At 66.0% G+C, this 47798-nt stretch carries 38 protein-coding genes and 1 tRNA gene; 15 read left to right on the top strand and 24 right to left on the bottom strand.

Going from position 1 to position 47798, the window contains the following annotated elements; genetic code table 11:
- Positions 1 to 160: 160 nt before the first annotated feature.
- The gene (locus V3B30_RS21955) at positions 161 to 1081 is read right to left on the bottom strand and encodes a LysR family transcriptional regulator (RefSeq protein WP_262083932.1); all 921 of its coding nucleotides are present in this window, start codon (positions 1079 to 1081) and stop codon (positions 161 to 163) included.
- A 140-nt stretch (positions 1082 to 1221) separates the two neighbouring features.
- Between V3B30_RS21955 and V3B30_RS21950 the strand changes: the two genes are divergently transcribed.
- The gene (locus V3B30_RS21950; protein ID WP_049461316.1) at positions 1222 to 1923 is read left to right on the top strand and encodes a pirin family protein; all 702 of its coding nucleotides are present in this window, start codon (positions 1222 to 1224) and stop codon (positions 1921 to 1923) included.
- 288 nt (positions 1924 to 2211) lie between these two features.
- Positions 2212 to 3351: an MFS transporter gene (locus V3B30_RS21945; RefSeq protein ID WP_100471941.1), complete on the top strand. Its 1140-nt coding sequence runs from the start codon at positions 2212 to 2214 to the stop codon at positions 3349 to 3351.
- 82 nt (positions 3352 to 3433) lie between these two features.
- Here the strand turns inward: V3B30_RS21945 and V3B30_RS21940 are convergent, their stop codons facing one another.
- Positions 3434 to 4552 carry an alpha/beta hydrolase gene (locus tag V3B30_RS21940; RefSeq protein ID WP_262083933.1) on the bottom strand — a complete coding sequence of 373 codons (1119 nt, stop codon included), beginning with the start codon at positions 4550 to 4552 and terminating at the stop codon, positions 3434 to 3436.
- Between the two features lie 185 nt (positions 4553 to 4737).
- Here V3B30_RS21940 and V3B30_RS21935 point away from each other — a divergent pair, with 185 nt between their 5' ends.
- The 4 genes from V3B30_RS21935 to V3B30_RS21920 all read left to right on the top strand — a co-directional run bounded on the left by V3B30_RS21935 (position 4738) and on the right by V3B30_RS21920 (position 11618).
- Positions 4738 to 6084: a cytochrome c gene (locus V3B30_RS21935; RefSeq protein ID WP_262083934.1), complete on the top strand. Its 1347-nt coding sequence runs from the start codon at positions 4738 to 4740 to the stop codon at positions 6082 to 6084.
- A complete protein-coding gene (locus tag V3B30_RS21930) occupies positions 6081 to 7007 on the top strand; it encodes a c-type cytochrome (protein WP_262083935.1) in 927 nt (308 codons plus the stop codon). Before V3B30_RS21935 ends, V3B30_RS21930 begins: the two co-directional genes overlap by 4 nt.
- A gap of 115 nt (positions 7008 to 7122) precedes the next feature.
- A complete protein-coding gene (locus tag V3B30_RS21925; protein WP_262083936.1) occupies positions 7123 to 9501 on the top strand; it encodes a TonB-dependent receptor in 2379 nt (792 codons plus the stop codon).
- 8 nt (positions 9502 to 9509) lie between these two features.
- A complete protein-coding gene (locus tag V3B30_RS21920; RefSeq protein WP_262083937.1) occupies positions 9510 to 11618 on the top strand; it encodes a phospholipase C, phosphocholine-specific in 2109 nt (702 codons plus the stop codon).
- Between the two features lie 53 nt (positions 11619 to 11671).
- Here V3B30_RS21920 and V3B30_RS21915 read toward each other — a convergent pair whose 3' ends face one another.
- The 4 genes from V3B30_RS21915 to V3B30_RS21900 all read right to left on the bottom strand — a co-directional run bounded on the left by V3B30_RS21915 (position 11672) and on the right by V3B30_RS21900 (position 17887).
- Positions 11672 to 13267, bottom strand: coding sequence for an alkaline phosphatase D family protein (locus V3B30_RS21915; protein ID WP_100471935.1), 1596 nt, complete (start codon positions 13265 to 13267; stop codon positions 11672 to 11674).
- A gap of 10 nt (positions 13268 to 13277) precedes the next feature.
- Positions 13278 to 16211 carry a TonB-dependent receptor gene (locus V3B30_RS21910; protein ID WP_262083938.1) on the bottom strand — a complete coding sequence of 978 codons (2934 nt, stop codon included), beginning with the start codon at positions 16209 to 16211 and terminating at the stop codon, positions 13278 to 13280.
- Positions 16212 to 16352: 141 nt separating this feature from the next.
- Positions 16353 to 17375, bottom strand: a complete 1023-nt coding sequence (locus tag V3B30_RS21905; protein WP_262083939.1) for a FecR domain-containing protein — start codon at positions 17373 to 17375, stop codon at positions 16353 to 16355.
- On the bottom strand, positions 17372 to 17887 hold the full coding sequence (locus V3B30_RS21900; protein ID WP_262083940.1) for a sigma-70 family RNA polymerase sigma factor: 516 nt from the start codon (positions 17885 to 17887) through the stop codon (positions 17372 to 17374). Before V3B30_RS21900 ends, V3B30_RS21905 begins: the two co-directional genes overlap by 4 nt.
- Positions 17888 to 18025: 138 nt before the next feature.
- On the opposite strand from V3B30_RS21900, the gene V3B30_RS21895 reads away from it, so the two are divergent.
- Together V3B30_RS21895 and aceE are read left to right on the top strand one after the other, a co-directional pair.
- Positions 18026 to 18325 carry a hypothetical protein gene (locus tag V3B30_RS21895; protein WP_262083941.1) on the top strand — a complete coding sequence of 100 codons (300 nt, stop codon included), beginning with the start codon at positions 18026 to 18028 and terminating at the stop codon, positions 18323 to 18325.
- A 244-nt stretch (positions 18326 to 18569) separates the two neighbouring features.
- On the top strand, positions 18570 to 21242 hold the full coding sequence (aceE, locus tag V3B30_RS21890; protein ID WP_262083942.1) for a pyruvate dehydrogenase (acetyl-transferring), homodimeric type: 2673 nt from the start codon (positions 18570 to 18572) through the stop codon (positions 21240 to 21242).
- 51 nt (positions 21243 to 21293) lie between these two features.
- Here aceE and V3B30_RS21885 read toward each other — a convergent pair whose 3' ends face one another.
- Complete coding sequence (locus V3B30_RS21885) at positions 21294 to 21776, bottom strand: LuxR family transcriptional regulator (protein WP_262083943.1); 483 nt, start codon at positions 21774 to 21776, stop codon at positions 21294 to 21296.
- A gap of 61 nt (positions 21777 to 21837) precedes the next feature.
- On the opposite strand from V3B30_RS21885, the gene V3B30_RS21880 reads away from it, so the two are divergent.
- From V3B30_RS21880 to V3B30_RS21865, 4 genes are all read left to right on the top strand, one after another.
- On the top strand, positions 21838 to 23199 hold the full coding sequence (locus V3B30_RS21880; protein ID WP_262083944.1) for an MFS transporter: 1362 nt from the start codon (positions 21838 to 21840) through the stop codon (positions 23197 to 23199).
- Positions 23196 to 24353, top strand: a complete 1158-nt coding sequence (locus tag V3B30_RS21875) for an ROK family protein (RefSeq protein WP_262083945.1) — start codon at positions 23196 to 23198, stop codon at positions 24351 to 24353. Before V3B30_RS21880 ends, V3B30_RS21875 begins: the two co-directional genes overlap by 4 nt.
- 87 nt (positions 24354 to 24440) lie before the next feature.
- On the top strand, positions 24441 to 26936 hold the full coding sequence (locus tag V3B30_RS21870; RefSeq protein ID WP_262083946.1) for a TonB-dependent receptor: 2496 nt from the start codon (positions 24441 to 24443) through the stop codon (positions 26934 to 26936).
- Positions 26937 to 26947: 11 nt separating this feature from the next.
- Positions 26948 to 28042 carry a YdcF family protein gene (locus V3B30_RS21865; RefSeq protein WP_262083947.1) on the top strand — a complete coding sequence of 365 codons (1095 nt, stop codon included), beginning with the start codon at positions 26948 to 26950 and terminating at the stop codon, positions 28040 to 28042.
- Between the two features lie 16 nt (positions 28043 to 28058).
- On the opposite strand, the gene V3B30_RS21860 is transcribed toward V3B30_RS21865, so the two are convergent.
- Positions 28059 to 28448 carry a hypothetical protein gene (locus tag V3B30_RS21860; protein ID WP_262083954.1) on the bottom strand — a complete coding sequence of 130 codons (390 nt, stop codon included), beginning with the start codon at positions 28446 to 28448 and terminating at the stop codon, positions 28059 to 28061.
- Between V3B30_RS21860 and V3B30_RS21855 the strand changes: the two genes are divergently transcribed.
- Positions 28443 to 30773, top strand: coding sequence for a TonB-dependent receptor (locus V3B30_RS21855; protein WP_262083948.1), 2331 nt, complete (start codon positions 28443 to 28445; stop codon positions 30771 to 30773). The two genes, V3B30_RS21860 and V3B30_RS21855, sit on opposite strands and share 6 nt — an antisense overlap.
- A gap of 119 nt (positions 30774 to 30892) precedes the next feature.
- Here the strand turns inward: V3B30_RS21855 and V3B30_RS21850 are convergent.
- The 15 genes from V3B30_RS21850 to rlmE form a co-directional block, all read right to left on the bottom strand.
- A tRNA-Ser gene (locus tag V3B30_RS21850) sits at positions 30893 to 30985 on the bottom strand.
- Positions 30986 to 31063: 78 nt separating this feature from the next.
- Positions 31064 to 31267 carry a carbon storage regulator CsrA gene (gene csrA / locus V3B30_RS21845; protein ID WP_004152909.1) on the bottom strand — a complete coding sequence of 68 codons (204 nt, stop codon included), beginning with the start codon at positions 31265 to 31267 and terminating at the stop codon, positions 31064 to 31066.
- A 147-nt stretch (positions 31268 to 31414) separates the two neighbouring features.
- A complete protein-coding gene (gene alaS / locus V3B30_RS21840; protein WP_100471922.1) occupies positions 31415 to 34063 on the bottom strand; it encodes an alanine--tRNA ligase in 2649 nt (882 codons plus the stop codon).
- A gap of 112 nt (positions 34064 to 34175) precedes the next feature.
- Positions 34176 to 34667 carry a recombination regulator RecX gene (gene recX, locus V3B30_RS21835; RefSeq protein WP_100471921.1) on the bottom strand — a complete coding sequence of 164 codons (492 nt, stop codon included), beginning with the start codon at positions 34665 to 34667 and terminating at the stop codon, positions 34176 to 34178.
- Positions 34668 to 34777: 110 nt separating this feature from the next.
- Positions 34778 to 35815 carry a recombinase RecA gene (gene recA, locus V3B30_RS21830; RefSeq protein ID WP_100471920.1) on the bottom strand — a complete coding sequence of 346 codons (1038 nt, stop codon included), beginning with the start codon at positions 35813 to 35815 and terminating at the stop codon, positions 34778 to 34780.
- Between the two features lie 204 nt (positions 35816 to 36019).
- The gene (gene lexA / locus V3B30_RS21825) at positions 36020 to 36655 is read right to left on the bottom strand and encodes a transcriptional repressor LexA (protein ID WP_005412936.1); all 636 of its coding nucleotides are present in this window, start codon (positions 36653 to 36655) and stop codon (positions 36020 to 36022) included.
- Positions 36656 to 36866: 211 nt separating this feature from the next.
- Positions 36867 to 38549 carry a 2-polyprenylphenol 6-hydroxylase gene (gene ubiB / locus V3B30_RS21820; RefSeq protein ID WP_262083953.1) on the bottom strand — a complete coding sequence of 561 codons (1683 nt, stop codon included), beginning with the start codon at positions 38547 to 38549 and terminating at the stop codon, positions 36867 to 36869.
- 34 nt (positions 38550 to 38583) lie between these two features.
- Entirely contained in the window at positions 38584 to 39078 is a 495-nt protein-coding gene (locus V3B30_RS21815) for a nicotinamide-nucleotide amidohydrolase family protein (RefSeq protein ID WP_005409020.1), read from the bottom strand.
- 103 nt (positions 39079 to 39181) lie between these two features.
- A complete protein-coding gene (gene hflX, locus V3B30_RS21810) occupies positions 39182 to 40492 on the bottom strand; it encodes a ribosome rescue GTPase HflX (protein ID WP_100471919.1) in 1311 nt (436 codons plus the stop codon).
- Between the two features lie 14 nt (positions 40493 to 40506).
- A complete protein-coding gene (hfq, locus tag V3B30_RS21805; protein ID WP_004152891.1) occupies positions 40507 to 40782 on the bottom strand; it encodes an RNA chaperone Hfq in 276 nt (91 codons plus the stop codon).
- 96 nt (positions 40783 to 40878) lie between these two features.
- The gene (gene miaA, locus V3B30_RS21800) at positions 40879 to 41832 is read right to left on the bottom strand and encodes a tRNA (adenosine(37)-N6)-dimethylallyltransferase MiaA (protein WP_262083949.1); all 954 of its coding nucleotides are present in this window, start codon (positions 41830 to 41832) and stop codon (positions 40879 to 40881) included.
- Entirely contained in the window at positions 41832 to 42728 is an 897-nt protein-coding gene (gene folP / locus V3B30_RS21795) for a dihydropteroate synthase (protein WP_100471917.1), read from the bottom strand. The genes miaA and folP overlap by 1 nt, the downstream gene beginning before the upstream one ends.
- 596 nt (positions 42729 to 43324) lie before the next feature.
- The gene (locus V3B30_RS21790) at positions 43325 to 43510 is read right to left on the bottom strand and encodes a hypothetical protein (protein ID WP_100471916.1); all 186 of its coding nucleotides are present in this window, start codon (positions 43508 to 43510) and stop codon (positions 43325 to 43327) included.
- Between the two features lie 102 nt (positions 43511 to 43612).
- Complete coding sequence (gene ftsH, locus V3B30_RS21785; RefSeq protein ID WP_162292081.1) at positions 43613 to 45547, bottom strand: ATP-dependent zinc metalloprotease FtsH; 1935 nt, start codon at positions 45545 to 45547, stop codon at positions 43613 to 43615.
- Between the two features lie 69 nt (positions 45548 to 45616).
- Positions 45617 to 46249 carry a 23S rRNA (uridine(2552)-2'-O)-methyltransferase RlmE gene (gene rlmE / locus V3B30_RS21780; protein ID WP_005409014.1) on the bottom strand — a complete coding sequence of 211 codons (633 nt, stop codon included), beginning with the start codon at positions 46247 to 46249 and terminating at the stop codon, positions 45617 to 45619.
- Between the two features lie 65 nt (positions 46250 to 46314).
- Here rlmE and yhbY point away from each other — a divergent pair, with 65 nt between their 5' ends.
- Together yhbY and V3B30_RS21770 are read left to right on the top strand one after the other, a co-directional pair.
- Entirely contained in the window at positions 46315 to 46620 is a 306-nt protein-coding gene (gene yhbY, locus V3B30_RS21775) for a ribosome assembly RNA-binding protein YhbY (RefSeq protein WP_004152868.1), read from the top strand.
- Between the two features lie 13 nt (positions 46621 to 46633).
- On the top strand, positions 46634 to 47008 hold the full coding sequence (locus V3B30_RS21770) for an Mth938-like domain-containing protein (RefSeq protein WP_100471914.1): 375 nt from the start codon (positions 46634 to 46636) through the stop codon (positions 47006 to 47008).
- Between the two features lie 27 nt (positions 47009 to 47035).
- Here V3B30_RS21770 and V3B30_RS21765 read toward each other — a convergent pair whose 3' ends face one another.
- The gene (locus V3B30_RS21765; RefSeq protein WP_262083950.1) at positions 47036 to 47524 is read right to left on the bottom strand and encodes a hypothetical protein; all 489 of its coding nucleotides are present in this window, start codon (positions 47522 to 47524) and stop codon (positions 47036 to 47038) included.
- Positions 47525 to 47798 lie beyond the last annotated feature (274 nt).

Here is a 47798-nt window from a genome sequence, read left to right as displayed (position 1 = left end):
CGGGAGTGTCCGCGGCATGGATGCCGCGGCCAAGCCCCCACGGAAGGGTTTACGGCGTCTCCCGCAACCGGACCCACCCCGCCATCCCTCAGGAAACCAGCTTCTGCTGTTGCTGTTGCTCCAGCTCGTAGCGGGTGCAGGGCGCAGCCCTGCCGTACCCCTACCCCTTGGCCATTGCCTGCCACCACTGCGACAGCAGCCCCGGCCTGCGCAGGCGCTCGCGCCACCAGCGTAGTGCGGCGCCATCCTCACCGGTGCGCCAGGCCAGCCAGAAGGTTTCCTCCGGCTTGTGCTCCTCCACCTCGCGGATCACCAGTTGGCCCCGCGCCACCGCCGCGCGCGCGCACGGCTCGGGAAGGAAGCCGAAGCCCACGCCTTGGCATTGCAGCTTCAGCTTGCTGGCCATGTCCGGTACGGTCAGCATCTCCTGCCCCATCAACAGGCCCACCGTGCGCGGCAGCAGCCGCCGCGCCGAATCAGAAACGGCGATCGCGCAGTGCTCGACCAGCTGCTCGCGACCGAGCACGCCCGGCACGTTGGCCAACGGATGATCCGGCGCGACCGCGAACACGAACTCCACCGTGCCCAGCGGCTCGACCACATAGCCGCCGCCACTGGGTCCCTCGCCCGGTGCACCGACCAGCAGGTCGGCGCGGCGGTCCAGCAGGGCCTCCCAGGTGCCGGACAGGGCCTCGCCGATCAGCCGCAGCCGTGTCGGCGCCTCCGCCTCACGAAACGCCGCGATGTCCGGCCCCAGCAGCCAGGTCGGGAACACCGAGTCCACCGCCAGGGTCAGTTCGGTCTCCCAGCCCGACGCCACCCGACGCACCCGCAGCTCCAGCTCGCGGGCCGCGCGCAGCAGATGCCGCCCCTCGTCCAGCAGGGCGCGTCCGGCCTCGGTCGGTTCGGCACGCGGGCCGACGCGGTCGAACAACTGGACGCCGAGGTCTTCCTCCAGCTTGGCCACGGTGTAGGAGATGGTCGAAGGCACCTTGTGCAGGGCCTTGCCGGCGCCGGCGAACGAGCCGCGGCGGTCGATGGCGTCCAGGATCTGCAGGGCATCGAGGCTGAGCTTGAGCATTCGAATTTTTCGATGATGACTGTCAAAACTATCCGTTTTTCAAACCCCAGGCGCAAGCGGATACTTCTCTCCAACGGGGAAACACGGCGACTACCAGCCCACCCCGCCCCATCGAAAACATCGAACAAGGAGATTCCATCATGCTGCAGATCCGCAAGAGCGCTACCCGTGGCCTGGCCGAGCATGGCTGGCTGTCCTCGCGCCATACCTTCTCCTTCGCCAACTACTACGACCCCCGCTACGTCAGCTTCGGCCCGCTGCGGGTGATCAACGAAGACAAAGTGATTGGCGGCCAGGGCTTCGGCACCCACAGCCACAGCAACATGGAGATCGTTTCCTATGTGCTGGGCGGCGCGCTGGAGCACAAGGACTCGATGGGCACCGGCTCGGTGCTGCGCTACGGCGACGTGCAGCGCATGAGCGCCGGCAGCGGTGTCAGCCACAGTGAATTCAACCACTCGGCCGACGAGACCGTGCACTTCCTGCAGATCTGGATCTTCCCGGACACCGAGAACATCACGCCGTCCTACGAGGAGACTCACTTTGCGCCGGAGACCAAGCGCGGCCAGCTGCGCCTGATCGCCTCGCCAGACGGTGCCGATGGTTCGCTGCGCATCCACCAGGATGCCCGCATCTTCGCCACCATCCTCGATGGTGGCCAGAAGCTCCACCACGCGCTCGGCAACGGCCGTGGCGCCTATGTGCAGGTAGCCCGCGGCCAGCTGCAGGTCAATGGCATCACCCTGGAAGCCGGTGATGCGCTGCAGGTCAGCGACGAAGCGCAGCTGACCCTGGAAAACGGCAATGATGCCGAAGTGCTGGTGTTCGACCTGCCGCTGTAACCGTAGCGCCCGCGATGCTGCAGAACATCGCGGGCGCTTCTGTGCAGAACATCACCGGACGTACTGGCCAGCGGCGCCTTCCGGATCACCACCGTCGTGCTCATGTACAGGCCTCCGACAGCGGCCGGCGGAATGCCGACCGTGTCGCCACTGTCCGCACGGTGCGTCAATCCCGGGTCACGTGTTCAGGTCACTGCATTCGTATGCGTCACCCGATGTCACGTTTGGCACTTGCCGACACGACCTGAAAACGTTTTCATGGATGATCCTTGGAGCTTCGCATCGCGCATGACGCCTTCATCCCCACGTGCCCAGCAGCACGCCACCCGCGCCGCCTTCTTCATTCCCGGATTCGCCACGGCCGCATGGGCGCCGATGGTGCCCTTTGCCAAGGCCAAGGCCGGGCTGTCCGATGCCAGCCTCGGCGCGGTACTGCTGTGCCTCGGCCTGGGCTCGTTGCTGGCGATGCCGCTGGCAGGTGCGTTGACGGGGCGGCTGGGCTGCCGCCGGGTGATGGTGATCACCTGCGCGATGATGCTGTGTGCCCTGCCCTTGCTGGTGCTGGCGCCCTCGCCGGTGGCACTGGGTGCGGCCCTGTTCGTGTTCGGCGCCGGCGTCGGTGCGCTGGATTGTGCGATGAACATGCAGGCCGTAGCGGTCGAGCGCGACGCCGGGCGCGCGATGATGTCCGGCTTCCACGCCTTCTACAGCATCGGTGGCTTCGTCGGTGCCGGCTGCATGACCGGCCTGCTGATCCTGGGTACGCCGTTGTGGCTGGCCGCGCTGGTTTCGGTGGCGGCACTGCTGCTGGTCGCGGTGCTGTCGGCACCGCACTGGCGCCCGCAACGGATACTGCACGAAGGCCCACTGCTGGCGCTGCCGCACGGCGTGGTGCTGTTCATCGGCGTGCTGGCCTTCGTGGTGTTCCTCGCCGAGGGCTCGATGCTGGACTGGAGCGCGGTGTTCCTCACCGACGTGCGGCAGGTGCCGCGTGACCAGGCTGGTGCCGGCTTCGCGCTGTTCACCCTGGCGATGACCGCGATGCGCCTGCTCGGCGACGGCATCGTCGAGCGCCTCGGCCGGACCCGCACCCTGGTCATCGGTGGCATCACCGCTGCAGCCGGCTTCACCTTGGCCACGCTGGTACCGTCGTTCCCGGTGGCGCTGGCCGGCTACGTACTGGTCGGGCTGGGCTGCGCCAACATCGTGCCGGCGTTGTTCTCGATGGCGGGGCAACAGCGGGTGATGCCGGAGAGCATCGCCATCACCGCGGTGACCACGCTGGGTTACGCCGGCATCCTCGCCGGCCCGGCAGCGATCGGCGCACTGGCACACGCCACCAGCCTCGGCTTCGCCTTCCTGTGCGTGGCCGCGCTGCTGCTGGGCGTCGCGGCGTCTGCGCGCTCGCTGGCAAGACGGGTGGCCTGACAGAAAAAGGGGACGGAGGGGATTAAGTCGTTTCTAGCGCAAGTGTGCGGGAAACGACTTAATCCCCTCCGTCCCCTTTTTCTCAGCTGCGCGCCAGCCACTCGGCCTGGGCAGGCAGCTGTGGGGCCGGGCAGGCACTCTGCGGATGGTGCTCGTCGCGCGCCATCCAGTCATCGACCACCCCCGCCAGCAGGTCCAGCCGCAACGGCAGGGTGATGTGATCCTCGCCGCGCATTTCGATGTAGTGCGCGCGCGGGTTGGCCTGCGCAAGCTCGCGCCCCTGGCTGACCGGGATATGCTGATCGCCCTGCCCGTGCAGCAGCAGCACGCAGGCGTGGGTATCGGCCAGCGCACGCGCCACGTCCACGCGGTCCAGATCGACGTCGATGCGGCGGCTGGCGGCGGCGATCACCTGGTTGATGTCCTGGCCGCCATAGCGCCAGCGCGCGTACGAGGCCACCGCCTGCGCCTTCAGGCCCTCCGGCTGCAGCCCCATCAGGTGCGGGATCATGGTACGGATCGCCACGCCAGCGTTGGCGAACGATTCCATCGCCACCACGCCTTGCACCTGGTCGCCCAGCTTGTCGGCGGTGAAAACCGCCGTGGCCGCGCCGTAGGACACACCGAACAGGTACAGCGGCCCGGTCACTTCGCCGCGCGCGCGCAGCTCACCGATCACATCGACCACGTCATCGGATTCATAGGTGCCATAGCCGGAGGGGCCGGCACCGGACTGGCCATGGTTGCGCAGGTCGAGGGTGATCACGCGATAGCCGGATTCGGCCAGCTGCAGCGACCATGGCAGCATCGAATCACCGTTCATCATCCAGCCATGCAGCAGCACCACGGTGCCGCGCGGCGCCTGCGCTTGGAACGGCTGCGGCACGGCCACGCGCAGGCCGGTATCCAGCGGCAGGCCGTTCTCGTGGCGCTGCGGCAGGTAGTGGTAACGCGCGCCGTAATCGCCGGGATCGAACACACGCCAGAAGATCGGCACCCCATCGCGGCCCGGCGCGAAGCCATGGCGGTTCGGTAGTTCGGCAATGGCCGCGGCGATGCGCGGACGATCAAGCAGGGTCGACACACCACCTGGCGCAATCAGCCGATCGGCGAGCGAGGTGGATGCGGCATTCATCGAGGAGGAGCATGCAGCCAGCCACAGGCCGGCGCACGCCAGCAACAACAGCAGCAGGCGCTTCATATGACGTCATAGGGGTGAATCAGGCAGGCCGAGACGTTAACTCCCCGATAGGCCGGTCATCTATCGCGCACGGATGACGACTTGATGACAGCGCAGGAACGATTCAGCTTGGTGTACAAGCCGTATCCGTTCAGTCATTGATCCGGATCAATGAACACGCATGCGGGATTGCCCACAGTGCCGCCATGCGCACCTCGTTCAAGCTCGCCATTGCCCTGGCCGCCACGGTGGCCGCCGCCTACGGCATCGCCCGCAGCACGCCCTACTGGTTCGCACCGCGGCAGATGGCGCAGGTCGACATCCACGACCCGGCGCTAATCGCGCAGGGGCAGTACCTGTCGCGCGCCGCCGACTGCGCGGCGTGCCACACCGCGCCGGGCGGCAAGCCGTTCGCCGGTGGCCTGGGCATGCAGACACCGATGGGCACGATCTACTCGACCAACATCACGCCCGATGCGGACACCGGCATCGGTGCCTACGACTACGCCGACTTCGAACGCGCGGTGCGCCGTGGCATCCGCCATGATGGCCAGCCGCTGTATCCGGCGATGCCGTACGCCTCGTACGTGATCGCCAGCGATGCCGAGATCAAGGCGCTGTACGCCTATTTCATGGGTTCGGTGCAGCCGGTGAAACAGGACAACGCCGACAGCACCATTCCATGGCCGGCCAACATGCGCTGGCCACTGGCCTGGTGGCAAATGCTGTTTGCACGCCCGCGCAGCTTCCGCCCGGATCCAGCGCTGGATGCCGTCCAGCAGCGCGGCGCCGAACTGGTGGAAGGCCTGGCCCACTGCGGCGCCTGCCACACGCCACGCGGGCTGGCGTTCCAGGAAAAGGCGATGGCCGATGATGGCAGCCGCCAGTTCCTGTCCGGCTCGGTGCTGGAAGGCTGGTACGCGAAGAACCTGCGCAATGAATCGACCGGCCTGGCCAGCTGGAGCGAGGGTGAGATCGTCGACTTCCTTCGTACCGGACGCACCGATCGCTCGGCGGCCTTCGGTGGCATGGCCGACGTGGTCGAGCACAGCACGCAGTACCTGTCCGACGCTGACCTGCTGGCCATGGCGCGCTACCTGAAACAGCTGCCCGCGCGTGAGGGCCGCAGTGCCCAGTGGTCACCCGGTACCGACACCACCACGGCCGCACTGCGCAGCGGCGACTACCGTGTTGCCGGTTCGCTCGCCTATGCCGAGCACTGCCAGGCCTGCCACCGTGCCGACGGTCGTGGCATGCCCCGCGTCTATCCGGCCCTGGCCGGCAACTCGATCGTGTTCGCCGATGATCCCAGTTCACTGGTACAGGTGACCCTGATCGGCGGACGCACGCCGCATACCCCGCACGACCGCATGGCCTTCACCATGCCTGGCTTCGAGCAGCTGCCGAATGCACAACTGGCACAGATCCTGACCTTCATCCGCAGCAGCTGGGGCAACCAGGCCGGCGCGGTGAGCGAGGTCGATGTGGCGCGCATGCGCCGGGTGGTGCGCGACAAGCCGGTGCATTACGTTCCGCAGGAGACTGCACGATGAAGCGCTCGCGCAAACGTTCCCGCCGGCTGATCGGTAGTGCGATCACCGTGGTGCTGCTGGCCGGTGCCAGCGCCCTCGCCTACCGTCACCTGTACCCGGACCTGGATGCTGCCGTAGCCAGCACGATCGATATCCTCGATGCGCAGGGCAAGGTGGTCGGGCACTACCACGCACCCAGCGCCGAGGAGATCGCCGGGCTGGGCAATGCCGAATCGGTGATGCTCGGCCGCCGCATCCTCAACGAAACCGCGCGCCTGCTGCCGGACAACGTCGGCAACGATCTGAACTGCAACTCATGCCACCTGGCCGAGGGCAAGAGGCCCTTCGGCAACCACTACTTCAATACCGGTGGTGGTGCCTATCCGCGCTACATGCCGCGCCCCGGCAAGGTCATCGGGCTGACCGAGCGCATCAACGGTTGTCTGCAGCGTTCGATGAACGGCAAGCCGTTGCCGAAGGACTCGCCACAGATGCGCGCGATGCTCGATTACATGGCATGGCTGAGCAGCCCGGTGCCGGACGGCGCGCGCGTGGCTGCTCCCAGCGAAGGGCCGATCAACAACACGCTGACGCCGGACCCGATCCGTGGCCAGGCACTGTACGCCGCGCAGTGTGCTGCCTGCCACGGCGACAACGGCGAAGGCCGGCGCGACGCCAGCGGAGACATCGCTTTCCCGCCGCTGTGGGGCGACCACAGCTTCAACATTGGCGCCGGCATGGCGCGCCTGTACAAAGCGGCCGGTTTCGTCAAGCACAACATGCCGCCGGCGGTGACCCGCGAGCCGCCACTGGGGCAGCAGGTGATGCCCGACCAGGATGCGGTGGACATCGCCAGCTACTTCATCAACCAGCCGCGGCCGGACTTCGCCAACAAGGCCAAGGACTGGCCGCGCGACCCGAAACCCAAGGACGCGCGCTACTGAAGCAAGTGGCGGGTGCGGGCCGTCCCACAACACGGTTCCTGCATATTCACGTCATGCCGATGTCATTGGCATTGCTGACACTCCGGGGCTTCCCACCCCTGAAGGTCCGGTCTCGATGCGAACGTTCGCGCGCTTTCCCCGTGTCTCCCTGCTTGCCCTGCTGATCGCCCCCGCACTGGACGCCCTGGCCGAAGCACCGCAGGGCGCGGCGGCCGAGGCGCGCAGCAGCGAGGCGCGTACCCTCGACCAGGTGCAGGTCATCGGCCAGGCCACCAGCTACGCCAAGACCTCGGTGCGTGCGGAAACGCTGAACCGGCAGACGGTGATGAGCAGCGTCAACGACGCGCTCAACGAAGTGCCCGGCGTGGTGGTCAGCGAAGCCGACTCCACCGGTTCGTCGGTGTGGGGCACGCAGATCAGCATGCGCGGCTTCGTCACCAACCGCGATACCCAGCAGATCGGCACCACCATCGACGGCCTGCCCAATGGAGGCTCGGGCTACGGCGGCGGTTCGCTGGCCAACCGCTACATCGACACCCTCGATCTGGAAACGGTGGAGGTCAGCCAGGGCACCGCCGACATTTCCTCGCGCTCGAACGAAGCGCTGGGCGGCACCCTCAACTTCCTCACCAGCGATCCGCTGCAGGACAGCCGCCTGCGCTTCGTGGTCGGTGCCGGTGACAACGAAGCACGCAAGTACTACGTGCGCTACGACACCGGCCTGCTGGGCGGCCATACGCGCGCCTGGGTCAGTGCCTCTTCGGCCCGCGTGCATGACTGGATCGACGGCAGCGGCAAGACCAGCAACGACCACATCGCCGGCAAGTTCATCACCGAGTTGGATCGCTGGACGCTGACCGGCTACCTGTCCTACAACGATGCCGACGAGCCGGAGTACACCAGCGTCTCGCCGAAGGGCTTCGCCACCAATCCGGACCGCGACAACCTGGTCGGCACCCTCACCGGCATTCCCTACCTGGACCAGAACTACCGTTCCGGCTCGCGTGCGCTGCGCGAGAACACCTTCGGCTACCTGCGCGCGGCCTTCGACGGCGGCAACGGATTCAAGGCCTCGATGGCCGCCTACGGGCACCGCATGCAAGGCCGTGGCGACTGGCTGCCACCCTACCTGGCGCAGGTCAGCGATGATGGCGCGGGCCGCCCAGAATCGGAATACCTCGGTGGCAAGACCGTGTACGGTGGCAGCAACCGTGGCCAGATCTTCTTCGTCAATCCCGACGGCAGCGCTGCGCAGCGCCTGGCCAGCTGTACGCCGCGGCTAGGCTTCACTGCCGAGTACGATCCGAACTGCTATGCCGGCAACGTGCTGGGCGCGCAGTCGTATCGCCACACCCACTATGACAATGACCGCATGGGCGTGACCGCCGACGTCGAGTGGCGGCAGACCTTCGGTGCGGTCGACAACACGATCCGCGGCGGCCTGTGGGTGGAGAAGCTGGACCGCTCTGCCCGCCGCGATTGGCACCGCCTGCTCAACGTCGGCCAGGACATCGGCTTCGACCACCAGCCCTACTGGGTCCAGTTCGAGGACAAGTACAAGGTCGACGAGCAGATGTACTACGTCGAGGACGTGGCCCGCTTCGGCCCGTTCAGTGCACGCCTGGGCGTGAAGCAGTTCTTCGTCGACCAGTCCCGCCGCCGCGTGATCGGTGCCAGTGAGCACGTCAAATCTGATTCCAAGTCCGACCCGCTGCTGTCCACCGGCTTCACCTGGGCGCCGGGCGTGGAAGGCATGGAGCTGTTCGCTGGCTTCTCGCAGAACTTCGCCGCCATTCCTTCCGGCGTTCTCGGCGAGACCGACCCGCAGCGCTTCCGTAACGTCGAGCCGGAGACCGCCGACAACATCGAAGTAGGCATGCGCATCAGCCGCTGGCCGCTGACCGCCTCGGTCACCCTGTACAACATCAAGTTCGACAACCGCATCGTCTACCTGCCGGCCGGATTCGTCAGCGGCATCGACTACCTGGGCGAGACCGACGGCGTCTACGAGAACTTCGGCGGCGTGGAGAGCAACGGCCTGGAGGCCGCCTTCGGCTACGGCTGGGACAACGGCTGGCGACTCAACGCTGCCTATACCTACAACCGCTCCAAGTACCTGGGCAGTGGCGACGCCGCACGTGATACCCAGTTGGGCATCGTCGACGGCGCCAAGGTGATCGGCCAACCCGAACAGACCCTGGTGCTGTCGGCGGACTGGCAGGGTGAGAACTGGAACTTCGGCCTGTCCGGTCGCTACCTGGGCACGCGCTACCTCGATGCCGCCAACGTCAACAAGCTGCCTTCGGCCACCGTGTTCAACGCCAACATCGGCTTCGACCTGCAGGGCCTGTCGCCGCGCCTGAAGGGCATGGGCGCCAACCTGGTGGTGAGCAATCTGACCGACAAGCGGTATCTTGCAGGGGTGGACGGCCGCGACAACGCCTTCATCGGCGCCCCGCGCACCGTCGGCATCTCCTTCCGTGTGGACCTGTGAGTGAGCCCGTGACCGATATCGGCCGACGCCGGTTGTTGCAGGCCGGCGTTGCCGCCGGCCTTTCCCCGCTGCTGCCCAGCATCGCCCGGGCCGCAGCGATCGCCCCCGCCGCGCAGACGCGAAGCCTCGAAGACCTGCAGCACATCGTGGTGTTCATGCAGGAGAACCGTTCGTTCGACCACTATTTCGGCACACTGCCGGGTGTACGGGGTTTCGGCGATCGCTTCGTCGCTCCGGCGCAGGCACTGCAGGCCGGCGGCCGCGCGCGCAGCCTGTGGCTGCAACCCGATGCCAGCGGCAAGCGCGCGATCGCACCGTTCCCGCTGGATACCGCTGCGCACTTCGGCTACATGCGGGTGGAAGGCACGCCGCACACCTGGCCGGATGCACAGCGGGCCTGGGACCACGGACGCATGGGGCAATGGCCGAAGGCCAAGCAGAACCACTCGATGGGCTACTTCCAGCGCAGCGACCTGCCCTTCCAGTTCGCCCTGGCCGATGCCTTCACCATCTGCGACGCCTACCACTGCGCGATGCAGGCCGGAACCAACCCGAACCGGGTGTTCCTGTGGACCGGCCACAACGATGCCGCCGCGCGCGCTGGTGGCCCGGTGATCGCCAACTCGCACGACAACTTCCCGGAACATGGCGGGCATCCAGCGTCATACCGTTGGACCAGCTATGTCGAACGCCTGCAGAAGGCAGGCGTTTCCTGGCAGATCTACCAGGACATGGCCGACAACTTCACCGACAACCCGCTGGCTGGCTTCGAGGCGTTCCGCCAGGCTTACCGCGCTGCACCCGGTCATGACCCGCAGCTGCGCGCACGCGGGGTCAGCACGCGTGGACTGGCGCAGCTGCGCCAGGACGTCATCGACGGACGCCTGCCACAGGTCAGCTTCATCATCGCCGACGCGGCCGGCAGCGAGCATCCCGGCCCCTCCAGCCCGGCCCAGGGCGCGGCCTATACCGCGCGCGTGCTGGATGCGCTGACTGCCGATCCGGAAGTGTGGAGCCGCACCGCCCTGCTGCTGATGTTCGACGAGAACGACGGCTTCTTCGACCACATGCCGCCACCGGCACCGCCTTCGCCGGTGGGCGGGGGCTGGGCGGGTGCGTCCTCGGTGAGCACCGAGGGCGAGTACCACCACCATCCGGCCCCGGGCGACGAAAAGTACGACGCGGCCGAACTGCGCGGCCGTCCGTATGGGCTGGGCCCGCGCGTGCCGCTGTACGTGATTTCGCCCTGGAGCCGCGGTGGCTGGGTCGATTCGCAGGTGTACGACCACACCTCGGTCATACGGCTGATCGAACGCCGCTTCGGCGTGGCCGCACCGGACATCTCGCCTTGGCGCCGCGCGGTCTGCGGTGACCTGAGCAACGCCTTCGACTTCGCCCAGCGCGATACCCGTCCGTTCGTACGCGGCCTGCCCGACGTGAGCGCGGTGGCCGCACGTGCCGCCGCCCTGCCGGGACGCACCGTGCCGGCGTTGCCTGACGGACTGAAGCCGGCGAAACAGGAAAGCGGCGTACGCCCAGCGCGCGCCCTGCCCTATCGGCCGCAGGCATCGATTGCTGCGATCGACGCCTCGGGCGTGGACCTGACGTTGTCCTGCGAAGGTGCGGCAGCAGTCCTGCATGTCTATGATCGGCTGCGGCTGGATGCGGTGCCACGCCGCTATACGCTGGTGCCGGGCACGCCACTGCAGGCGCGTTGGCCGCTGGATGCGCACGGTCGCTACGACCTGTGGCTGCTGGGCCCGAACGGCTTCCACCGCCATTTCCAGGGGGCGGCCAAGGCACCCGCCGTGCAGGCTGCGGTCGAGCGTGCGGACGACCAGCTGCGGCTGAACCTGCGCAACCTGGGTGACAGCGCACAACAGGTACGCGTGCATGCCGGTGCCTATGCCGGGCACATGCCCGAGCAGGCACTGGCGCTGCCCGCGCATGCAGAGACATCGCTGGCGTGGGATGCGATGCCTACCGCCGGCTGGTATGACCTGCGCGTCAGCGCGGGTGAGAGCGTGCTGCGCCTGGCAGGCCGGGCCGAGGATGGACGCCCCGGCACCAGCGACCCGGCGATGGGCAGCGAACCGCTGCGCTTCGAACACGATTGATGGATCTCTGTAGAGCCGGGCCCAGGCTCGGCCCTACAGTGCGGCTGTACTGATCAGGCCTCCTGCAGCCCCGGCCGACCGTGTTCCACCGCATAGCGTTTCCAGCTCTGCAGCGCGCCATTCGGCTGCATCACGGCATCCAGCGTCTTCATGTCGCCGATCCACGCATCGCGGGTGACATCGCACAGCACATAGCCGCGCTTGTCGATGGTCGCCTTCAGGTGCGGACTGTGCCGCAGCTGATTCTGCGCATACGCGTCCACGCCCTGTCCATCGGCGCCCGAGCTGATCGAGGTGGCGAGGAATTCGCTGGAGACCACGCCCGAATCACGATGGTCCTGCACGAGGTCGCTGGCGTAATGCCGGTGCGCGTCGCCACAGGCGGTCACCACGTTGCCGAAGCCGACCTCCTGGATGTGGTCGAGCAGGCGCCGGCGGCTGTCCAGATAACCCGACCACTGGTCATCGGACGACTGCACCGCCCCGTCCTTCTCGCGCATGTAGTTGCCCAGTGCCACCTGGTGGGCGATGGTGTGCCAGCGCGGCGTGGCATCGGCCAGGCCGTCGAACAGCCATCGCTCCTGCTTCGCACCCACAATGCTGCGCGCCGGTGATTCCACTTCCTCACGCAGCGCCATGTTCACCTGCTTGCTGCGGTACTGGCGTGTGTCGAGCAGGTGCAGGTCCATCAGCGTGCCGTAGCGCGCACGCCGGTACATCTGCATGTGGCCATCGCGCGGAAACGCCGATCGGCGCAGTGGCATGTTCTCGTAGTACGCCTGGAAAGCCTGCACGCGACGCAGCAGGAACACCTCGCTGGGCGTATCGTCCTGGTCTTCGGCACCGGCCCAGTTGTTGTCCACTTCATGGTCATCGAAGGTGACGAACCACGGTGCAGACGCATGTGCGGCCTGCAGATCGGCATCGCTCTTGTACTGGGCGTAGCGGCGGCGGTAGTCGTCCAGCGTGTAGGTCTGCGGCCCGACATGATTGCGCAGGTTGGTGAACGGCTGTCCGTTCATCTTCCGCAGGCCCGGCTGGCTTTCGCCCTCGTAGATGTAGTCACCATAGTGGAAAACGAAATCCAGCGGTTCCTCGGCGATGCGCCGCCACGCGGTGTAGTGGCCCTCTTCGTAGTGTTGGCAGCCCGCTACCGCGAAGCGCACCCGATCCACCGCCGTCGTGGCTGCGGGCAGCGTGCGCGTGCAACCCACCGCACTGGCATGGCCGCCCACCGTGAAGCGATACCAGTAAGGCCGGCCCGGTGCCAGTCCTTCCAGCTCCACGTGCACGGCATGGCCCAGCTCGGGATGCGCCATCGCCGAACCCTGGCGCACCACCCTGCGCATACGCTCGTCCGCAGCCAACTGCCATTCGACCACCATCGGCCGGGTCGGCATGCCACCGCCGAACACCAGCGGTTCGGTCGCCAGCCGTGTCCACAGCACCATGCCATCGGCCGAAGGATCACCCGAGGCCACGCCCAGGGTGAACGGAGAGCTGGCAAACCGCGGCGAGGCCAGCAGGTTGCGCGGGTTCAACGCGGTGGCATCGGCCTGTGCGGCCAGCGCGTGCGCCGTACCCATCCAGGCGCCGGCGGCGGACAGGCCAGCCAGGGCCAGGAATCGCCTGCGATTGATCGTATCCACGGCTGCGTCCTCAGTTATAGATGATGTGGAAGTAGAAGAAGCGGCCGTAGTCGTCGATCTCGGTACGGAAGCGCCCATTGGGGCCAGTGCTGTAGGTCGGCTGGGTGTTGAACAGGTTCTTGGCCTCGTACTTCAGCGTCACGTGCCTGCTGACCTTGTGGCTGAAGGCCATGTTGAAGGTCATGTACGGGTCGTAGTACGAATCCAGCCACTGCGTATCGCCGAAGTCGACCAGCATCCGGCTGCGGTAGGTGCCGGACAGGCGCAGCTGCGCGCTCTTCCACGGCATGCGCCAGATCACCGAACCATTGAGCGACCAGTCCGGCTGGTACAGCAGGCGGTCCAGGCGACGCTCGGTGCCATCACTGATGCGGTAGTTGGTCTGGCCATCCAGCCGCGTGGCGTTGAAGTACATGTCGAAGCGCTGGCGGCCCCACTGCAGGTTGCGGTTGGCCACTGCGAACTCGACGCCGCGAAGCCTGGACTCATCGGTGTTCATCGGCTGGGTCACCCGGTAGCGGGTATCACCCACGTTCTCGAAGGTGGTCAGGGTGTAGATGTCGTCCTTGATCACCTTGTCGAACAGCGCGACCGAGACCAGGCCGTTGTTGCCGTTGAAGTACAGGTCCCACGCCAGGTCGATGTTGGTGGAACGGCGCGGCTGCAGATCGGCATTGCCCTGCTTGATGGTGCAGAAGCCCCTGCCCTCTTCGTCATCGCCACAGCTGGTGCTGGTGGCCTGGGCGATGTTGCTCGGCGTCGGCCGGCCCAGCGTGCGGCTGGCGGAGAAGCGCAGGCGCTGGTCCTCGCTCAGCTTGAACGTCGCATTCAATGAGGGCAGCAGATTGTTGTAGCCACCGCTCGTGTTGCGGAAGGCGGAGGTATACGTAGCGCCGCCATCATCGCTGAATGGGCTGTAGGCATCGAAGCGGGTGTGGTCGTAGCGCAGGCCGCCGATCAGCAGCAGCCTGTCCCAGGCGTAGTGCGCGGAGACGTAGGCATTGGTGATGTCCTCCACGTACTTGTAGTCGCTGGTGAAGTTGGCATTCGGATACGCCGCATTGTTGTTGCCCAGTTCCGGCAGCAGTTCCTCGTTCCACTTGCGGTTGTCGATTAGCGGGAAGCCAGGCACGCTGCCCAGCAGGGTCGAACCCGGGTACAGGTAATCGTTCAGCGTCGCGCTGCTCTTGTAGTAGTCGAAGTCGATGTCCTGCCAGATCTTCAGGTGGCGGTACTCCGCACCAGCAGCCAGGCCGAAGCCACGTGCATCGGCATCAATGTTGTAGCTGAAGTCGGCGCGCAGGTTGTCGATGCTCTCCTTGGCATCACGCGGCGAGATATAGGCCTGCGCAGGATTGAGCTTGAACGCCGAGCTGGTCAGCAGGCTGGAATCGGAAACCGCCACCGCATTGGGAAAGCCATGGCTGTCATTCTCGTAGTCGACGAACAGGTTGCTCGGGTAGGCGCGTACCCCCCAGTAGACCTGATTGTTGTGGAAGGTTTCTTCGGTGTGGCCACCGCGCAGGGTCAGCCGCGAGCGATCACCGATATCCCAGTTGAAGCTGGCGATGGCACCGCGGTTGCTGCGGTCCCAGCGGTCGTGCCGGTTCTTGATGTAGATGCTGTTGATCTGGGTGGTGCCGCTGTCCTCGGTCTGGTTGCGGATCGGGAACTTGGCATTGCCGTACAGATCGGTCTTGTTCATCGTCGAGTTCTCATAGAACCGGTACGAGTACAGCAGCAGTGATGCGTAGAACGGATCATCCGATGGCTTCCATTCCAGCTTGGCCGAGCCACCAAAATTGGTGATGAAGTTGGTGTAGGTGCCGGTGCTGAAATTGCCCGGCGCGCGCAGCCCGTTCCAGCCCTTGGCCTCGTCCGGCCCGGTGGTGCCGTCGGTGAGGTACTTGCCGGTGTCGTTGTAGTAGTAGTTCGACTCCACCCAGCGCTTGACGCTGTTGCGCGAACGCTGCTCATAGCGCGCCACCGCAACGATGCCGAAGTCCTGGTCGGCACCGAACTGGTTGGAGAACACCATCTTGGCGCTCTTGCCGAAGTGACCCAGGGTCTCGTGGTTCCCACCGGCGCTGCGCTCGACATTGGTTTCGGCCGTGGAGTAGATGCCGGCTACATCGGCGAACACATACTTGCCGGAACGGTCGAAGGCGCTGCGGCTGATGATGTCGATCACACCGCCGATCGCGTCCGGCGCCTGTTCTGCACTGAAGCTCTTGTAGATGTCAGTACGGGTACCGATATCGCTGGGAATCAGCTGCAGGTTGTTCATGCGCTCACCCGAGCCACTGCCACCCACGCTGGCAATCGCAATGCCATCAATCGTGGTGTAGTTGAGGTTGGCCTGCACGCCACGCACGGTCACGTAACGGGGCTCGCCGGCATCTTCCACCGCACTCAGGCCCGGCGCGGCCATCAGGCTTTCGGCCAGGGTTTCGTCGCCGTAGCTGTCCATTTCGTCATAGATCACCGAATCCTTGATCACCGGCGAAGTCTTCTTCTGGTCGATCACCTCGTGCGCGGCGATCACCTTCACCGTGCCCAGGGTCGGCGCAACCACTGCCTCGGCCTCGCGCGGCTTCGGCGCGACCGGCTTCGGTTCGTTGCGTGCGGGCGCCGGATCGATGGCGATGACGTTGCCGTCAACCACGGTGTAGCCCAGTCCAGTCCCTGCCAGCAGTGCGTCAAGCGCCTGCTTGACGGTCGCACCACGCGGCACCGCCCCGGCCATGTGCGCTTCACCGCTGCCCGAATACAGGAACTGCACGCCGGAGCTGCGCGACAACTGCTCCAGCGCACGCGACAGGGGCTGTGCTGCGATCGGCGCCGATACGCGGACCTCCAGGCCATCGGCAGTGGCCGCGGACGCCAGCGGAACGGCGCAGGGAGACAGAGCGAGGAGGATCGACAGGTAGAGCGTGTTGCGCATCACGGGTCCTTGGAAGAGAGAAGGCAGCAGGTGCCACTGCGCAGATCGGCAGCGGCTTCTTCCAAGTAAGAGCCCGCTTCCACCGAAGTGGAGAATGCGGATTCGATGAATCTTTTCTGACAGTGCACGGCCACGTCGCCCTCAGCGACTGCCAACCCGCACCGTGTCGCCTTCGCGACGGACGACGAAGCGTGGATCGCGTTCGAGGAAGGCCTGCAGCGCGCCGATGCGATGCGCATCCAGGCTGCCGGACAGCCGCGCCGACGCCGCACCTTCATCCAGCACCCGCACCTGCACCTGGTTGTGCCGGTTGAAGGCGGCGGCCACCTCATCCAGCCGCTCGTCCAGGAAGGACACCTTGCGTTGCTGCCAGTCCAGCAGCATCGACAACGGCACATCCAGCGTCTCCACGGCCTGACTTCGCGCGTCGACCTGTACCACCCGGCCTTCGCCCAGTTGCGCAAGGCGCCGGGCGCCCTCGCCCTGGCTCCATACCTCCACCTCGCCGGAGACCACGCCGATGCGCGTCCCCTGCAGCCGTCGGGACACGTCGAACACCGTGCCGATGTCGCGGATCTCCAGCCCGTTCACCTGCACGTTGAACGGCCGTCGGTCGCGTGCAATGTCGAACGAGGCCTCGCCCTGGAGCAGCTCCACCCTGCGGCTGAACCAGCCCATGCGTACCCGCAGCCGGCTGTCCGCGTTGAGCCGCACCTGGGTCTGGTCGGGCAGCACCAGCACACGCAGTTCACCATGGTTGGCGCTGTACAGCTGGTCGGTGGGCATCAGCTGCGGAACCAGGCCCACGCCAAGCAGTGCAACACTGGCGACGGCAGCCGCCACCCACCAGCGCGCGTGGCGACGACGCGGCGCAGCGCGCGGCGCGGCCTGTGCGCTACCGAACAGGGGCACCACCTTGGCGGCACCCTGCCGTGGCAGCAGCGGCGCCTCTTCCGGCAATGGCGGTTGCAGCGCCTCACCGACCTGCCGATGCAGCGCGAGGGCGTGCATGTACGCGCGCACGTGTTCCGGCGAGCGCTTCATCCAGTCCAGGAATGCACCCCGCTCGGCCTCGCCCAGCATTCCGTCGCGATTGCGCAGGAACCAGTCCATGGCCTCGCAGGCGATCATGTCGTCGACCACGGGGGATGGGTTCCGGTTCATGTGTGCTCCCTGGCGCCAAGCGCCTTCCTGCACGCCTCCAGCCCCTTGCCGATGTGCTTGCGCACCATGTGCACCGACACCTGCAGCTGCTGGCTGATTGCGGGGCAGTCCAGCCCGTCGCGGTAGTGCAGCTCCATCACCCGCCGCGTGGTCGTCGGCATCCGTGCGATGGTGGCGCGGATATCGTTCCAGCGCTGCGCGCGCTCGAATGTACCTTCGATGTCTTCTTCGCTTTTCAGCACTTCGGCCAGAAGGTCGACGTCCTCCAGCGGCGGCAGGGACGAACGCGAGCGTGCATGCTCCCGTGCAAGATTGGCCGCGACCGTGAACAGGTAGGCCTCGGGGTTCTCGATCGCTGCGGCATTCTCGCCGGTGGCCCGCAGCAACCGCAGGTAAACCTCCTGCGCGAGGTCCTCGGCATCTTCGCTGGCAGAACCGCGGCGCAGGAAGAAGCCACGCAGCAGCCGTCGCCGCAGGGCGTAGCCCTTCTCCCATATCCTCACGCTGTTCACGGCCGGCCAACCACCCCGAGGCTGGAAAGCCCTGCAGGGTGACGGCCATCGATGACAGTGGCGTTTCAACAGCCCACAGGCAGCGGCTAGAATGCCGCCCCTGCAGTTTCCGGCAGCCGGCACAAGGAGTGCCCCGCAATGAACGCCCGCACCGCCATCAACACCCTCAGCAGCCTGCTGTTCCTGCTGCTGGTCGCACACACCACCGCCTACCAGCAGCAGATGTGGCCACCCAGCCGGGTCGTCCACGTGCATCCGGTGGTCGTCGCCCTCGCCTACGCGCTGGGCCTGCTCACCCTGCTGCTGTGGATCGGAGGACGTCGCTTGCCGGAACGCTGCCAGCAGCTCGCAGGCTGGCTGCCGATCGTGGCCTGGTGCCTGCTGGGCGTCGGCGTGGCGGTCATCCCGATGTTCTTCCCGGGCCTGTCCCCGGCCTGATCAGCGGCCGCACGCAGCACACCCGCCCATGATACGGCGCGCCGTGCCAACCCTTGCTTGCCAGAGACCCAAGCCGGGCCCGCCTATCGAAGGCACAGGGCCGGGCCTACGCTTGTCTCCTCGGTGACTACGACGGTCGCCCTTCGCGTCACGGCTCCGCCGTTGCGACCCAGCTCCAGTGCTGTGCGCCCTGCCGGTGTTGTCGCCCAGGCCGAAGTCCAACTGGCGCTTTCTGGAGACAGCCATGAATCAAGTCCTCATTCCCTTCGATACCGATCCACTGGAAACACAGGAGTGGCGCGAGTCGCTGGAGGCGGTGATGCAGGCCGGCGGTCGACCGCGTGCGCATTACCTGATCGACCAGCTGAGCGAACTGGACGCGCAGCAGCACGGCGACCTGCATACGCGCGCGTGGACCGCCTATGTCAACACCATTCCACCCGAGCGCCAGCCGGCCTATCCAGGTAACCTGGCCATCGAGCACCGCTTGAACGCGATGATCCGCTGGAATGCGATGGTGATGGTGCTGCGTGCTGGCAAGCAGTCCAACGTGGGCGGCCACATCGCCACCTACCAATCGGCGGCAGTGCTGTACGACGTGGGTTTCGATCATTTCTTCCGAGGCCGCACCGACGCCTTCGACGGCGACATGATCTACATCCAGGGTCATTCAGCGCCAGGCATCTACGGACGCGCCTATGTGGAAGGCCGCATCGATCCTGCGCGGATGGACAACTTCCGCCGCGAAGCCGGCCGCGAAGGCCTGTCTTCGTATCCGCACCCTCGCTTGATGCCGGAGTTCTGGCAGTTCCCCACCGTGTCGATGGGGCTGGGGCCGCTGACCGCCGCCTACCAGGCGCGCTACATGCGTTACCTCGAGTACCGCGGTCTGAAAGAACACCAGGACCGCCGAGTCTGGGCCTTCCTCGGCGACGGTGAGATGGACCAGCCCGAATCGCTGGCGGCGATCTCGCTGGCCGGGCGCGAGCGGCTGGACAACATCGTGTTCGTGGTCAACTGCAACCTGCAGCGCCTGGACGGTCCGGTGCGTGGCAACGCCAAGGTCATCCAGGAACTGGAAGGCACCTTCCGCGCGGCCGGCTGGAACGTGATCAAGCTGATCTGGGGCAGCGGCTGGGACGACCTGCTGGCCCGCGATCACAGCGGCCTGCTACGCCAGCGCATGATGGAATGCGTGGATGGCGACTACCAGACCTTCAAGTCGCAGAGCGGCGCGTACGTGCGCGAACACTTCTTCGGCCGTTACCCCGAGTTGCTGGAGCTGGTCGCGCACATGAGCGACGACGACATCTGGGCGCTGGCACGTGGTGGCCACGATCCGCAGAAGGTGTACGCCGCCTACCAGCAGGCGGTGAACACCAGCGGCCGGCCGACAGTGATCCTGGCCAAGACGGTCAAGGGTTTCGGCATGGGCGAAGCCGGCGAAGGCCAGAACATCAACCACCAGCTGAAGAAGATGAGCACCGATGCGGTGCACGCCTTCCGCGACCGCTTCAACCTGCCGGTCAGCGACGATCAGCTGGAGGAAATGCCCTATCTGCGCCCGGAACCCGGCAGCGCCGAGGCCGCCTACTTCGCCGAACGCCGCCGCATCCAGGGCGGGCAGTTGCCCGCGCGCCTGGCCAGGGTCGATCCGCTGCCGCTGCCACCGCTGTCGATCTTCAATACCCAACTGCAGGGGAGTGGTGATCGTAGCCAGTCCACCACCATGGGCTTCGTGCGCATCCTCACCAGCCTGCTGAAGGACCCGGAGCTGGGCAAGCTGGTGATTCCGATCGTGCCTGATGAATCGCGCACCTTCGGCATGGAGGGCCTGTTCCGGCAGATCGGCATCCATTCGTACCTCGGCCAGCTGTACACGCCGCAGGATGCCGGCCAGCTGAGCTATTACAAGGAAGCCAAGGACGGCCAGATCCTGCAGGAGGGCATCAACGAATCCGGTGCGATTTGCTCGTGGATCGCCGCCGGCACCGCCTACAGCAACCACGGCCTGGCGACGATTCCGTTCTACATCTTCTACTCGATGTTCGGCCTGCAGCGCGTGGGTGACCTTGCCTGGGCTGCAGCCGATGCACGTACCCGCGGCTTCCTGCTTGGTGCCACCTCCGGCCGCACCACGCTGATGGGCGAAGGCCTGCAGCACGATGACGGCCACAGCCACGTGCTGTCGTCAGTGATCCCGAGCTGCGTGTCCTACGACCCGACCTACAACTACGAGCTGGCAGTGATCATCCACGACGGCCTGCGCCGCATGTACGTCGACCAGGAAGACATCTACTACTACATCACCGTACTCAACGAGAACTACCCGCAGCCGGCACTGCCCGAAGGCGTCGAGGCCGGCATACTGAAGGGCATGTACCTGCTGCATCCGGCAGCCGCCGATGCCGCCTCGCAGCCACGCGTGCAGCTGATGGGCAGTGGCTCGATCCTGCGCGAAGTGGAAGCCGCAGCCGAACTTCTGCGGCAGGACTTCGGCGTCGCCAGCGATGTATGGAGCGCGACCAGCCTGACCGAACTGCGACGCGAGGGCCTCGCCGCCGAGCGCTGGAACCTGCTGCATCCAGCTGCGGAACCGCGTGTGCCGTATGTGCAACAGTGCCTGCGGGGCCACCAAGGGCCTGTGGTGGTGGCCACCGACTACATGAAGATCGTCGGCGACCAGATCCGTCCCTTCATCAACGACCGCCGCTTCACCGCGTTGGGCACCGATGGCTTCGGCCGTTCCGACACGCGTGAGTCGCTGCGCACGTTCTTCGAAGTGGACCGCCACTTCATCGTGCTGGCGGCCCTGAAGTCGCTGGCCGACGAAGGGCGCATCGAGCGCTCGCGGATGCAGGAGGCGATCGACAAGTACGGCATCGACACCGGCAAGCGCGATCCGGCCGCGGTGTAAGGCTGCTGCGTTCACCACGCCCGTTCTGCGGGCGTGGTGCCGGCGGCAACGCTAGGGCATCCGCTTGAACAGGTTGGTCTGCAGGATCGGCGTACCGTCGTGGCCGTAGAACGCCTTGGTCTCGGTCATCGTCGTACGGTCGGCCGCCACGGTATAGATGCGGGTGGAGGCCGGCGTACCGTGGTCCACCAGCTGCATCACCAGCGTGTTCGGCGCCGGCAGTTTCAGGTTGGCCTTGTCTGCGCCATAGGTGCCGGACAAGGGCCCCGGCGTGCCATCCAGCGCCAGCGTGCCGTCGGACTCCATGGTCTTGCCGTCGTGCAGGACGATGTCCACATGTGAACTCCAACGCCCCGCACCGGCGTCCTTGAACTCGAGCACCACCTGCTTCGGGCGTTGCGCCTCTGGCAGCGCGGACGTGGCGATATCCAGCGACCAGCGCCCCAGCAGCGGTGAGGCCGAAGCCTCCACTGCCAGTGCCGGAACAGCGGGTAGCGAAAGCGCAGACAACAACACAGCGGACAACAGTTTCATACGTTGCTCCGTTCCAGTGAAGAAAGCGCTGCGTGACGCGTTGCCGGGCGCAGCAAGGCGAATGCTGCGCGCCCAAGGCCTGTGGTGCAAGCCACTTGCTGAATGGCCGACCACGCGCCATGTCAGGCCCCTGTCACACACGGGTAGTAGAACGATCCCAAACCTCCGGCAATCCTTCCCCCACACGGCGTTGAACGCGCAGCCCTCGCTGCGGCATCTTTATGCCGCCGGCCACTTCGCCCGCACTCTGGCCTGGTCGTTCGTGGACCTCGCGCTGGGCTTCTACCTGCACGCCCGGCTCGGACTGTCGGCTGCCCACACCGGCCAGCTGCTGGCGATCTCCCTGGCCTACAGCAGTGTTCTGGACCTGCTGCTGGCCGCCATGTTCACACGCCTGCGCAACCAGCATCGCCTCGCATTGCGCCTGCAGCTGATCGGCGGCCTTGGCACCGCCGCCAGTGCCTGCCTGCTGTTCAGCCCAGGTCCTGCAAACGGGTCCGCCTTCCTGCCGTTGCTGGCCGCGTCGTTGCTGTTCCGCACCTGTTATGCGGTCTACGACGTGGCCCAGAACGCGCTGACGTCATTGCTGCCCCGCGACGAAGACGAGGCCATGCGCTATGTCTCCACCCGCGCTGTGGTGGTGCCGATCTCCAAGCTATGCATCGCCGCAGCACTGTTCGGGGTGGTCGGCGCACCTGCCTCCCCAGGCAGCAGTGGCAACGAGTTGCTGATCGGCATGATCATCGGCGTCCTGATTACCTGCGCCGCGCTTCCCCTCGCCTGCGTTTCCACGCCCTCACGGCTCTCCGCAGCCAGGATGCCCGGTACCGGCGCCCTGCCCCTGCCGGCACTGCTGCCGGTTCTGCTGGCCGCAGCGGCAGAGACGGCGCTGGTTGGCCTGGCCGGGCGTCTGTTTCCCTTTGCCGACCAGGGCGCGACGCTGACCTTCGCCATGGTGGCAGGCATGGTGGTCGCGCCCTGGCTCTGCCTTCGCCTGCATTCTTCGCTACACAGCGAGACAGGAATGATCGCGTTGATGTCGGTGCTGGCCGTCGCTGCTGTCGGCGGATACCAGGTCAGGCCCTCCCTGCCTGTAGCGATTGCATGTGCTTCCGCCCATGGAGCCGCTGTGGCCAGCGTCGGCCTGGTGCTGTGGCGGCGGACCGCGCTGATCGCCCGTCGCCATGCCGCCCGCAGCGGACGCGAGGATGACCTGAGCTGTTTTGCCCTGCTCACTGGAACCATGAAACTGTCCATCGCCGCCTCCTCATTGCTGCTGGGCCAACTGCTGCCCGGCATACAGGCCGGTGATCCGGGCACCGCCGCCGCACTGATCGCGCTGGTCGCCGTCGGCAGCCTGCTGGCGCTGGCCGCATTGGCCTGGCCAAGCGCGCTGCCCCGTAGCGAGGGCCTGCAGCCATGAGCCTGGCTCCCACATCGCGGTTGCGCCACAAACCGCTGATCGCGCTGGATGCCGACCACAAGCGCATCATCTGGCTGTTGCGCACGATGGGTGCGGTTCCCCGCATCACCATCGCCCACCAGCTGGGCATGCACAACGGCGCGTTGACCCGCCTCGCGCGCGAACTGTTGATGCTTGAGGTGATCGAGGAACAGGGTCAACTGTCCGACGGCCAACGTGGGCGTCCCTCGGTGCCACTGGCGCTGTCCGGACGGGGTGGCTATGCCGCCGGTGCCACGGTGCATCCCGGTTGGCTGGAGATCGCGCTGGTGGATTTCGCCGGCCAGGTCATCGCCCGTGACGCCACCGCATTCGACAGCGCAGATCCCCGCGATTTCGTCCATCGCGTGGACCAGCGCCTACGCAGCCTCACCAGCAGCACCGGACTGATGCGCGCCCGCTTCCTGGGCCTCGGCGTGGCCGTTCCTGGGCCTGTGGTCGAAACCGGTCCGGCACGCCGGCACGCGGTGGACTGGCTGCATGGCTGGCGCGATATCGACAACGACCAGTTCTTCGAAGACTACTTCGGCTTCCCGGCCTGGGTGGAGAACGATGCGACCCTGGCGGCGTTGGCGGAGTACTACGACAGCGGGCTGATCCGCGACTGCGCGTCGGCGCTGCTGCTGTATGTCGGTCACGGCGTCGGCGGTGGCGTGATCCATCGGCGCGATGTGATGCGCGGTGAATTCGGCAATGCCGGCGACATCGGCCGCCTGTTCCGCATGGACGCACCGCGCCCCTCGGGCATCGACCTGCTGGGCACCCTGCGCGACGCCGGCGCCGGGATTCCTTCGCTGTTCGAGCTGGAGGCCTGCCTGGAAAGCCATGCCGGCATCATCAGTGCCTGGGCCGAACGCGCCGGAAATCAGCTGGGCGCAGCGGCCAATACGGGCGTCGCCTGGCTCGATCCGGGTGCCGTGATCCTGTCCGGTTCACTGCCCCGCCAGGTGCTTGACGCCTTGGGGCAATACCTGCAGCAGCCGGCACGCTGGAGCAGTGCGCTGGACAGCCTGCGCCTGCCGCAGGTGCATGTGTCACGACTGGGAGGGTCTGCGGTATCGGTGGGCGCGGCCCTGCTGCCAATCCATCAGCTCGGTGCCGATGCCATCGTTTAATTGTTTATTTCCGCCGAAGTAAACAATTCCGTCATCGCCCGCACCTACCGTGCAGCGGGTCCCCCTTCCCTGCATGGTCGCCCTCCGATGAACGTCAACCCCTTGGTCCTGGGTATCTCCCTGGCCTTGATCTCCCTGCATGGCAGCGCTTCCGCCCAGGACGCGCCGGTCCAGAGCAAGGACAGCACCGACGCCGCAACGCTGGATGCGGTGGTGGTCACCGGAGCGGCACGCACCCAGCGTCGCTTCGATGCGTCCTTCGCCGTCAATTCACTCAGCCGCGAAGACGTGCAGAAGCTCGCGCCGAAAAGCTACGCCGATCTGCTCGGCTCGGTGCCCGGCATCCATGTGGAAGCCACCGGGGGCGAGGTCCAGAACATCACCCGGCTGCGCGGCATTCCCACCGATCGCGGCTTCATCGCCTTCCAGCAGGATGGCCTGCCGCTCTACCAGGAGTTGGATGGCCACTTCTTCAATTCCGGCGACGGCATGAACCGTTTCGACGTGATGAACCAGCGGGTGGAGATCGTACGCGGTGGCCCGGCGCCGATCTATGCGAGCAGCGGCGGCGCCATCGTCAACAACATCCTGGCCGAGGGCTCCGAAGAGACCCACGGCAAGGCCCAGCTGACCATCGGCGATACCGGCCTGTACCGCGGCGAGGCGTACCAGTCGGGCGCGCTCGGCAAGGACACCTTCTATGCCGTCGGTGGCTTCCTGCGCCAGCATGACGGCTACCGCGACAACGGCTTCCCGAACGACAAGGGCGGGCAGATCCGCGGCAACATCAAGCACTACTTCGACGACACCAGCTGGTTCAAGGTCAGCGGTACCTTCGTCGATGATCACAATACGTTCTACCTGCCGATTCCGGTCGCCGACCCGCGCAATCCCAGCGTTCCGCTGGATCCCTACATCGACTACTTCGACGGCACCCTGAACTCGCCATCGCTGCGCAGCGTAAACCTCAAGTACCTCGATGGCGGCGGTGTCCTGCAGGGCATGAACCGCGATCTGGCCGACGGCCGCCACATGCGCTTCGGCAACATCGGCTTCCAGTACGAGAACACCGCCAGCGGGTGGACCCTGTCCCTGAAATCCGGCTACACCAAGGGCCGCAATACGTTCGACGCACTGTACTCGACCACCAACCCGGTCGACGCACGCAGCTTCGCCAACAGCTATCTGGGCGCGGCCCGCAGCGCCTTCGGTGCCGGCGTTGCGCGGATGGGCTACGCCCTGGCCGGCAGCAACGGAGCCATTGCCTACGATCCCTACGCCGACTCCGGCCTGGTGGTCTCGGCCCAGTACCGGGCAGCGGATTCGGACTTCTACTCCGGCCAGGCCGACTTCAGTGCGACACGGCTGTTTGAAACGGCCTGGGGCAGCCACGATCTGAACATCGGTGCATACACCGCCTTCTTCGGCACTACGTCCTTCAGCCTGTACCAGGACATGCTGATGGAGATGCGCGGCAAGCCACGCCTGCTGGATCTGGTGGCCTACGGCAATGATGGCACCCCGCTGGGCTATGTCACCGACAAGGGCACACTGCGTTACACCACCACCCTGAATCGCGGCAAGGTCGATGCCCGCATGTTCGCGGTGTATGCCAATGACACCTGGGCACTGACGGACCGCTTCAAGCTCGACGCCGGTATCCGCCATGAACGCTACCGCTATGAAGGCTATGCAGAGCAGACCGCCCAGGTCGACCTCGGTGATCGCGGCACACTCGCCGACAACACCACGCGCCGGTTCACCGGCGTCGTCCAGAACCATCGCCTGGATCCGTCCGCCACCAACTGGACGGTCGGTGCGAACTTCGACTTCACCCCTTCGATGGGCGCCTATGCCCGCGTGTCGCACATGGAGATCGTTCCCAACTCGTCGGTGGCACGCTCGATCGATCCCACCATCGTGCAGACCCAGCTGGACCAGTACGAGCTGGGCCTGAAGGCTGGTTTCGGCCGGTCCTATCTCTACCTGACCGCGTTCTACACGAAGTTCGATCCACTCAATGCCTCGTTCGTGGCGTTCAACCCAACCACCGGCCGCAATGACCAGTCGGTGCCCTTCATCGGCACCGCCGTCTCCAAGGGCATCGAACTGGACGGCCTGTTCCGGCCGCTGGACTGGTTCAGCATCGCCGGCTCGATCACGGTCAGCGATCCGCAGTACGACAGCCTGCAGAACGATTCCGGCGCGGATCCGGCCGCGGTCAATGGCAAGCAGATCGTCCGCGAACCCAAGCTCTACGGCAACCTGCGGCCGACCTTCAGCTTCCAGCACGGCCAGGACCAGTTCGAGACCTGGCTGCGGTACGACGTGGTCGGCAAGTCCTATGTCGACCTGTTCAACCAGACCGCGTTGCCGGCCTACCAGACCCTGGGCCTGGGCGTTTCATGGAAGCGCGGCAACTGGGGCGCACAGCTGGTGGGCGACAACCTGACCAATGAAAAGGGACTCACCGAAGGCAACACCCGCACCGATGCCCTGGCGGGCCAGGGTTCGGCCGAGGCAATCTATGGACGGCCGCTGTTTGGCCGCAACGTCCGCCTGATGGTCAGCAGGAGCTGGTGATGCATCGAAGATTGAGCTTGTCGCTCGCCCTGCTGGCGACTGCCATGCTGCCGATTGCGGCAGCCGCCGACGACCGCGACAGCGCTGCCCTGGCCGGACGCTTGTTCCCGACCCTTGTACAGCTGAAGCACGACGCACTGCCCGCGCCTGCGCGCGCCCTGATGGTCGAACGCGCGCAGCACATGACCGGCTGCCGGACCGCGGCCTGCACACTCGACGCGGCACGTTGGACGCCGGCGCAGGCCGATCTGCTGGCCGCCACGGTTCCGGCGCGTGCCGAGGCGATCACGCGGGAGCTGGCGGGCCTCAACAACGTCCTCTCCGTTTACGGCCATGGACAGCGGCCCCGCTACGACGCCATCGACGGCCCGATCGGCACGGCAGGCAGCACGCGCCTGGCGACCGATGTAGCCATTGCCATGCAGATGAGCGAGGTCGACGCCAGCGCGGCCTACACCGCATTCGATCGCAGCATCGCGGTGGCGGTGGGCCTGCTCGATGCCAATGACCGCCTCGATGCGATCCGCTTCGAGCCCATCAACGCAGGAATGAACGCCGCGCCATTCGCGCGCGCGCGGCAGCTCGATTGGTACGCGCATCCGTACACATCGATCATCGTGCTTGGGCAGGGCCCGGACGAACTGACCACCCCGCTCAGCGCTGGCAGCAAGCTGCGCCTGAAGGCGGCCGCGCAGCGCTACGCGGCAGGCGATGCGCCATTCATCATCGTCTCCGGTGGCGCCGTGCATCCACGCGGCACCCGTAGCGTCGAAGCGGTGCAGATGCGCGAAGCGCTGATCGCACGCTTCGGCGTTCCCGCAGATGCGATCATCATCGAGCCGTATGCCCGCCACACCACCACCAACCTGCGCAACGCGGCCCGGTTGCTGGCCGCGCTGCAGGCACCGCCGCAGCAACCGGCGCTGGTCGTCAGCAGTCCATCGCATATCGATTCAGTCGCCAGCAGCGGATTCGGTGACCGGAACCGCCGTGAGCTGGGCTACGTTCCCGGCAAGGTCGGTTCACGCATCTCACCGTACGCGATCACTTTCGTGCCAGCGCCCGAATCACTCCGCATCGATCCGATGGATCCACTGGATCCCTGAACGCACCGATGCAGCTTCAGCAACCGACCTTCATCGCGGACATCACGTTTCGCGGTGCCGCGTGCCAGCCCTGGTTGTAGAAGCCGATCTGCGAGCAGTACTGGCGGTCAAACAGGTTGTTGATGTTGACCGCCGCCGACACGTTGGAACTGAGCGGATAGAGCGCCATCCGGCCCGTGCAGTCCAGATAGCTCGCCAACAGCGGGAAGCCGCTGCCGCTACCCAGGCCGTCGAGGTCGGCAAGGGCGGGGCTGTGCATGTGCGCTCGTGAAGAATCCCGTATGAGAGCCGCTTTCATATCCGGCTCTTCCATATCCGGCTCGTCGGCAAGGCCGAATCCACCCTTGTTGACCCGAATCGTTATGTTATAACATTGCAACTCAACGTCACGAATCGAGTCATGCATCGCCATCTCCTTGCTGCAGCCATTCTGCTCGCCGCCCACACCGCGCAGGCCGCGGACGACCCCACCCTCCCCACCCTGCAGGTCCAGGCCACGCAGCCTTCCCGCATCGACAACCGGGTCACCATCGACAATCCGCAGGCGCAGAACCGCACCCTCGGCAGCCTGCTCGAACACGTCTCCGGCGTGCAGAGCAGCGCCTTCGGGCCAAACGCGGGCGCTCCGATCATCCGCAGCCTGAGCGGCAACCGCGTGCAGATCCTGCAGGACGGCCAGTCCATCCTGGGCATGAACGCGATCAGCGGCGACATCAACATTCCGTTCGATCCGCTGTTCGTGCGCAGCGTCGCCGTCAACAAATCCTCCGACACCGTGCGCTATGGCGGCAACGCGATCGGCGGCAGCGTGGAGATCGACTCGGGCCTGATCTCGCGCAGCATGGAAGACAAGGACCAGTCGATGGAACTGGTCCTGCGCAAGGGCTTCAACGCCGCCGACGCGCAGGGCTTCCGCATGAACTTCAACAACCAGCGCAATCTATCCACCAACCTGCAGGTCTCGCGCCAGCGCATCTCGCACTACGACATTCCCGGCAACAGCAAGGCCAGTGTCTGCAACAGCGGGCTGTTCCCGGTCGGCGGTGGCGTCAATTCGGCGCTGGCCGACAGCTGCCAGAAGGAAGCGCGCGTCCAGCAGCTCTACAACAAGGCCTCGCAGCCGTACATCGACCAGTTCATGACCGAAAACCCGGACTGGGCCGACGGCGATTTCTCGTTCTACACCAACAATCCCACCTCGGTCTGGCAGCGCCGCACCTACATCAATCCGGTCAACCCGGCCTATGTTGCCGGCACGCCGTCATACGTACAGAAGCAGATCAACAACGATGTCACCCCCGACTATCACCACCGGTTGGGCAACAGTTACGCGCGCAATTCGCAGGTGGCGTTCGGGTCGACCCTGTTCTTCGACCGCGGTTACGTGGGTGTCAGCATCGATGCCAAAGACAGCGAGTACGGCGTGCCGGGGTTCTCGATGCAGAACCTGTCGTTCGGTTCCAACTACGCCAACGCATTGCCGGTGGGCGTGGTGATCAAGCAGGAACGCTACGCACTGGAAGCCCTGTTGCGCGATCCGCTGCCGCTGTTCGAGCGCGCCGAACTGCGTGTCTCCAAGCTCGACAACACCTCGGGCGAACGGCTGGGTGCCACCCGGGCCAACGACTACGATTTCGAGAGCACCCAGGCCGAGCTGCTGCTCAGCCACCAGCGCGTCGGCCCGCTCAGCGGCCTGCTCGGCTTCAGCCATCAGTCGCGCGATGTCACCGGCAGCGGCTCGCTGCGCTACCTGCCTGATGTCGACACCCGCAGCAACGCGGTGTTCCTGAAGGAAACACTGGACTTCGGCTGGGCCAGCTTCGACGCTGGCGTGCGCCACGAGCGCGTTGACCATGATCTGCAACCCAGCCGCTTCAAGACCGCGCGCAATGCCGCTAACACAAAACTCCAGGACCGCGACTACCGGCTCAACAGCTACAGCCTGGGATCGTATGTCGAGCTCGGTCCATTGTTCGCCGCCAAGGTGCGCTACTCGTCCTCGCAGCGCGCACCGGAAATCAACGAGCTGTATGCCAGCAATGCGCACTATTCGGTGATGACCCAGGAAGAAGGCAACCAGAACCTGGAGCCGGAGCGCGCGAAGAACCTGGAACTGACCGGACTGTTCCACCTCGATGGTTTCGAGCTGTCCGCCACCGCGTACCAGATGCGGTACGAGAACTACCTCTACCTCGGCTACTCCGGACTGCAGACCGCCAATCGCCTGCCGCTGAAGTACTGGAAGCAGACCGGCACCACGGTGAAGGGCTTCGAGATCGACGCGTCGCAGGTAGTGGACCTTGGCCGCTACGGCACGTTGAACGTCTCCGCCTTCGCCGACCTGGTGAAGAACAAGGCCGACCACCCCGATTCGTTGCGCGCCCACAACGATGGCGAGTACCTGCCGAACATGCCGACCAACCGCTATGGCGCCAACCTGCAGTGGCAGCGCGAAGGCTGGAAGGCGCAGCTGTCGAGCACCTACTACGACACGCAGAAGTACCTCGGCCGCAACGTCAGCGAGGAAGTACCGCTGGATGCGTTCAACCTGGTCGACCTGCAGGTCAGCCGTGAGCTACCGGTACGCAACAGCTACATCGCCGGCATGGAGGTGTTCGTCAACGGCAGCAATCTGCTCAATGAAGAAGCACGCCCGCACAACTCGCCGCTGAAGTACATCGCGCCGCTGCCGGGGCGGGGCTTCCAGGTAGGGGTGACGGTGAAGCTCTGAGCAGAGCCGATTCGGCCGCCATCCAGCGATCAACGATCGCTGGATGGCACGCCGGGATCCTGCAGAAGCGCAAAGAAAAACGCCTGCAGTTCGAGGATCTGCAGGCGCTTCTTTGTATCTGGCGGAGTGAGAGGGATTCGAACCCTCGATAGAGCTTTTGACCCTATACTCCCTTAGCAGGGGAGCCCCTTCGGCCACTCGGGCATCACTCCGGGGTTTTCTCCGCGCCTGGTGCGTTGCACCTCAGCGGGGCGTGAATCATAACGTTAATCGGGTGCGAAGGTAAAGCGTTATTCGGCAGAATTTTCGCTACCGGTGCCACCGGCTTCATCACCACGCTGGATGCGCTGGTAGATCTCTTCGCGATGCACAGCGACGTCCTTCGGCGCAGTGATGCCGATACGCACCTGGTTACCCTTGACGCCAAGCACGGTGACGCTCACCGAGTCACCGATCATCAGGGTTTCGCCGACGCGGCGAGTCAGGATCAACATTTTTGTAAGTCTCCATGGAACCGTGTGGAAGGGTATCCCCCACCGGCTTGACGCTCCGTCAAGAAGCGCTACCACGACAAAGGGAAAAGATTCGCAATGGTACCGTCAGCCGTCCCGCTCCTACAAGGAGGGGGACGGCAGGGTTCATCACAGGCGGGGGCTGACCCATTCGACGACTGCAGCCAGCGCAGTAGCAAGGGCGGGCCCGTCCTCGCCACCACCCTGGGCGAGGTCCGGGCGTCCGCCGCCCTTGCCCCCGATCTGACCGGCGATATGGGACAACAGTTCCCCGGCCTTGACCTTGCCCATTGCGCTGCCGTTCACACCGGCGACCAAGGCAGCCTTGCCGTCCTGGGCGCCGGCCAGCACGATCACCGCGTCGCCCAGCTGCTGCTTCAGGCGGTCCATGGCATCACGCAGGGCCTTGGCGTCGAAGCCCTCCAGGCGCGCGGCCAGCACCTTCACACCGGCGACCTCGACGGCCTGGCCGGACAGGTCGGCCGTGGCACCGGCGGCGACCTTGGCCTTCACGGCCTCCAGTTCGCGCTCCAGCTGCTTCTGCCGCTGGCCGAGCGCACGGATCTTCTCGACCACGTCGGCAGCGCTGCCGCCGAGCAGGTCGGCGGCTTCGGCCAGGCGGGCCTCTTCGGCGTCCACGTAGTCCAGGGCGCCCTGGCCGGTGACGGCCTCAATGCGGCGCACGCCGGCGGAAACACCGCCCTCGGAGGTGATCTTGAACAGGCCGATATCGCCGGTACGGCTGACGTGGGTGCCACCGCACAGCTCGGTGGAGTAGTCACCCATCTTCAGCACGCGCACATGCTCGCCGTACTTCTCGCCGAACAGGGCCATCGCGCCGAAGTCCAGCGCTTCCTGCATGCCCATGGTGTGCACTTCGGCGGCATTGTTGGCGCGCACCTGCTGGTTGACCTTGCGTTCGATCACGGCCAGCTCTTCGGCGCTGATCGGCTGGAAGTGCGAGAAGTCGAAGCGCAGGCGGTCCGGAGCGACCAGCGAACCCTTCTGCTGCACATGGGTGCCCAGCACTTCGCGCAGCGCGGCGTGCAGCAGGTGGGTTGCCGAATGGTTGAGGATGGTGGCGCCACGGCGCTCGCCATCAACCTGGCCGGACAGCACGTCGCCGACCTTAAGGCCGCCTTCGGACAGGGTGCCGACGTGGCCATGGAACTGGCCGGCGAACTTCTGGGTGTCCTCCACCGCCAGGCGCACGCCGTTGCCGGTCAGAACGCCGGTGTCGCCGACCTGGCCACCGGATTCGGCGTAGAACGGAGTCTGGTTGGTGATGACGATGACCGCATCACCCGCATCGGCCGACTGCACTGGACGACCGTCCTTGAGCAGGGCCAGCACGCTCAGTCCGTCGGCCTGCAGGCGGTCATAGCCCAGGAACACGGTCGGGCTGAGGGTGGCCACCAGCTCGGCCGGCAGGGTCACGCCGCCGCCGAACTTGCCCGCGGCGCGTGCGGTCTCGCGCTGCTGTTCCATCGCGGCATCGAAGCCGGCGATGTCGACCGTCAGCTCGCGCTCGCGGGCGATGTCCTGGGTCAGGTCGAGTGGGAAGCCATAGGTGTCGTAGAGGCGGAAGGCGTCAACGCCTGGGATCACGCCATCGTTGGCCTTGCCGGCCACGTCCTCGAAGATCTTCATGCCCGCATCGAGGGTTTCAGCGAAGCGCTCTTCCTCGGCCTGCAGCGCACGGGTCACGGTGTCCACCGCCGCCGGAAGTTCCGGATAGGCCTCACCCATCTGCTCGACCAGCGTCGGCACCAGCTTGCTGAAGAACGGCTGGCGCACGCCCAGCATCCAGCCATGGCGCAGGGCACGGCGGATGATACGGCGCAGCACGTAGCCGCGGCCTTCATTGGACGGCAGCACGCCATCGACGATCAGGAACGAGCAGGCACGGATGTGATCGGCAATCACGCGCAGCGACTTGTTTTCCAGGTCAGCAGTACCGGTCAGCTCGGAAGCCTTGCGGATCAGTGCCTGGAACAGGTCGATCTCGTAGTTGGTATGCACGTGCTGCAGGATCGCCGCCAGGCGCTCCAGGCCCATGCCGGTATCCACGCAGGGCGCCGGCAGCGGCACCAGGGTGCCGTCGGGCTGTCGATCGAACTGCATGAACACCAGGTTCCAGATTTCGATGAAGCGGTCGCCGTCTTCATCCGGGGAACCCGGGGGGCCACCAGCGATATGGTCGCCGTGATCATAGAAGATCTCGGTGCACGGGCCGCAGGGGCCGGTGTCGGCCATCTGCCAGAAGTTGTCCGAGGCGAACGGTGCGCCCTTGTTGTCGCCGATGCGCACGATACGCTCTTCCGGCACGCCGACCATGTCGCGCCACAGCGCGTAGGCTTCGTCGTCGGTCTGGTAGACGGTCACCAGCAGGCGCTCGGCCGGCAGTTTCCAGACCTGGGTCAGCAGCTCCCAGGCCCAGGCGATCGCGTCCTTCTTGAAGTAATCGCCGAACGACCAGTTGCCCAGCATTTCGAAGAAGGTGTGGTGGCGTGCGGTGTAGCCGACCTGGTCAAGGTCGTTGTGCTTGCCGCCCGCGCGCAGGCAGCGCTGCACGTCGGCCGCGCGCACGTAGCTGCGCTTCTCCGCACCAAGGAACACGTCCTTGAACTGCACCATGCCGGAGTTGGTGAACAGCAGGGTCGGATCATTGCCCGGCACCAGCGGCGCCGACGGCACGATGGTGTGGCCTTTGCCCTTGAAGAATTCAAGGAAGTCGCTGCGGATCTGGGAAGTCGTGAATTTGGCGGATGCGTTCATTGGGGGCTGGCAGTCTGCGGGCCGACGGACCCGGGGACCACCGGCCGCGTTGGCCAGGGTCCACGAGGGACCGCCGAAAACCTAAAGGGTATCAGGCCCGGCGCCGCCAGTCTCAGTCATCCGGGTCGTAGCGGGTCGCACGGCGGATACTGTCACCGTCAAAGCCCCGCCGGGCCAGCAGATCGGCAGCCTTGCGCCGCTGCGTCAGGTCCTGCGGGCCGGCCTCGCCGAAGCGGCGGCGCACCAGATCACGGGCATTTTCCTGCCAGTCGCCTTCGTAGCTGTCCATCGCTGCCGCAATCGCGGCGCTGTCCAGGCCATGGGTACCCAGCTCGGCACGGACATGGATCGGGCCATAGCCGGTGTTGGCGCGCATCCGGACCAGGTTCTCGGCAAATCGGGTGTCGTCCTGCCAGCCGGCCTCGGTCAGCTTGTCGACAGCGGCCTGCGCGGCTTCGTCTTCGATGCCACGGGCGGTCAGCTTACGGGCGAGTTCCTTGCGCGAGTGCTCGCGGCGGACCAGCAGGCCCAGTGCCCGTTGCACGGGCGTCTGCTCACGCGGCCGGCGCTTGCGGCCGGTGGGAATGTCGTCAGCGTCGGACATCGGTACTCCAAGGGTGGCGCCATCCATGGCGCCCTGCCCATCCCTGGGCGATTCGAACCTGCGGGACAGGGCGACGTCACTGACGGCGCCGCCCTGCCCCACAGCAAGCCTTACTCGTCGTCGCCTTCGTCGTCGCCTTCCTCACGGCTGGCTTCGGTCGGCTGGAACTTCTCTCGCAGCTCGGCTTCGAGCTTGGCTGCGACCGTCGGGTTGTCGCGCAGATAGCCTCGGGCATTGTCCTTGCCCTGGCCGATGCGTTCTTCGCCGTAGCTGTACCAGGCACCGGCCTTCTCGACCAGCTTGGCGTCCACACCCATGTCGATCAGCTCGCCTTCGCGGCTGATGCCTTCGCCGTACAGGATTTCAGTAATGACCTGCTTGAACGGAGGCGCCAGCTTGTTCTTGACGACCTTGATCTTGGTCTGGTTGCCAATGATCTCGTCGCCCTTCTTGATCGCGCCGATACGACGGATGTCCAGGCGGACCGAGGCGTAGAACTTCAGCGCGTTGCCGCCGGTGGTGGTTTCCGGGCTCTGGCCCGGCATCATCACACCGATCTTCATGCGCAGCTGGTTAATGAAGACCACGAGGGTGTTGGAGCGCTTGATGTTGCCGGTCAGCTTGCGCAGCGCCTGGCTCATCAGGCGAGCCTGCAGGCCCGGCAGCTGATCACCCATCTCGCCCTCGATTTCGGCCTTCGGGGTCAGCGCGGCAACCGAGTCGACCACCAGGATGTCGACCGAACCGGAACGGACCAGCATGTCGGCGATTTCCAACGCCTGCTCACCGGTATCCGGCTGCGACAGCAGCAGGTCGTCCACGTTCACGCCCAGCTTGGCGGCGTAGATCGGGTCCAGCGCGTGCTCGGCGTCGATGAAGGCCGCGGTGCCGCCCATCTTCTGGCATTCGGCGATGGCCTGCAGGGTCAGCGTGGTCTTGCCCGAGGATTCCGGCCCGTAGATTTCAACGACACGGCCCTTCGGCAGACCGCCAATGCCCAGCGCGATGTCGAGCATCAGCGAACCGGTCGGAATGGCTTCGACGGGCTCGACCACGCGGTCGCCCATGCGCATCACCGAGCCCTTGCCGAACTGCTTTTCGATCTGGCCCAGAGCTGCAGCGAGGGCGCGCTTCTTGTTCTCGTCCATCGGATTGGTCCTTGCAGAGGTCGTGTCGTTGGGGGTGCTGTCTTTGGGGGTCTTCTTTGCCATGGGTTCACTTTAAGTCGGACGTATCGCACAGGCTGAGATTCTGCCCGGCGCTCTGAAAAGAATTATCGGACATCCGTACCAACCTCAGTGGAACCAGAGAATCGCCACAAAAGACCGCGGGGTAATGCGCTATGGAGCAGGTCAACGGTTGGGCCGCAGCAGCCCGCAATAGAGGCCTTCGATCGCGAAGTCCTGATCCGGCAGCACCTCGATCGGCTTGTAGTCGGGGTTGCGCGGCAGCAGGCGGATGCGGTCCTTGGCGATCTTCAGCAGCTTCACCGTGATCTCGTCATCGATGCGGGCCACCACGATCTGTCCGGAATGGGCGTCTCGGGTGCGGTGCACGCCGATCAGGTCACCGTCGAAGATGCCCTCGTCGATCATCGAATCGCCCTGCACCTTCAGCAGGTAATCCGGCGCTGGCGAGAAGAACACCCGGTCCAGCACTACGAAATCGTCCGAGCCGATGTCGGCGCCGATCGGCAGGCCGGCCGCGACCCGGCCCAGCACCGGCAGGCGCAGGACGCTGTCGGGCAGGCCCGGCTCGGCCAGCTTTTCGACCGGCGGCGCCTGCACCAGGCGGATGCCGCGGGCCTGGCCTGGGATGCGACGGATCGCACCGGCCTGCTCCAGGGCTTCCAGGTGATACTGGGCTGCGCGCACGCCCTTGAAGCCAAACGCACGTGCGATTTCAGTCTGCGACGGCGGGGCGCCTTCGCTCTCGATACGCTCGGCGATCAACTGCAGGATCGCCTGCTGGGTGTCGGTCAGGTCCATGGTTAGTAGTATTACTACTAACTAACAGGACTGCAAGTGCCGGGGCGACACGGCAACATCCGTCGTGCCCAGCCACGCGAGGCAATCGTCGCCGGCTTGGCCCGGCCGGCAGAGACAAAGCCGAGAGCAAAAGCAGCCGACCAACGGTCGGCTCTAGGAATCGCGCAGCGATTCCGCGGTTCCCCGTTGGGAACAGATGCGGTAAACACACTCATGTGTGCCTGCCGCTTCTCCATATCGAAACCAGGATCCACACGCCGCAGACGCCGGCGCCGATGAAGCCGCACACGCCCAGCGCCAGCAGCCAACGGCTCGAGACGCCACCAACACTGTGCATCACGATCGACGAGCCGATGATCAATGCGGCGGTGACGATGCCCACCACCAGCCGGTTCGCGGCGCGGTTGACCTGCTCGCCGAAGCCCTCCAATGCACTGGTTTCCACCTTCAACTGCAGGCGTCCTCGGCGCGCCGCCTGGACCAGCTTGCGCAGGTCGCGGGGCAGCTCACCGGCAAAGTCGACCAGGCCCAGCAGGCTGCGCCGTCCACGCTTGAGCAGCGCCTTGGGCGCATAACGCTGCAGCACCACCCGCTCCAGGAACGGGCGCGCAGCACTGGCCATGTCGAAATCAGGGTCCAGCTGCCGACCCATCCCTTCCAAGGTCAGGAACGCCTTGATCATCAACGCCAGGTCGGCCGGCAGGGTCAGGCTGTAGCTGCGCAGCAGCTGGGTGATGTCACCCAGCATCAGGCCGATCCGCAGGTCCTTCAGCGGCACGCCGCGGTACTGGTCGACGAACTGGCTGATGTCGTGCTGCAGCCGGTTCTCATCCACTTCCACGCCGCCGGCCCAGTCCAGCAGCACGTCCGCCACGCCCTGCGGGTCCTGCTCGACCAGGCCATGCAGCAGTTGTGCGACCTGGAAGCGGCGCACTTCCGACAACGCACCGACCATGCCGAAATCGATCACACCAATGCGGCCGTCACGCAGGTAGATGATGTTGCCGGGGTGCGGATCGGCGTGGAAGCTGCCGTCCTCCAGCACCATCTTCAGCACGATGTCGGCACCACGCCGTGCCAGCTCGCGCCGGTCCAGGCCCGCCGCGTCGACGCCGGCCAGGTTGCGCCCGGGAATGCCGTCGACGAAGTCCTGCACGTTCAGGCTTTCGCAGGTCCACTGCCAGTGCACGCCGGGAATCAGGATGTCGTCGCGGCCTTTGAAGTTGCGCGCGATGCGCTCGGCGTTGCGGCATTCGGCGGCGAAATCCAGCTCACGGCGCAGCGATACGGTGAACTGCTGCACGACCTCGGCCGGGCGATAGCGGCGCAGGTCCGGCAGGCGCGCCTCGACGATCTCGGCCAGCCGCGCCAGCAGCCGCAGGTCGGCCTCGACCACATCGCGGATGCCGGGCCGCCGCACCTTCAGCACCACCTCGCGGCCGTCATGCAGGCGCGCACGATGGGCCTGCGCCAGCGAGGCGGCGGCCATCGGGGTTTCATCGAGGAAGGCGAACACCTCTGCAGGCGATGCGCCCAGGTCGGCCTCCAGCTGCTCGCGGATGTCGGCATACGGCAGCGCCGGCACCGCGTTCTGCAGTTCGGACAGTTCGGCGATCCATTCCGGCGGCAGCAGGTCAACGCGCGTCGCCAGCACCTGGCCCAGCTTGACGAAGGTCGGGCCGAGATCCTGCATCGCGCTGCGCACGCGCACCGGCGCGGTCATCCGCAGCAGCTCCTGCCGCTCTTCGTTCCAGTGCAGCAGGCGCCCTGCCCGCTCCAGCGTGGTGGCCAGGCCGATGCGCCGCACCACGTCGCCGAAGCCATAGCGGATCAGGACGACGGCGATTTCCTGCAGTCGGCCCAGGTCACGGACCGTGCCCAGCGTTTCCCACATCATGCGTGCTCCGGACGATTACCGGAGCAGCATGTCACAGCTGGGCGTCGATACCGCGCAATGCCGCCGCCACGGTTTGCCGGCGGATGGCTTCGCGGTCGCCGTCGAACTGGAAGAGTTCGGCACGGGCGTAGCCGCCACGGCGCTTCCAACCGATCCAGACACTGCCGACCGGCTTGTCCGGACTGCCACCGCCGGGGCCGGCGATACCGGTCACCGCCACGGCGATGCCGGCACCGGAATTGACCAGTGCGCCAGACACCATCTCCAGCACGGTTTCGCGGCTGACCGCACCGAACTGCTCCAGGGTCTGCGCGCGCACACCGAGCAGGCGCTGCTTGGCCTCGTAGCTGTAGACCACCATGCCGCAGTCGAAGAACGCCGAGGAACCGGCGATATCGGTCATGCACTTGGCGATCCAGCCGCCACTGCAGCTTTCGGCCGTGACCAGCTGCAGCGAGGCCTGTTGCAGGCGCTGCCCGAGCGCGGCGGACTGGGCGTTGAGATCGGCGTCGGTGGGGATGGACATCGGCATGACGGTGGGGTGAAGAACCTGCACGTTGTACCGCAGATGACAGGTTGATGTCGCGGGCCGCCGCGATGGCAGCGGCCGGGTGTAGCCCGGCGCTACCTCACCACTCCGGCAGTTTCTCCGGCAGCAGCGCCCGGATCGGCGCGCCTTCGGCACTGGCGGCCAGCTTCTCGGCTTCGGCGATCGGCAGGTCCACCTGCAGCAGCCAGCCCTCTTCATCGGCCTGTTCGCTACGGATCACTTCCAGCTGGTGCAGGCGCGCACGCAGGCGGCCGGCATCCGGCGGCAGGCGCAGTTCACCGGTCACGTGCTGCAAGCCCAGGCGCCTGCCCAGCACTGCCTGCAGCAGCTCAAGGCCCTGCCCGTCGCGCGCGGAAATCCAGACGCGTTCACGACGCGACTCGTCGGGCACGCCATCCTGGCCATCGTGGCGGACGTCGGCACCGTCGATGCGGTCGATCTTGTTGAACACCAGCAGCTGCGGCAGATCACCGGCACCGACCGCGGTCAGCACCTCGTCCACCTGCGCGATGCGCTCCTCGCGATGCGGATCGGCAGCATCGACCACGTGCAGCAGGAAATCGGCCTCGCGCGCCTCGGACAGGGTCGAGCGGAACGCGGCGACCAGATCATGTGGCAGATCACGGACGAAGCCGACGGTGTCGGCCAGCACCACGTTGCCGCCCGGCACCGCGATGCGGCGCACGGTCGGATCCAGCGTTGCGAACAGCTGGTCGGCGGCGTAGGCCTCAGCGCCGGTCATGGCGTTGAACAGGGTCGATTTGCCGGCATTGGTGTAGCCCACCAGGGCGACACGCGGCAGTTCGCTGCGCACGCGCGCACGGCGCATCTGGGTGCGCTGCACTTCCACCTTTTCCAGGCGCTTCTGCAGCTGCTCGACCCGCTTCTGCAGCAGGCGGCGGTCGGTTTCCAGCTGGGTTTCGCCCGGGCCGCGCAGGCCGATCGAACCACCGCGCTGGCGCTCCAGGTGGGTCCAGCCGCGGACCAGCCGCGTGGCCAGGTGACGCAGCTGCGCCAGCTCGACCTGCAGCTTGCCTTCGTGGCTGTGCGCACGCTGGGCGAAGATGTCCAGGATCAGGCCGGTACGGTCGATCACCCGGCGCTCGAGGAAGCGTTCCAGGTTGCGCTCCTGGCCCGGGCTCAACGCATGGTTGACCAGGATCAGGTCGGCACCGCTGGCGTCGGCCGCGGCCTTGATCTCGTCCAGCTTGCCGCTGCCGATCAGGGTCGATGGATTCGGACGATCCAGGCGCGCGGTGATCGTCGCGGCGATGCTGGCCCCGGCCGAGCGGGCCAGATCACCGAACTCTTCAAGCACATCGTCTTCCAGCTTGCCGAAATGGGGCTGGATCAACAGGGCGTGTTCGCCCTTTTTCGAGCGGTCAAACATTCACCGCTCCGGTATTACTCGTCTGCTTCATCACCTGCCTGACCACCTTCACCCGACTGCACGTAACCACCGCCCGGACCGACCTTCACATTGCGTGCCGGAACGACCGTGGAAATGGCGTGCTTGTAGACCATCTGACTGACCGTATTGCGCAGCAGGACCACGAACTGGTCGAACGACTCGATCGTGCCCTGCAGCTTGATGCCGTTCACCAGGTACACCGAAACCGGCACGCGTTCGCGCCGCAGTGCGTTCAAGAAAGGATCCTGCAGCGATTGCCCCTTGGACATTGCACACTCCTGATTATTGTTCTTATTGGGTTGCCGACGGTTGCCACGGCCCCCGAGCCGCCCGCCGACCGATGATGTTACACGGCTGGCGGGACTTCAGCGTGCGACAAAGGTCGACACCGCGCCGGCCAGGCGCTCCTGGTCGATATGGGGGTCGAACCAGCGCGCATCAAGCTCGCCGCGCAGCCAGGTCAGCTGGCGCTTGGCCAGCTGGCGGGTGGCGAAGATCGCCTTGTCACGGAAACGGGCGGCATCGCCCTCCCCGTCCAGGTACTCCCAGGCCTGGCGATAGCCGACCGCACGCACCGCTGGCAGGTCCAACGGCGCCTCCACGGCGGCCATTTCCGGCATCGCCCTCAGCGCCCGTACCTCGTCCAGAAAACCCTGCGCCAGCATGGCGTCGAAGCGCGCCTCGATGCGCTGGTGCAGTACCGCGCGTTCACGCGGGGCCAGGATCAGCTTGAGCGTGCGCACCGGCAACGGCGCCACACCCGGCCGGCGCTGCCATTCAGTGATGGGGGTGCCAGTCAGGCGATAGACCTCCAGCGCCCGCTGGATGCGCTGCGGGTCGCTGGCATGGATGCGTGCGGCAGCGGCCGGATCGACCCTGGCCAGTTCGGCATGCAGCGCGGCCCAGCCGCGCTCGGCGGCTTCGGCTGCCAACGTCGCACGCATCCCCGGGTCGGCCTCGGGCATCGGCGACAGGCCCTGCAGCAGCGAACGGAAGTACAGGCCGGTGCCACCGGCCAGGATCGGCGTTCTGCCACGCGCCACGATGTCGGCCACGACCCGGCCGGCATCGGCAGCGAACTCCGCCGCCGAGTAGGTCTGCCAGGGATCGCGCAGGTCCAGCAGATGGTGAGGTGCCTGCGCGCGCTCGGCCGCATCGGGCTTGGCCGAACCGATATCCAGGTGGCGGTACACCAGTGCCGAATCGACGCTGACGATCTCGCCGTCCAGCTGTTGCGCCAGGGCGATCGCGGTGGCGGTCTTGCCACTGGCGGTCGGGCCCATCACGGCGATCGCCAATGGCCGCCGGTCGCTGGCCATCAGTCTTCGTCCGGCCAGCGGATCGTCGGCGTGGCGTCGGCGCGCGGCGTAGGCACCGCCTCGACCGCCTGCCAGATCTTCAGCGCATCGACGGTGGGCGCCACGTCATGCACGCGCACGATGCGTGCGCCGCGCTGCACCGCGATCAGATGCGCGGCCACCGAGGCCGCTACCCGTTCGGACGGCATGTCGCGGCCAGTCAGTTCACCGAGGCTGCGCTTGCGCGACAGGCCGGCCAGCATCGGTACACCCAGTTCCACGAAGCGGTCCGAGCGCGCCAGCAGAGTCATGTTGTGGGCAGTGGTCTTGCCGAAGCCGAAACCGAGATCAATCAGCAGGTTCTTCTTCGCGATGCCGGCCATTTCTGCAGCGAACAGGCGCTGCACCAGGAAACCGTGCACCTCGGCAACCACGTCGTCGTAGTGCGGATCGGCCTGCATGTGGCCGGGCTCGCCCTGCATGTGCATCAGCACCACCGGCACGCCGGCCTCAGCAGCGGCGTCCAGCGCCCCGTCCTGGCGCAGGCCATAGATGTCATTGATCATGCCGGCACCAGCAGCCACCGCCGCACGCATCACCTCCGGCTTGAAGGTGTCGATGCTGATCGGCACCTGGGTCCGGGCCGCCAACTGCTCGATCACCGGGATCACCCGGCGCAGCTCTTCCTCGACCGATACCGGCGCGGCGCCCGGGCGGGTCGATTCGCCGCCGACATCCAGCAGATCTGCGCCCTCCTCGACCAGCTTCAGGCCATGCGCGACCGCGGCCGCGGTGGTGTCGTGCGCGCCGCCATCGGAAAACGAGTCCGGGGTGACGTTGACGATGCCCATGACACGGGCACGGTCGAGGCACAGGATCCGGCCGGCGCAATCGAGCTGGGGCGAGGTATCGAACATGGGCAATCCTGCAGGGACAACGGCGGGTAGTTTAGTTCGGCAGGGCGGCGCCCTGCACCCGCAAAGGCAACGGCCACAGCAAGAGCCCAAGCAACAGGAGAAGCTGGTTTCCTGAGGGTAGCCGGGGTGGGTCCGGTTGCGGGAGACGCCGTAAACCCATCCATGGGGGCTTGGCCGCGGCATCCATGCCGCGGACACTCCCGCAACCCGCCCCACCCCGCCTTCGACAGATTTCTGCGATCTGTCGGAGCACGGGGTCGGATCCCGTTGCTGCGCAACGGGCTCTGACCCCAATCTGGAATTCGATATCTGACAGATGTGTCGACCAAGGTCGACACCTACCAACAACCGCGCGTTCCAACAGTCGCCGTTACCCACAGCCGCGTGAACCTGTCAGAGGTGGCGCGGTGTGGGTGGGCAGGACCGTTGGCGCCATGGATCGCGCTATCGAGCCGTCATGGACGGGTTTACGGCATGTCCTGCCCACCCACACCGCCCCGTCCCCCGAGGAATGCCCGCTTCTGCTGTTGCTGTTGAGGTTGCCGGTCAGCGGCCGGCACTACCGCAGGTGCAGGGCGCAGCCCTGCCGATACCCCTCAACGGCGTCGGCGCTTGCGGTCCACGTACAGGGTCTTGGCGATGCTCAGCACGATGCCGACCGCGATACCCACCACGCAGCCCAGCAGCAGGTTGTCGGCCCCCAGGCCCACACCCACGCCGACCACGGTGGCGATGACCATTTCGGCCTTGTGGGAAATCGGTTCGGGCTTCGGGGCGGACATGCGGGCTCCAGCGTCAGTTCGGTTTTTCGGAATGGGCCAATGGCCCGGAAACGACGAAGCCGGGTCGCCCCGGCCTCGTCTGGTGTCACGTGCAGCGGGCCGTCAGTGCGACTCGGCCGGGCCTGCGATAGGTGGCAGCGGACGGGCGTCGCCGCCCTTGTCGTTGCCACCGTCCTTGTTCGACTTGTTCCAGCCGGCCGGCGGCGGCGGATCGCGGCCTTCCATGATGGCGTCGATCTGCGGCGCGTCGATGGTTTCGTACTGCAGCAGCAGCTGCGACATCGCATGCAGCTTGTCGATGTTGTCGGTCAACAGCTGCGTGGTGCGGGCGTAAGCCTTGTCGAGGATGTTGCGTACTTCCTCGTCGATGCGGCGCGCCGTGTCGTTGGACACACTCTTGTGCTGGGTGACCGAGCGGCCCAGGAACACTTCGTCGTCCTCTTCGCCATAGGCGATCGGGCCGAGCTGCTCGGACAGGCCCCACTTGGTGACCATGTTGCGGGCCATCTTGGTGGCACGCTCGATATCGTTGGAGGCACCGGTGGTGACCTTGTCCTCGCCGAAGATCAGCTCTTCAGCGACGCGGCCACCGTACAGCGAGCACAGCTGCGACTGGATCGCCACGCGGTTCATCGAGTACTTGTCGCCCTCCGGCAGGTACATGGTCACGCCCAGCGCACGGCCGCGCGGAATGATGGTGACCTTGTAGACCGGGTCATGCTCAGGCACCAGGCGGCCGACGATGGCATGGCCGGCTTCGTGGTAAGCGGTCAGGGTCTTCTCGTCCTCGCTCATGGCCATCGAGCGGCGCTCGGCGCCCATCAGGATCTTGTCGCGGGCACGGTCGAAGTGGTCCATCCGGACTTCCTTCTCGTTGCCACGCGCTGCGAACAGGGCGGCCTCGTTGCAGAGGTTGGCCAGATCCGCACCGGAGAAGCCCGGGGTACCGCGCGCAATTACCATCGGCTCGACGTCGTCGGCCAACGGCAGCTTGCGCATGTGCACCTTCAGGATGTGCTCGCGGCCCTTCACGTCCGGCAGGCCGACCACGACCTGGCGATCGAAACGGCCCGGACGCAGCAGTGCCGGATCCAGCACGTCCGGACGGTTGGTCGCGGCGATAACGATCACGCCCTCGCCACCTTCAAAACCGTCCATCTCGACCAGCAGCTGGTTCAGGGTCTGCTCGCGCTCGTCATGACCGCCGCCCAGGCCGGCACCACGGTGGCGACCGACGGCGTCGATTTCGTCGATGAAGATGATGCAGGGGGCATGCTTCTTGGCCTGCTCGAACATGTCGCGCACACGGCTGGCGCCCACACCCACGAACATTTCCACGAAGTCCGAACCGGAGATCGAGAAGAACGGCACCTTGGCTTCGCCGGCGATGGCCTTGGCCAGCAGCGTCTTGCCGGTACCCGGCGGGCCCACCATCAGCACGCCGCGCGGAATCTTGCCGCCCAGCTTCGTGAACTTGGACGGGTCGCGCAGGAAGTCGACCAGCTCGCCCACTTCTTCCTTGGCCTCGTCGCAGCCGGCGACGTCGGCGAAGGTAACCTTGATCTGGTCTTCGCCCTGCAGCTTGGCGCGCGACTTGCCGAAGGACATCGCGCCCTTGGCACCGCCGCCACCGCCTTGCATCTGGCGCATGATGAACAACCAGAAGCCGATGATCAGGATGACCGGCAGGAAATTCATCAGGATCGCGCCCAGCGAGATGCCGCTGGACGGCTCCTCCTGCACGATTTCCACGTTCTTGGTGCGCAGCACGTTGATCAGGTCACGATCGAACGGTGCGGTGATGGTGGACGACTGCCCACCCCGGGTGGTGTAGGTCAGCTGGCTGGTGCCACCGCGCATATCGCCGCCGAAGGCGACCTTCTGCACGTTGCCGCTGTCCACCTGGTCCAGGAACTGCGAGTACGACGCACCCTGCGCCCCAGCCCCGGAGGTCTTGGGCGAGAAGCTCTGGAAGACCACCATCAGCACGACGGCGACGACCACCCATAGCAGGAGGTTCTTGGTCAAGTCGTTCATCCTCATTGGCTCCGGTGTTCCTCTCAGTGCTGGCGTTGCGTTGGGGTCGAACTTGCGTACGTTACGAGCTTACTTCATGTGGGCGCGTTTTCCCTGACCCAAGGCATACACCTCGGGAGAGCGCTTGCGCGAGGCTTCCGGCTTGCGGATGGAGACCTTGTCGTACCGGCGGCGCATGTCGCGCACGTAGTCGTCAAAACCTTCGCCCTGGAACAGCTTGATCAGGAATGCCCCACCGGTCTTCAGGTGGTTGTCGGCAAAATCCAGGGCCAGCTCCGCCAGGTGCATCATCCGCGGCTGGTCGACCGCGCCCACACCACTCTTATTGGGGGCCATGTCCGACAGCACAAGGTCTACCGGCTGATCCCCGAGCATGGCTTCAAACTGCGATAGGACGGCTTCTTCCCTGAAGTCACCATGAAGGAACTCCACGCCGGCCAGGGGCGGCATGTCCAGGATGTCCAGGGCCAGCACGCGGCCGGTGTCGCCAATCTGTCTCCGAACCTGCTGAGACCAGCCACCCGGCGCCGCGCCCAGGTCGACCACCACCATGTGTGGCTTCAGCAACCGGTCACGTTCGAGCAGCTCCTCCAGCTTGTAGGCGGCGCGCGAGCGCATGCCTTCGGCCTGCGCCTTCTTCACGAAGGGGTCGGAGAAGTGTTCCTTGAGCCAGCGCTGGCTGCTTTTGCTGCGGGTAGCCATTGAAAATAGGGGCTGATGGGGTCCTCATGATACCCTGATCGCCCCATTCAACCGTGTTTTCCTGCATGTCCATCGCCCTGACCGCCTCCCAGACCCGTTTCCTGCGCGGCCAAGCCCACGACCTGAAGGCCCTGCTGCAGACCGGCGGCAAGGGCGTGACCCCGGCCTTCATCGCGGAGCTGAACGAAGTGCTGGAGCGCCACGAGCTGGTCAAGGTGAAGGTCGCTGCCGAGGATCGCGACGCCCGTGACGTGATGATCGGCGAGATCGTCGAAGCCACCGAAAGCGCGCTGGTGCAGCGCATCGGCCACGTTGCCGTGCTGTACCGCCCGAGCAAGGAACAGCGCCAGATCGTGCTGCCGCGCGGCTGAGCGCCCTGACCCCATGCAGCTGAACCACGAACCGCCTGACTACGCCTACAGCCTGCGCGCCGCCGATGGCCGCTCGGCCAAGGTCAACGACCAGGTGCTGGGCAGCAGCTTTTTCCTGACCCCGGACCAGCTGGTCACGCACTGGCCGGTGGCGAGTGCCGCTGCACTGCAACTGTCGGACCTGGAGCCGATCCTGGCGCTGAATCCGGCACTGATCGTGCTCGGCACCGGTGACCGCCAGGTGTTCCCGCCGGCGGTGGTGATGGCCGCCTGCCTGTCACGCGGGATCGGCCTGGAAGTGATGAACAACCCAGCCGCCGCACGCACCTTCAACATCCTGGCCGGCGAAGGCCGCAAGGTCGCGGCCGCCTTCATCCTGGAAGGCTGAGTTCGGGCCGCCGGGTGTGCCCCAGCGCTAGCCGCCCGAAGGTGTGCAGCGGAAGGCCGAGAACTGCTGCAGCCGTCCGATCAGGCTGCCGCCCTGCCCCCAGCGGATATCCATCACCTTCCAGTCCCGGTCCTGCCGCTGCAGCAGGACCCGGTCGGTCCAACGATGGTCGCCCACGGCCATGTCGACGCGGATCCAGGTGGCGTCACCGCTCGATCCGGGCATTCCCACGGATATCGTTTCCGGTCGATCCGGCGCCAGCAGATACGGACTCTGGTCGAGCATATGCGGCTTCTCGTCGTGCGCGGCCAACGCGGCACAGGCCCGCTCGTAAGCGCTCTGCGCGTCCAAGGCTGAGCGCAGGGCATCGCCCAGCAGTGACGGAATGGCCGCATCGTTCGAAGTCGGCGCCTGGAGCGCGTCGTAGAGACGGGTGACCACGTCACGCGGATCGCTGGCTGCTGCGGCCAGCGGCGCGACGATGAGCAGTGCGAGAGTGGAAGCAAAGCGGAACATGGGGCACCGGAGCGGATGGAACCGCTCAAGAATGCCGGGTCTTTCATTCGCCGTGAAGGTGAGCCTGCGACACACAAGATCGCAAATGACCGCATCTCTCCGGTACCCGAGTCGAGCACGGCTCGACGCTACAGGTCAGGAACGCCGGGCAATGCCCGGCGATACCAGATCCAACGTTGTCAACGCGCCGGCAGGTACTGCTGCGGGTCGACCGGCTTGCCGTTGTAGCGGGTGAGCCGACGGCGCTTGCGGGCCATGGGCCGCGCCGCCGGCG

Source organism: Stenotrophomonas sp. SMYL41 (genome assembly GCF_036319965.1).
GTDB lineage: Bacteria > Pseudomonadota > Gammaproteobacteria > Xanthomonadales > Xanthomonadaceae > Stenotrophomonas > Stenotrophomonas maltophilia_R.
This window is presented reverse-complemented; position numbering and strand designations above follow the sequence as displayed.

What these genes read in the sequence shown, in the direction of transcription:
- V3B30_RS21870 (WP_262083946.1), top strand. Translation starts at nt 24,441, where the DNA reads ATGAACGTCAACCCCTTGGTCCTGGGTATCTCCCTGGCCTTGATCTCC.
- aceE (WP_262083942.1), top strand. Translation starts at nt 18,570, where the DNA reads ATGAATCAAGTCCTCATTCCCTTCGATACCGATCCACTGGAAACACAG.
- ftsH (WP_162292081.1), bottom strand. Translation starts at nt 45,547, where the DNA reads ATGAACGACTTGACCAAGAACCTCCTGCTATGGGTGGTCGTCGCCGTC.
- V3B30_RS21860 (WP_262083954.1), bottom strand. Translation starts at nt 28,448, where the DNA reads ATGCATGACTCGATTCGTGACGTTGAGTTGCAATGTTATAACATAACG.
- V3B30_RS21940 (WP_262083933.1), bottom strand. Translation starts at nt 4,552, where the DNA reads ATGAAGCGCCTGCTGCTGTTGTTGCTGGCGTGCGCCGGCCTGTGGCTG.
- V3B30_RS21945 (WP_100471941.1), top strand. Translation starts at nt 2,212, where the DNA reads ATGACGCCTTCATCCCCACGTGCCCAGCAGCACGCCACCCGCGCCGCC.
- V3B30_RS21925 (WP_262083936.1), top strand. Translation starts at nt 7,123, where the DNA reads ATGCGAACGTTCGCGCGCTTTCCCCGTGTCTCCCTGCTTGCCCTGCTG.
- hflX (WP_100471919.1), bottom strand. Translation starts at nt 40,492, where the DNA reads ATGTTTGACCGCTCGAAAAAGGGCGAACACGCCCTGTTGATCCAGCCC.
- V3B30_RS21880 (WP_262083944.1), top strand. Translation starts at nt 21,838, where the DNA reads ATGCTGCGCGCCCAAGGCCTGTGGTGCAAGCCACTTGCTGAATGGCCG.
- V3B30_RS21950 (WP_049461316.1), top strand. Translation starts at nt 1,222, where the DNA reads ATGCTGCAGATCCGCAAGAGCGCTACCCGTGGCCTGGCCGAGCATGGC.
- V3B30_RS21815 (WP_005409020.1), bottom strand. Translation starts at nt 39,078, where the DNA reads ATGTCCATCCCCACCGACGCCGATCTCAACGCCCAGTCCGCCGCGCTC.
- recX (WP_100471921.1), bottom strand. Translation starts at nt 34,667, where the DNA reads ATGTCCGACGCTGACGACATTCCCACCGGCCGCAAGCGCCGGCCGCGT.
- folP (WP_100471917.1), bottom strand. Translation starts at nt 42,728, where the DNA reads ATGTTCGATACCTCGCCCCAGCTCGATTGCGCCGGCCGGATCCTGTGC.
- V3B30_RS21955 (WP_262083932.1), bottom strand. Translation starts at nt 1,081, where the DNA reads ATGCTCAAGCTCAGCCTCGATGCCCTGCAGATCCTGGACGCCATCGAC.
- V3B30_RS21905 (WP_262083939.1), bottom strand. Translation starts at nt 17,375, where the DNA reads ATGAACCGGAACCCATCCCCCGTGGTCGACGACATGATCGCCTGCGAG.
- V3B30_RS21910 (WP_262083938.1), bottom strand. Translation starts at nt 16,211, where the DNA reads ATGCGCAACACGCTCTACCTGTCGATCCTCCTCGCTCTGTCTCCCTGC.
- lexA (WP_005412936.1), bottom strand. Translation starts at nt 36,655, where the DNA reads ATGGACCTGACCGACACCCAGCAGGCGATCCTGCAGTTGATCGCCGAG.
- V3B30_RS21895 (WP_262083941.1), top strand. Translation starts at nt 18,026, where the DNA reads ATGAACGCCCGCACCGCCATCAACACCCTCAGCAGCCTGCTGTTCCTG.
- rlmE (WP_005409014.1), bottom strand. Translation starts at nt 46,249, where the DNA reads ATGGCTACCCGCAGCAAAAGCAGCCAGCGCTGGCTCAAGGAACACTTC.
- yhbY (WP_004152868.1), top strand. Translation starts at nt 46,315, where the DNA reads ATGTCCATCGCCCTGACCGCCTCCCAGACCCGTTTCCTGCGCGGCCAA.
- csrA (WP_004152909.1), bottom strand. Translation starts at nt 31,267, where the DNA reads ATGTTGATCCTGACTCGCCGCGTCGGCGAAACCCTGATGATCGGTGAC.
- V3B30_RS21770 (WP_100471914.1), top strand. Translation starts at nt 46,634, where the DNA reads ATGCAGCTGAACCACGAACCGCCTGACTACGCCTACAGCCTGCGCGCC.
- hfq (WP_004152891.1), bottom strand. Translation starts at nt 40,782, where the DNA reads ATGTCCAAGGGGCAATCGCTGCAGGATCCTTTCTTGAACGCACTGCGG.
- miaA (WP_262083949.1), bottom strand. Translation starts at nt 41,832, where the DNA reads ATGGCCAGCGACCGGCGGCCATTGGCGATCGCCGTGATGGGCCCGACC.
- V3B30_RS21875 (WP_262083945.1), top strand. Translation starts at nt 23,196, where the DNA reads ATGAGCCTGGCTCCCACATCGCGGTTGCGCCACAAACCGCTGATCGCG.
- V3B30_RS21935 (WP_262083934.1), top strand. Translation starts at nt 4,738, where the DNA reads ATGCGCACCTCGTTCAAGCTCGCCATTGCCCTGGCCGCCACGGTGGCC.
- V3B30_RS21930 (WP_262083935.1), top strand. Translation starts at nt 6,081, where the DNA reads ATGAAGCGCTCGCGCAAACGTTCCCGCCGGCTGATCGGTAGTGCGATC.
- ubiB (WP_262083953.1), bottom strand. Translation starts at nt 38,549, where the DNA reads ATGTGGGAAACGCTGGGCACGGTCCGTGACCTGGGCCGACTGCAGGAA.
- alaS (WP_100471922.1), bottom strand. Translation starts at nt 34,063, where the DNA reads ATGAACGCATCCGCCAAATTCACGACTTCCCAGATCCGCAGCGACTTC.
- V3B30_RS21885 (WP_262083943.1), bottom strand. Translation starts at nt 21,776, where the DNA reads ATGAAACTGTTGTCCGCTGTGTTGTTGTCTGCGCTTTCGCTACCCGCT.
- V3B30_RS21790 (WP_100471916.1), bottom strand. Translation starts at nt 43,510, where the DNA reads ATGTCCGCCCCGAAGCCCGAACCGATTTCCCACAAGGCCGAAATGGTC.
- V3B30_RS21855 (WP_262083948.1), top strand. Translation starts at nt 28,443, where the DNA reads ATGCATCGCCATCTCCTTGCTGCAGCCATTCTGCTCGCCGCCCACACC.
- recA (WP_100471920.1), bottom strand. Translation starts at nt 35,815, where the DNA reads ATGGACGAGAACAAGAAGCGCGCCCTCGCTGCAGCTCTGGGCCAGATC.
- V3B30_RS21765 (WP_262083950.1), bottom strand. Translation starts at nt 47,524, where the DNA reads ATGTTCCGCTTTGCTTCCACTCTCGCACTGCTCATCGTCGCGCCGCTG.